Genomic DNA, 56697 nt, shown 5'->3' on the forward strand with positions numbered 1-56697 from the left:
CTACAGTTATACCTGAATGAATTTATCTACAAACTCAACAGAAGATATTTCGGAGAAAAACTCTTCGATAGGCTCGTTATAGCAGGAATTACAGGTTATGACTAATTGCGGATAATCAATAAATAAATAAACCTCACAGGTTTTTAAAACCTGTGAGGTTTTTTGGTTAAGTTTTCTTCTCACCAAAATTCCGTTAAATACTTTTTAAAGCAGTCATGGAAGTCTGTAGTAAATCGTAATTTTGGGGTATAATTTTAATATGCGGTAGATTTTTAAACTCCCCCAAAAGTTTCCGCTCGCAAAACATAAACTTTGTGAAGTATTCTAAAATACCAGTAGCACGCAATGTGGTTTCACTCTGCGTTTCAAAAAATATAAATCACGTAGTCATTTCTCCCGGTTCGCGTAATGCCCCTTTAACTATTGGTTTTACGCATCATCCAGAGATTAAGTCTTACAGTATTGTAGATGAGCGTTGCGCGGCTTTTGTAGCCTTGGGTATGGCTCAGCAATTACAACAACCGGTAGCACTGGTATGTAGTTCGGGTTCCGCTTTGCTGAATTATTATCCGGCAATTTCAGAGGCATTTTATAGTGATATTCCGCTTGTGGTTATTTCCGCAGATCGCCCTATTGAGCGTATCGATATTGGGGATGGGCAAACCATAAGGCAAAAAAATGTGTATGAGAATCACATTCTGTATTCCGCTAATTTATACTCTGAACTGGTTTTAGAATCTGAAGCAATCGATAAAAAATTGCAGCAAAAGCAATGGGAAGCGCAAAAGCATAATGAGCGTGAAATTAATTTAGCGCTAAATAAAGCAATAGAAGAAAAAGGTCCGGTGCATATTAATGTACCGTTTTATGAACCGCTTTATGATACGGTGGAAAATATTGAGGTACATCCCATTGAAATTCTTCCTGAAATTACCAAAAGACATTACGCTAAAGAAGAACTTTTGCCTTATGCGGAAATTTGGAATAAAGCCAGGCGGAAAATGGTGATCGTAGGTGTAGCGCAACCCAATGTGGTAGAGCAAAAATTCCTGGAAAAACTGGCAAAAGACGATTCGGTGATCGTGTTTACCGAAACTACTTCAAACTTACATCACGACGATTTTTTTACCAGGATCGATACGATGATCGGGCCGATTGAAAAAGACGAAAAGATGCAGGCGCTTTTTGAAGCATTAAGGCCTGATATTTTGCTGACGTTTGGAGGAATGATCGTTTCAAAAAAAATAAAAGCTTTTCTACGTAATTATAATCCTAAACATCATTGGCATATCGACGCCAAAAAAGCGTATAATACGTTCTTTTGCCTGAATAAGCACTTTGAAACTTCAGTGAACGATTTCTTTACTGAGTTTTTTCCGCTAACTACGAAAATCGATAGTGATTATAGCGAATTTTGGAAAAATGTACGTCAAAAACGTCAGGTAAGGCATGATGCGTATATGGATGAGATTCCGTATTCAGATTTAAAAGCAATGCAATTACTGGTGCCAAAAGTACCCGATAATTACATTCTACAACTGGCAAATAGCTCGACCATTCGCTATGCGCAATTGTTTAAATGGAACTCGTCTTTACGAATTTTCTGTAACCGTGGTACCAGCGGAATCGACGGAAGTATTTCTACCGCAGCAGGATCGGCGATGGCCAGTAATGATCCTGTATTGATGCTCACGGGAGATCTGAGTTTCTTTTATGATAGTAATGCTCTTTGGAATAAATATTTACCGGCTAATTTCAGAATAATTATAATCAATAATTCTGGTGGCGGAATTTTTAGAATTTTACCGGGGAACAAGAATAGTGAAAATTTCGATACTTTTTTTGAAACCATTCACGATCTTAAAGCAAAACAACTGGCAAAAATGTATGATTTTGGATATGAAGCTGTATCTTCTGAAACTGAAATTAGTGATGCTTTACATACATTTTTTGAAGCTTCAGAACGTCCCAAGATTTTAGAGATTTTCACTCCGCGTAAAATAAATGATCAGGTGCTTTTAGAGTATTTTAGTTATATGAAATAAAAGCGATGTTTCAGGAAGAGGAATTACAGGCCGATTATAATAACAGAATTACCCGGGTTTTTGAATTTATAGATGACAATTTAGAAACCAATTTGTCCTTGCAAAAACTTGCTGAAATTGCCTGTTTTTCTCCTTTTCATTTTCATCGAATATTCAAATTTATAACAGGAGAGCGGCTTAACGAATATGTAAAACGCCGGCGTATCGAAAAATCGGCGCTGGAGCTGTTGCATACCCATGATACCACAACAGCAATAGCCCATAAATTTGGTTTTAGCGATAATTCGTCCTTTTCTAAAGCGTTTAAAAAGTATTATTCGGTAAGTCCCACGGAATTCAAAAAATTAAATCCACATCGACATAGCAAGATCCGACAACTGAAAAGCAAAAACGGACAAGATTATCCTGACGTCGAGAAATATATTTGCAGTATTACGAATCTAAAAAAATGGATAACTATGAATGCAAATGTTCAGATTAAAGAAATTCCTACGATGCAATTGGCTTATGTTTCTTGCTTAGGCCCTCAAAATCTTCAGGAGGCTTATGGGAAATTAGTTCGTTGGGCAACTCCGCAAAGTTTATTGAACGAAGAGGTTAAAATGCTAACTATTTACCATGATAGTTTTAAGGTCACAATACCAGAAAAAGTAAGAATGAGTGCGGCAATGATGATTAATCCACCGGTAGAAATAGCTGGAGAAATCAGGCTGACTTCAATAACACCGGGAAAAAGTATTGTCGCTAACTTTACGATAGGGATAGACGAATTTGAAAAATCCTGGACGGGTTTATTTTTATGGATGAACGAAAACGGATTTAAAAAAGCCGATAAAAATCCTTTTGAAATTTATCATAATAATTTCAATGACCATCCACAAAAAAAGGCGATTGTAGATTTTTGTATTCCTGTGGAATAAAATAGCTACTATCTTGCACTAAATCAGATATTTTAATATAAAAATAAGTTCTTCTTAAGAAGGTGTTAGCGGTTTTTTCGAAGGTGAATTGGTATATTGTAATTAACCAAAAAACAAAATTATGAGTACCAAGACAGATGAACGTGTAGGGAAATACATTCAGGATTTTAAAGAAAAGATAGGGGAAGAGCCTGACGTTGGCCTTATTAGAAAAATAACCGAATATTTAGGTCCGGTGGTTTTTAGAGATGATGCCGAAACTGTTGCTTCGAGCAGTGAAAGCGAGCTGGAAACCGTAAAATCTAACTTTTTGATAAAAAAACTTGGCTTACCAAACGATAGCAAACTGGATGTTGGCCTAAATGCGATGTTGGAAAAATATGGTAAATCGAACCGAAATAAATACAGGGTAATCGTATATTACCTGCTTACCAAATATTTTAATAAAGAGTCTGTATTTGCCTAATCTCGCAGATTAGTCAGGATTGAATCCGTTTTCTATATTTAGGAAGCGGATTCTTTTTTATTCCCCTGAAATTATAAACTATCTTTGTGTTCTAAATTTATATTATGCTGAATATTGGCGAAAATCATCGTTTAATTATTGATCGTGAAACCGAACCTGGTTTATTTCTTAAAAATGCTGAAGGAGATGAGGTGTTATTGCCTAATAAATACATTCCTGAAAATTTTAAATTAGAAGATGAAATCGAGGTTTTTGTGTATCTGGATCACTCAGAGCGTCCGGTGGCGACAACTTTAGAGCCTTATGTAAAACTAGATGAATTCGCCTTTTTAGAATGTGTAGAGACCACTGATTTTGGTGCTTTTTTAGATTGGGGATTAGAGAAGCATTTATTCGTTCCGTTTAAGGAACAGGTTTATCCCATGCAAAAAGGGCATCATTATTTAATTTTTTGCTATTTAGATGAAGACACTAACCGATTGGTCGCTTCAAGTAAAGTACATGCATTTTTAGATAATTCAGACTTAACCATAAAACCATTTGAAGAAGTCGATCTTATTATAAGTAATAAAACAGATCTTGGCTATAATGTGATCATTAATGAAATTCATCTTGGTTTGGTATATAATGATGATGTTTTTCAGCCTATAGAAATTGGCGATCGTATTAAAGGATTTATAAAAAAGACCAGAAAAGACGGGAAAATCGATGTTACTTTACAGCGTCCCGGATATCGAAGTATCGAGCCTAATGCCCAGGCGATTTTGGATGAATTACAAAAACAAAACGGTTTTTTAAATATTACTGACAAGTCTTCACCAGATCAAATAAAAGCCGTACTTAAAATGAGCAAAAAAAGCTTTAAGCGCGCTGCAGGAAATCTTTATAAACAGCGCCAAATTGATATAAAAGAAGACGGTATTTATTTAAAACAGTAAAAGAAGTTTTTAGTAATAATAGCGGTTACTACGGCGATAAGGATAAGGCGTGGTATAGAAATTATTCATCTGACTATTGTACAGGGAATTATGGTATCGATGAAATGGATTACTGCTGAAGTTATTATTATTAAAGTTATTAATACCGTTATTTAATTGATCTTGTTGATTATTACCGGTAAGCTGAATGGCTTTTTCTTCTCTAGGAGCAGTTTGTGGTAAATTGATGCTGGCAAGGCGTTTCGCTTTAGCCAGTTCGCGCTGGCGATTCTCTTCTCGAATTACACCAACCATATCGAATTCTTCACGTTCATTTTGTACTCCTATAAACCTTCCGCTAGGTAAATTAGGATCGTATACCAAAAACTGATTAGGTTTTAAATCGGTTAATACGGGAGCCAAAAATTTATCAGGATCCAGTTGAAGATGAACAGTTTTGGCCGCAGGAATTTCCTGGGCAAATAATCCTGTACTTAAAGTAAAAAGAAAAAGGATGCTAAGAAGATTTTTCATTTAACTGGGACGTTTCCAAAACTGTTTCAAAAATTATGCTAAACTTAAAACACACAGAGGAAAATTCAAAATTATAAATTAAATTTTTGGTTATCCGTGATTAGTAATAATTTGTTGTTTTCATCATTCCGTTTCGATAGCTATCGAAATTGATCCGGAATTTTATACTATACTGAAAAACAAAATCTTGAAGATAACAATAGCTTATTATGATTCATTCCATACATTCAATTTAAATTTTTAAAGAAAACCGATATTGGCGATTTTTAGTATGTTTTTATTAGAAGGTTTTAAAATTAAAGAGTCCTTTGCTTTAGTTGAAATATTCAGGTTGTGATCATACGCAAATCATCCATTCATAACATCTTTAAAAGAAAACTCGCAAATCTAAGAAGAAGAATAATGCTACAAAGTTATAACCGTAAATGAGGTATAATTATTAAAATACCGTCCCAAAACAGCAAATTTTAAAAAATAAGGCTACTTTAGTCGAAAATATAAACACCAAACCTAATCATGAAAAAATTAGTTTTTATCCTATTTGTAATTTTAGGAACCAGTGCTTTTGCACAGGAAACAGAAGGAGATTCTTTTCAGAAAAAAGCAGTAAAATTAATCGAATTAACTTCAGGACAGCAGTTCGAAATTATTAGTGAACCTATTGTAAATCAGATTCCTGAAGAAAATCGAGAAGCATTTAAAAAAGATCTTAAAGAAAGCCTTAAAGGACTTTATGTGAAACTAGCCGAAATTTATCGAGAAGAATTTACAGAAGCCGAGATAGATGAAATCCTTGCTTTTTATGATACACCGGTAGGGAAGAAAATGGTTGCTACCACACCAAAAGTAATGGAAAAAGCAATGACTGTAGGTCAACAATGGGGAATGGAACTCCAATCAATTATGGCCAAATATATGCAGTAAGCTATAATTTAAGAGTAGCGAAAAACCTGGTTGAGAAGCCGGGTTTTTTTGTACATGAGTTTTAAAGTTGGAAAGTGGTGGGTGAATATGAGTGTTTTATGCGGGATTCAAGAGGCAAGACTCAAGAATCAGGAAAAATAGACTAAAAAAATATTTTAAATGCTAAATGTTGCGAATGTCATTTCGATCTTGCCTTGCCGGAAGGCAGGTGAAGCGCAGCGAAATAGAGAAATCTATTGCTTCAATTCAAAAAAGATTTCTGTTTCATTACATTATGCTCAAATTGCTGGTAGAATTTCAGGTTAAAAAATTCCATGTTTAAAGTTTGAAAAAAGCTTTATTTTGAATGCTGAATTGTATATCCGTAATATCTCACAGTGAGGTTTGGTCACCCTGAACCAGCCCGTCCGGCAGGCGGGCTTGATTAAGGGGCTAATTATAGTTGATTTTTCAATACAGTATGAGATTCTGGATCAAGTCCAGAATGACGAAAACAACGAATTATTACCAATTACGGATAACCAAATTGGTTTCAATTTAACAGATTAAATTAAGAATAACGCAATTGTGAGTTCTATTTAGAGGAAGCTAAGCGCTGATAGCTGAAAGCCGATGGCTTATAAAGAATCAAGAATCAAGAATCAAGAGTCAAGAACCAAGAAAATAGAGAAATAGACTAAAAAAATATTTTAAATACTAAATATTGAGAATGTCATTTCGATCTTGCCTTGCCGGCTCTTAGGTTTGTAAAATGATTTTATTTTAAATGCTGAATTGTATATCCGTAATATCTCACAGTGAGGTTTGGTCAACCTGAACCTGCCTGTCCGCCAGGCGGGCTTGATTAAGGGGCTAATTATAGTTGATTTTTCAATACAGTATGAGATTCTGGATCAAGTCCAGAATGACGAAAACAACGAATTATTACCAATTACGGATAACCAAATTGGTTTCAATTTAACAGATTAAATTAAGAATAACGCAATTGTGAGTTCTATTTAGAGGAAGCTAAGCGCTGATAGCTGAAAGCCGATGGCTTATAAAGAATCAAGAAACTAGAACCAAGAAAATAGAGAATGTACTAAAAAAACATTTTAAATACTAAATATTGAGAATGTCATTTCGATCTTGCCTTGCCGGAAGGCAGGTGAAGCGCAGCGAAACAGAGAAGTCTATTGCTTCAATCCACATTTTCCCTTTACAAACTCCTCGCAATACCTTATTTTTACTTCATAAAATTTACGATATGGAAAAAGCCGACTGGAAAACAGTTAAAGAATACGACGATATCACTTATAAAAAAAGTAATGGTGTAGCGAGGATTGCATTTAATAGGCCAGAGGTGCGTAATGCATTTCGACCAAAAACAACCAGCGAATTATTAGATGCTTTTCGTGATGCGCACGAGGATACTTCTATTGGGGTAGTTTTGCTTTCTGCCGAGGGGCCTTCACCAAAAGATGGGGTATATTCTTTTTGTAGTGGTGGCGACCAAAAAGCCAGAGGGCATCAGGGTTATGTAGGTGAAGATGGTTACCACCGACTGAATATTTTAGAAGTTCAGCGGTTAATCCGTTTTATGCCAAAAGCGGTTATCTGCGTGGTGCCGGGCTGGGCTGTAGGTGGCGGTCATAGTTTACACGTGGTTTGTGATATTACTTTAGCCAGTAAAGAACATGCCATTTTTAAACAAACCGATGCCGATGTGACCAGTTTTGATGCTGGTTATGGATCGGCTTATTTAGCAAAAATGGTAGGGCAGAAGAAAGCACGGGAGATTTTCTTTTTAGGCCGAAATTACTCTGCGCAGGAAGCTTACGAAATGGGAATGGTGAATGCTGTTATTCCGCATGCAGAATTAGAAGATACTGCCTACGAATGGGCACAGGAAATTCTCGCAAAATCACCAACGTCTATAAAAATGTTGAAATTTGCCATGAACTTAACCGACGACGGAATGGTAGGACAGCAGGTTTTTGCCGGTGAAGCTACTCGATTAGCCTATATGACCGATGAAGCCAAAGAAGGACGTAATGCCTTCCTGGAAAAAAGAAAGCCAAATTTCGAGAAAAAATGGATTCCGTAGAGACACCATTCAGCAATAATACGATCGATATTGCTACCCTGCCAGATTTTGAGCAGTTAGCATTACAACCGGTTCGTAAAAACTTATTAACCAAACATCTGCTGCAAACAGGTGTTTGGTTTTTACTGGTTATTGCTTTTGGTGTTTTTATGTATTCTCAGGAAGAAATTTTAATCGGAAGCTTAATAAGCGGATCTTTGCTTCTGTTTTTAATGTTTCTTGTTTTCGATTTCATTAAGAAGCAGCCACGTTATGGTTATGCTATAAGAGAGAAAGATCTTATTTATAAACGCGGATTTTTAGTGAGTAAAACGACCGTGGTTTCCTTCAACAGGATTCAGCATGTCTCTATAAACCGCAGTGTTTTTGATAAGTGGCTTAATTTATCGACACTCAAAATTTTTACGGCAGGCGGGAGTGGTAGTGATGTTAAAATTTCCGGTCTGGAACCACAAATTGCCGAAAAGCTTAAAGAAGCCTTAGCAGGTAAAATTGCTAACGAAGATGTCTAAAGCCTTTAGTATACCGCAACGGCAATCTGCCATAGGAATTCTGCTAATTTTCACTTCTACACTTTATAAATTTGTAAGAGGGTTTTGGGCTGCCTTAGCCTATTTTGTGTTTAAACGGCCCGATGGGGAAGCATTGCTTTATATTAGTTTGGGCGTTTTTGTGCTCTTTATTTTAATCGCGATATATAGCTATGTTGATTATCGTAAATTCCTTTTTCATATCGATTATGAGGCCGAAGAATTTATACTGAAAAAAGGAGTCTTTAATTCAGATTTTGTATCTATTCCTTTTGATAAAATTCAGCAGGTAAATTTTAAACGCGGAATCCTACAGCGTATCGCCGGAGTTTACAGTCTGGTTATCGATACCGCCGGAAGCAAGCAAAAAGAAGTAGAAATTAAAGCCGTAAATACGGAAGAAGCCAATCAACTTGCCGATATTTTAAATAGGCTGAAGGATGGTAAACTTACTGATGCCGAAACTTCAGAAGGGGTAATTGATCCAGAACTCACAACTGAAAGTGCTCCCGAAGAAAAATGGACGTACAGGCTAAGTCTGGCAACGTTAATAAAAACCGGTTTAAGCAGTAATTTTTTTAGAGGTTTTGGTCTTATTTTCGTCTTTATTTCCACGATTTTTAATGAACTCAATCAGTTTTTTAAAGAAGAAACCTCCCAGTGGGAAAGCCAGTTTACTGAAAGTGTAGGCGGAATTGCAACGAGCTCGATATTTTTGATTTCCACGTTTGTTATTTTACTACTGGTGCTTAGTATTTTTATTACTACGGCCGAGGTTTTTATTAAATACTTCAATCTTAAGCTTACGCAAACCAAAAGCAGTTTAGACCTGCAAATGGGCTTGCGTACCAATACCCGGGTTTCTCTAAAACCAATTCGTGTTCAGATTTTAAAGATCATCACCAATCCTATTCAACGGCGTTTAAATTTATATAAAGCCGGTTTATGGGTTGCCAGTAGCGAAGAGAGTAACAATAAAAATGTTATTCAGGTTCCGGGGTTAGAAAAAGAAACCGTTCAGCATATCAAATCATTTTTATACCAGTCTGCCGAAACCGAATCGGGTACTACTTTTAAACCACATTGGGTCGAGTTGTCACGACGATTAATTATTGGAGCGATTCCGGTGGTCATTACAGCAGTGCTACAATACTTTACCCATTTTATCGAATTTGGATGGTGGGTTTTAGTCACTTCAATTTATGTACTGCTTTATGCGATTTTTCAATTCAGGATCTATAATTCTATGTATTTAAGAATAGGAGAGGTGTTTATTACAAAATCCTATGCCGGCTGGGACGAGACCATTGAAATTGTTGAAATCTATAAATTACAGGGGATTACGGTAAAACAACCTTTATGGTATAAAAGCAGAAATCTGGTACATATCGTATTTCATAATGCCGCCGGGGATATTACATTTAGAGCGGTGGATAAAGCAATTTTAGAGAAAATAAATTACTGCCTGTATTCGATAGAGCGAACCAATAAAGCCTGGATGTAACATAATATTAAAAATCTAATTTAGTCTGATCACTGCTATTTTTTCCACTGAAATCATTTCTGCTTTTTAGTTGATTTTTTTTCTTTTTTTCTTCAAACTCTTCAATATCTATATCCCTATTGAATATCAATTTATTTCTTCTTAACTTCTCTTTTTGACTGTCTTTCCAAAAATCTAACATTTCTACATCTCTTCTTGCTCTTTCACCTGTGTATTGACTTACGTCTAATAAAAGAGCTCGATAAATTTTACCTGGTGTTTTGCTTACAGTTACTCTTGATTTTATTTGATGTAACAGTCTTAAGTCCACTAACTCCTTTATTAATTCATCTTGATATGAAGTATCTTCTTGATCAACTAAGAAAATATTCATTTTGGAGATGTCTAAGCAGAATTTTTTAATATCACTAAAGGCATTTTCCAATTCTTCTCTATCTTCAGGTGTATCTCTTTGAAATTCTTCCTTCTTGACATCACCATAGTTGCCGGCTGCAATATTAGCATCTTCAGCTCCAATTCTATTTCCTCTATGATGCTCACCTTTCGATCTTTTAATTCTTTCTCTAGCTTCATCTATAGATCTTCTAAATAAACCTAAAAAATCTCTCGTCACACCTCCACTAGAAAGTACTAATCTATCTAAACCACCATCTGTAATTATTTCATTTAGAGAAGGAGAATTTTCATCCTGAATATATCTCTTTAAAATTTCACTAAGGAATTCTTTGGTTGTAGAAAATTTTTCGAGGGTTAAGTCTAAATTAATTTCATCTGCATCATCGCCAATTTTCATTCCAATTGGTTGCGGTGAATGAGTATACCAAGTAGTTCGATTTCTAATTGTAGCTATCTTTATCCAGAGATTATTTCCTTTGGCTATTTTATGGAAGTAGTCTATAAGATCAGCTTGATCTTTTCTATTTATGTGGTATAAGTCATCCAGAAATAGGTAGCTGTCTTTTTTACTTATATTATTAAGCTTCGTAAAAAGTGATTTGTAATCTAAAATTTTTCTTAGGAGATAATCTTTCTTACTCCTTCGGAATTCTTCTTGTATTTCTGTATTTTTTGTTTCTGCTAATGCCTCATTAATGGCAGTTTCTGCATTTAATATTGGATTATTAGCACTTGCTTTTACTGCTAATTCTAGCTTATTAGTAGCCTCTTCTATAAGCGTTTTCTTTAAATTTGCTTGATCAGATAAATGTAATTGTTCAATTAGTTCTTTAATCTCTTTTTTAATTTTAATATTTAATTCCTCTAAATCTTTAGTTTTTTCTAAATAGCGTTTTTTTAACCCTAAAGTATACCAGATTTTTATGCCTTTATCTTTACTAATTTCGTTTTCTAGCCAGTTTGAAAATTTACTCATGGTAGCTAAGAGGACACTTATAATTATATCGGGATAATGATGTCCTTTAAAAGGTTCTAGATCAACAAATGCTACTGGATTACCTTTTTCTTTTAGTTCGTAACTGGCTTTATATATTAGGCTGCTTTTTCCGGATCCTCTTCTTCCGAAAATTATATGATGCCATTTTGATAGAGCCCTGCGAAGCGTTCCTTCGGCAGGCTCGATAAATCTATCTCTATTACCTTTATTAGCTCTTGTTCCCTCTTCAACAATTGTAGCTAGATCATTTACTTTAGGATTAAATAAAGGTATTTCCATCTCACTAATTTCAATTATTTAAATATAGTAACTCTTTTGAATAAAATCATTAAAAAAACAAAAAAACCGCTTATTAGCGGCTTTGTTATCATTAAAAATCGATGATTTTTACATCAATTTTGGAAATTTATCAGGATTGCTTTCATGCATAATCGCATAAACTTTTTCAAAAACATCTTCGTTTGAAGGTTTAGAAAAATAATCTCCGTCACTACCATACGCAGGACGATGTTCTTTAGCGGTTAAGGTTTGCGGTTTACTATCCAGATACCTCCATGCATTTTGATTTTCTAAAACCTCTTGTAGAATGTAAGAAGAAGCTCCACCGGGAACGTCTTCATCGATCACCAACAGTCGGTTTGTTTTCTTCACGCTTTCTACGATATCGTGAGCCGTATCGAAAGGCAGTAAAGACTGAACGTCTATAATCTCTACATCGATGCCTACTTCTGCCAGTTCTTCAGCGGTTTGTTCGATCACTCTAAGGGTAGAACCATAAGAAACCAATGTAATGTCATTTCCTTCTCTTAAGGTTTCTACCTTGCCAATTGGGGTTTTAAACTCTCCCAAATTTTCTGGTAAACGTTCTTTTAATCGATATCCGTTAAGGCATTCTATAATTAATGCAGGATTATCAAGATCCAGCAAATTATTATAAAAACCGGCAGCTTTGGTCATATTTCTTGGAACCAGCACAAAAACACCGCGTATAAGATTTAAAATACCGCCAAGTTGTGAACCACTATGCCAGATACCTTCAAGACGGTGACCACGGGTTCTTACAATAAGCGGATTTTTTTGCTTTCCTTTGGTTCGGTAATGTAATGTAGCCAAATCGTCACTTATGGTTTGTAAGGCATACATCACATAATCTAAATACTGAATTTCGGCAATTGGGCGTAATCCTCTAAGCGATAATCCTATCCCTTGTCCTAAGATTGTTGCCTCTCTAATTCCGGTATCAGCAATTCGGTAAGCGCCATATTTTTTCTGAAGCCCTTCTAATCCCTGGTTTACGTCACCAATTTCTCCGGCATCTTCCCCAAAGATCAAAGCTTCTGGTCGGGTTTCAAAAATCTTATCAAAGTTATCTCTAATCACAATTCTGGCATCTACCATTTTCGGCTCATCGGCATAAACCGGTAAAACCTCCTGATCGATTGCTTTATTGGTGCTGTAAAGATGGCTGCTGTATTCATCAAATGATTGTTTATTAAAATCATTGATCCAGCTAATCAATTCGGTTTTATCTTCCCCGTTATAATTTGTAATGTAGCGTAGTGTTTTTCTGGCTACAGAAAGCACATCCTTTTTAAGCGGTTCTTTAGTGCTTTTTAATTTCTTAATTAACGGATTTAAGTGTTCGCCGGCATCACTGTTTTTAATAATGCTGCTTAAAATCTGAAGCAGTTCTTTTTGCTTTTGCTTATTTGGGATGATATATGCATTCCACGCCTGTTTTTTACCTTCTCTAACCTGGCGCTTAATATCCTTATCGATCTTATCCATTTCTTCAGGCGTGCTGAAGCCATTTTCGATAATCCATCCTCTAAATTTTACATTACAATCGTATTGTTTTTCCCAGGCTAAGCGCTTATCACTTTTATAACGTTCGTGCGATCCCGAAGTAGAATGACCTTGCGGCTGTGTTAATTCAACTACATGAATTAATACCGGGCAATGCTCTTCTCTGGCGATTTTTTGCGCTTTATCGTAGGCCTCAACAAGCTCTACATAATCCCATCCATTAACCACGATAATTTCGTAGCCGTTATTTTTATCTTCGTCTCGCTGAAAACCTTTTAAAACTTCAGAAATACTTTCTTTAGTAGTTTGATGCTTTGCATGTACAGAAATTCCATATTCATCATCCCAAACACTTAAAACCATAGGCACCTGCAATACCCCTGCGGCATTTACGGTTTCCCAAAAATGGCCTTCACTGGTACTGGCGTTCCCAATGGTTCCCCAGGCAATTTCGTTTCCGTTATCCGAAAACTTTTCGTCATCCAGTCCATCTACATGTCTGTAAATTTTAGAAGCCTGGGCTAAACCTAGTAATCTTGGCATTTGGCCTGCGGTTGGGGAGATATCGGCACTGGAATTTTTTTGCTGCATCAAGTTTTTCCAGCTTCCGTCTTCATTAATGTTATGAGAAATAAAGTGGCCTCCCATTTGGCGGCCGGCAGACATAGGTTCGTTTTCTATATCGGTATCGGCATAAAGACCGGCAAAGAAATTTTCTATACTTAAATCGCCAATAGCCATCATAAAGGTTTGATCGCGATAATATCCCGATCTAAAATCGCCATTTTTAAAGCTTTTTGCCATGGCAAGCTGCGGCAATTCTTTTCCGTCTCCAAAAATCCCGAATTTCGCTTTTCCGGTAAGGACTTCTCGTCTTCCCAGTAAGCTACATTCGCGGCTCGTTACGGCAACTTTATAATCTTCTAAAACCTGGGTTTTAAAATCTTCGTAAGAAATCGATTCTTTAGTTTCGGTTTCGCTTTGCATGAACTTCTTTTTTGGATCACACAAATATAGCTAAAATTAGAATTATACACAATTCATAAAAAATCGATTATTTTAAATATAACATATTTTAACACCGTTTAAATTGAATTTATTTAAAAAATATTGGGTAATATTCGTTTTTATTGAATTCTTTGAAATTGGCTTTAAGGGAATATTGTTAGGTTTTCTGAAGAATTAATACCATCTACGGGTAAAAAGCCTAATTAAAGTGTTGAGATCCAGTGACACTATAAATCTTATTTTTTGATCATAATCAGGTTGTGCGATTTCCCAACCTAAATTGGAATAGACCGGGAAGAAAACTTCAAAATAATCTTCGACCAGTGCAACCCTAATTCCCGAATCATATAGAAATTCGCTATTTTCACCATGATTTTTTACAACTCCGGCATCGCCATAAGCAAAAATCCATTTCCAGATGTTGGTGCTGGCGTTTACGGTGGTTATCCACTGGTTAGCATATTCAGGCATTACCTGAGATTTAAATCCACCTTCAGCCATAATTATTTGCTGACTAAATAAACCGTCTCCTTCGCTTCTTCCGTAGTAATTATAATCAAAAAGATAATCTGTTGGCCGGTCTAAAGCAAAGCTGAAGTAATTAGAATTTTCTGGTAAATCACTATAAATAAAAGTACCGCCGTAAAACCGAAGATTGATCTGGCGATTATTCTTAAAAAGTTTGCGGTATTGAAGGGTTAAGGAAATTTTGCTGAAATTTTCTGCCAGTTGATAATCAACTACGGCTGAAGTATGATCTACCAAAAAATAATTTCCGTACCCATAGCGCACATTAAAAACATTATAATTGGGTGTGGTTTGATTTTGGTCGAAAGGATTTGCATCTCTATGCACATTAATATTTCTAATCGATAAACTCTGACGCTCGTTATCTCTTAAATTTTGGGGTCTAAAAACAAAATTAAGATAGGGCGCATACCTGTGGTAAAAAAGATCATAACCATAAGAAAACCGGTTACCAGCTATTCCTAAACGAATGGTGCGTAAATCTTTATTATTGTATCGCCAGGTATAATCGATATTGGCACTTCCAACCACTGTGTTACTGTTAAACCCATATTTTGGAGCTATTTTAAAACTTAGGTCTTTTGCTAAAAATGTTGTGTTATACACTTTTGGACCGATCGCAATCCCATCGTAAAGGTTATAATCAAACTCTGGCGTAAAAAATACCTGGGCATATCTGGGATCTTCAATATCTTCCAGTAATCTAAATTGGATAGGTTTATTAAAAAGCTTACTAACGCCCCTAAAATTGTTACGCTGATTGTATTCAGGGATAATTTGCTCGTAATTTAAAGCAATTCGCTCAGCATCATTTCTGGGAATAGTGATTTGTTTTTCTTTATTAATATGATCTACCCATGTTTTGTAAATGATTTTATTGTCTCTAATACCGTAAAGCGAAACCGGCATTTTATTATTCCGCTTATTTTTAATGGTGACCTTCAGCGAATCTTTACTCTTTTTAAGTTTAGTTATTTTGAAATCAATTTTTTGGTTGGTATTCACATAATCCTTAAAAAACCAGTCGATATTTTTATCAGCATTTTTCTGCAAGATCGTAGCAAATTCTTTTTCAGAACTAAGCTTTAATTTGTTTTCTGAATAAAATTCAGCAATCGATTTTTTAACCGGTTCGCTACCCAGATAATCTTCAAGATATTTAATTCCTATACCGGCTTTGTATGGATTTGCGATATTTAAATTGAATTTTAACAGGGAATCTTTGCTGCTTGTTAAAGGCTGATCGATATTTAATCTGGCCATGTTCATATATAAGAACTGGTACCGATCGTTAAATTCTAAATCGGCGGCGTGAAACCATCTTAGGCCAATAATTTTACTAAGGCTACCCACAAGTTTCATTTTTGGGTAATAGCGATCTACATAATCGATCATTAAAGAAATAGCTATGGCATCATGAACCCATTGTTCTTCCCTGGGGTCGATCAGTAAACTATTATTTAAAAAGTTATTGGTAATTGTTTTTAATTGCTGAATATCATAATTAAATCCATCTGGGAATGGCCTAATAAAATTGGGTAACTGGTTAAGACCATAAACCGGATTTTTTAAATATTCCTCTTTGGTGATCAATAATTTTTGATGTGGATATTCACCTAATCTTTCCTGAAGAAAATCTAAAATTCTGGTGAGGATTAAATCTTTAATTTCGGGTTGCAAACCATCATCATCAAGATTTGTGATAAGCTGATGCTTATCAACGTCTAACGTCTCTGGCTCGTAAGTTTGTGTAAGCAATAATTCAGACTCTACACGGTTTTTTCCTATTAACCGAATATGCCTGCGATTTCCGGCGGCATAATTATGAGAAATCTCCAAAGCTGTAGCTGGGTAAAATTCTGTAGGAACATTAAGCTGAATATCTAAATTTGCGGGTGGGGTGTATTGCTCACCAATATCTTTATGGCTGTATAATTTCCACTGCCCATCAAAAACCGAAGGGGTGAGATACCAAAATTTCAGCTTATAATTTCCTTCATCACTAACCCCAAACCGGGTAAATTTATCGCTGGGGATTTTTACGGTATAATCAAATTTAAGATTGATTTTTTCGCCGGGTTCCAACTTTTCATTTAGCTTAACCCTAATAATATCGGGATGATTTTTTGGGCGTATCCAAGGGAGTTGATCTTCTCCCTGTTTTATTTGATTAATGATAGTGAACCCTTTTTCTTCGGGTTTAGAGAAATGGAACTTACGAATATATTCCTCCCCAAAGCGATGAGCCAGGGGAGTGTTTTTATCTTTAAAAGCATTAGCCCAATCATTTAAATAGAGTTCCTTTAGTGGCACCTTTGCCGTATTTACATAGGTAAGCTGTTGTTGTATGTAAATGGCATTCTCTTCTTTGTTCAACTTAGCGCTGACAAGTATCTGATGCTGGGCTACAACAGCATTTAGAGAAAACAGGCAGCAAAAGAAAAGTATAGAAAAGGTTCTCAAAAGGAATTTTAGCTTTTATATTTTACCATCTTTACGAAAACTATTGCTGGTTGGATTAAAAATTAGGGCTAAGATTGTATTCTTCGTAAAATTTATTCAGGATTTCAATAACTTCTTCAGGTGTATCCACTACCTGAACAAGATCGATATCTGGTGCGCTAATATTTTTAAATGTATCTAATAACGTAGTTTTTATCCAATCTACCAAACCATTCCAAAATTCGCTTCCTACTAAAATTATGGGGAATTTATCGATTTTGTGTGTTTGGATAAGTGTGATCGCTTCAAATAATTCATCTAAAGTTCCAAAACCGCCGGGCATCACTACAAATCCTTGTGAGTATTTTACGAACATAACCTTACGCACAAAAAAGTAATCGAAATCTAAACTTTTATCATTATCGATATAGGGGTTGTCATGCTGCTCAAAAGGTAATTCGATATTAAGTCCTACAGAGGTTCCTCCTGCAAGATGGGCACCTTTATTCCCGGCTTCCATAATTCCGGGGCCGCCACCGGTAATAATTCCGTAGCCATGATCTACTATTTTCTTGGCAATTTCTTCGGTAAGCTTATAATATTTCATATCTGGTTTTGTACGGGCAGAACCAAATATGGACACACAGGGACCAATCTGACTTAGTTTTTCGTAACCGCTTACAAATTCGCCCATGATCTTAAAGATCGCCCAGCTGTCGTTTGTTTTTATTTCGTTCCAGGTTTTTCCTCCTTGTTTTGGTATCATTCTTTTTAATTTTTTACCCGATAATCGGGATATCTCGTTTTGAAAATGTTTTGTTCAAATTGAACGCTTCGCGGGATTGCCCCGAAGATCGTTACTTAAGTTCTTTTTTTAGGAATCTTGCCGTATGGCTTTTTTTGTTTTTGGCAACTTCTTCAGGCGTGCCGGTTACGATGACCTCGCCACCGCCTTTTCCGCCTTCAGGGCCAATATCGATAATATGATCTGCCATTTTTATAACATCCAGATTATGCTCGATAATTAAAACAGTATTCCCTTTATTCGTTAATTTATTAAGGACTTCCATTAAAACCCTAATGTCTTCAAAATGAAGTCCGGTTGTGGGTTCATCTAAAATATAAAATGTGTTACCGGTATCACGTTTGGATAATTCGGTTGCTAATTTTATACGCTGTGCTTCACCACCAGATAAGGTGGTACTTTGTTGCCCAAGGGTAACATAGCCTAAACCAACATTTTTAATCGTATTCAGTTTTCTGTAGATCTTCGGAATTGGTTCAAAGAAATCTGTGGCTTCATCGATGGTCATTTCTAACACATCGGCAATCGATTTTCCTTTATACCGAATTTCTAAAGTTTCGCGGTTAAATCTTTTTCCCTGGCAGGTTTCACATTCTACATAAACATCGGGCAGGAAATTCATTTCGATTACCCGAAGTCCGCCACCTTTACAGGTTTCACAACGACCACCTTTTACATTAAAACTAAATCTTCCCGGTTTGTACCCTCTAATTAAAGCTTCAGGGGTTTTGGCAAAAAGGCTTCTAATTTCAGAAAAAACGCCGGTATACGTCGCCGGGTTACTTCGTGGCGTACGCCCAATGGGAGACTGGTTAATGTCGATTACTTTATCGATATGTTCTAAACCTTTAATCTTTTTATAAGGTTTTGGTTCTTTAACCCCATTAAAATAATGCGCGTTCATAATAGGGTATAGCGTTTCGTTGATTAAAGTAGATTTTCCACTTCCTGAAACCCCGGTTACCGCAATCATTTTACCTAAAGGAAATTCAACCGAAACATTCTTCAGATTATTTCCTGTGGCTCCGGTTAGTTTTATCTTTTTCCCGTTGCCTTTTCTTCTTTCCTTGGGAACAGCAATTTCTCGTTTTCCGCTTAAATAATCGGCGGTAAGCGTTCTGTTCTTTTGCATTTCTGAAGGTGGACCCTGGCTGATAATTTCGCCGCCATGTTTCCCGGCTTTTGGGCCAATATCGATCACATGATCGGCACGCTCTATCATATCCTTATCATGTTCCACAACAATGACAGAATTCCCGATATCACGCAAAGAAACCAGTGAATTAATTAGTTTTTCGTTATCACGTTGATGCAGACCAATACTTGGTTCATCTAAAATATAAAGCACACCCACCAGTTGAGAGCCTATTTGTGTGGCCAGCCTGATACGCTGGGCTTCCCCTCCAGATAAGCTTTTAGAACTTCGGTTAAGGCTTAAATAAGTAAGGCCAACATCTTCCAGGAATTGAAGTCGGGTTCTAATCTCTTTTACCACTTCAGTAGCGATCTTCTTTTGTTTTTCTGAAAGTCGATCTTCCATATTTTCGAAAAGGGCAACTAAATCGCTAATATCAAGATTCGCTAATTCTGCAATGTTTTTACCGTCGATTTTAAAGTACAGTGATTCTTTCTTTAATCTCGTGCCATTACAGGTTGGGCATTCGATCTTATCCATATATTCTTTCGCCCAACGGCGTAAAGAAGTAGAGTCGTTATTTTTATAGGTTTCTTCAATAAATGTGGCGACTCCTTCAAAATCGATTTTATATTCGCGGGTAATCCCTAAGGCTTTTGATTCTTTGCTGAACTTCTCTTTCCCACCATTCATGATCATGTTCATGGCTTCCTGCGGAATTTTTTCGATAGGATCGGTCAGGCTAAAATCAAAACGATCGGCAATAAGCTGAAGTTGGGAGAAAACCCAGTTCTTTTTTTGCGGCCCATGCGGTGCTAATCCGCCATTTTTAATCGATTTTGTTTTATCAGGAATAATTCGGTCTTCATTCACTTTATAAAGTGTCCCGATTCCGCTACAGCTGGGACAGGCACCTTTTGGTGAATTAAAAGAAAAGGTATTAGGTTCTGGATTCGGGTAAGAAATTCCTGTGGTAGGACACATTAAATTTCTACTGAAAAACCGAACTTCACCCGTTTCCTGTTCCATGATCATGAGCACATCATCACCATGATACATGGCGGTTTTTATGCTTTCATCCAGGCGCTTTTGCGAGTCGGTATTATCATCGATTTTTAGCCGATCGATTACAATTTCGATATCATGCGTTTTGTATCGATCCAGCTTCATGCCTTTTACGATATCGCGAATCTCACCATTGGTCCTTACTTTTACAAAACCCTGTTTGGCGATATTTTCGAATAACTCGCGGTAATGCCCTTTTCTGGAACGTACCACCGGAGCCAAAACACTCACGCGATTGTCTTTATACTGTTCGATAATCAAATCTTTAATCTGAGTATCGGTATAACTTACCATTTTCTCACCGGTATTGTAACTATAGGCTTCACCGGCACGGGCAAAAAGCAGTCTTAAAAAATCGTAAATTTCAGTAATCGTACCCACAGTACTACGCGGATTTTTACTGGTAGTTTTCTGCTCGATCGCAATGACCGGGGAAAGCCCTTCAATTTTATCGACATCGGGACGTTCTAAACCACCAAGAAACTGGCGTGCGTAGGCAGAAAATGTTTCGATGTAACGGCGCTGGCCTTCGGCATAAATCGTATCAAAAGCAAGAGATGATTTCCCGGAACCTGAAAGTCCCGTAATCACGACTAATTTCTCGCGGGGAATTTCTACATCAATATTTTTTAAATTATGAACTCTGGCTCCTAAAACCTCTATTTTTTCTTCAGTTTTCGTCATATTTTTCATCAAGATCGCAAAGTTACTCAATGCATTGCTAACTAAAAAGTAAGCATGGTTTCACCATTGTTAATTTCAATCTAAATTTGGGTAATTTTTTTGGAAATTAGATTAATAATTACTGTTCCAGTAGTTCTTTTTTCCGTTGTTGAGAAAAAGCTTCAAGTTCAGCAAAAAATCTATAGAATTCATCTTTAAATTCTTTGTAATACTCACGAAGTTCGTTTACAGATTCGTCCATTTTCGATTTAAAACTGGTGCGCTGGTTCATTTGTGATAAAATAAGCCCAATTCCGTCTATCGTCGAGTAGGTAAGCAGCCAATTGTGTTCAATCATGTGAGGCATAAAGTTTTTTACGCGTTTGGGTAAAACTTCTGGATGGCTTTGGATGAGATTGTAAAAATCCTGACTGTATTTTTCTAATTTCGTTTCGTGAAAATCCTGCCAGTTCGCAGCTAGAAAATGATCGTATAAAATATCGACAATCACCGTGCTGTAATGCGAGTATTTATCGAAAAGCCGGTGAACACTCTGATGTACAATAGGATGGGAATCGGTAAACTCATCAATATTACGATGTAGCGTGATTCCCTGCTGGATAGGCACTGGATAGTCTAAATATTGTTTTCCTTTTACAGAATCGGCGATAAAATTACCGATTTTTAGCATATCGTTTTCGCCAGAAAGGTAAATGTGGGCAAGATAATTCATTGCCACAAGATAGGGAATCTACTTCATTAAGTTTTGTTAAGATTTTGAGCGGGTACTGCTTCCTGTTATATTTGTAGAGAAGCTAAAAACAGCTTTTAGAAACAAACAAACTTAGAACATGAGCTTAATAAAATCTATTTCAGGAATTCGTGGAACCATTGGCGGTAAAATTGGCGATAATCTAACACCCATCGATACCGTAAAATTTGCTGCTGCTTATGGAACCTGGTTAAAATGGACTTCAGATAAGGAAAATTTAAAAGTTGTGATTGGGCGTGATGCCAGGATTTCTGGTAGTATGATCCAGCAACTCACGGTAAATACGCTAATAGGATTAGGGATCGATGTAGTGGATATCGATCTATCGACCACGCCAACCGTAGAAATTGCGGTGCCTTTGGAAGGTGCCGATGGCGGAATCATCCTTACGGCGAGTCATAACCCAAAGCAATGGAACGCCTTAAAATTACTGAATAGAAAAGGGGAATTTCTAAGTGGGGAAGACGGCGCTAAAATCCTGGAAATTGCCGAAAGCGATGATTTTAATTTTGCTGAAGTGGATGATCTGGGAAAAATCACCAAAATCGATGATTATATCGATCGACATATCGAGGAAGTTTTAAAACTGAAATTAATTGATTCTGAAAAAATTAAATCGGCTAAGTTTAAAGTAGTGGTGGATGCGGTGAATTCTACCGGTGGAATTGCGATTCCAAAACTATTGAAAAAGTTAGGGGCTGAGGTGGTGGAGTTATATTGTGAACCCAATGGTCATTTCCCCCATAATCCCGAACCTTTAAAAGAGCATCTGGCTGATATTTGTGAATTGGTTAAAAAGGAAAATGCCGATTTTGGAGTAGTGGTAGATCCAGATGTAGATCGTTTGGCATTTATCGATGAAAATGGCGAAATGTTTGGTGAAGAATATACCTTAGTAGCCTGCGCAGATTACGTATTGGGCAAGACCCCCGGAGATACGGTGAGTAATTTATCCTCTTCCAGAGCTTTACGCGATATTACCCAAAAACATGGCAGAAATTACAAAGCCAGTGCCGTAGGCGAAGTAAATGTGGTAACGCTAATGAAAGAAACCAAGGCGGTAATTGGGGGTGAAGGTAATGGCGGAATTATTTATCCTGAAGCGCATTATGGGCGTGATAGTTTAGTAGGTGTCGCTTTATTTTTAACGCATTTAGCAGAGAAAAGTATAAAAGTTTCTGAATTAAGAGCGGAATATCCTGCTTATTTTATGAGCAAAAACAAGATTGAATTGACTCCGCAAATCGATGTCGATGCTATTTTAAAGGCTATGGAAGAAAAGTACGCCAACGAAGAAATTAGTACGGTTGATGGTGTGAAAATTGACTTTCCTGAAAATTGGGTACACTTAAGAAAATCGAATACCGAACCGATTATTAGAATTTATACTGAAGCTAAGTCACAGCAAAAAGCCGATGAACTTGCACAACAAATGATAGGGGAGATTAAGGAGATTGTGGGTTGATTCTGGCTACGGTTTATAGTTTGAAATAGCTGTCAGTCCGATTTTAATGTAGGATAGCGGAATTGAAATTGTACCGAGAACCAGATTGAAGTTAGCGTTTTAAAATCACTTCTCAATACAACGAATCTTTTCGTTTTAATCTAAGATTTGTTACGGGAATTGAGCATTTTAGAAAGAAAGTAAAGTGTAATGAATCTTGATTGATTTATGGTTGAGGTATGTTATAGATGTATTGCTTCAAAAATTCAAAAGACTAGAGAATCAGAAATAACAGTTGAAAATAAAAAAATATGAATGGTTTTTTAATTCTGGTTTTTCTATTTCTCTTTTTAGTTTGGTTTTTTTTATCAAAATTTATTTTTTATCCACTTTTTTTCAAACCAAAATTTTTAATTGATGATGCGAAGGCTTTTTTGGAAGAAAAAGATTGCTCGTTTTTAGCCATAACTACAGTTAGTAAATCAACAGCTTTAGCGTATTTTTCTAACCTTAAGAAAGGCTTTTCAATAGATGATTTAATAAAAGTACGATCTCATTTTAAGTTAATAGCACTTGCTGCCGATGAATCCAGTCTTGAAGTTTTTTATGTTCAAATCACTAAATATTGGGGTTTACCGTTTTCTAAAAATCAGATGAAATTTAATCGAAAGAAGTCATCTGAAATTTCAGCAGAAGAAAAAGAACAGTATTTGCAAAAGCGGGCATATTTTACAAATCAATGTCCTGCTTGTAAGGCTTCTATATCGAATAAAGATGAGATTTGCCCTAACTGCGGATTATTTTTAAACGTAGAATAGTTTTTAAAACATTATAAAGCCTCACAGGTTTATCCCGTATAGCTATCGGGACTGTGAGGTTTGTTTTTTAATGAAATTTCTCAACTTGTAGATCGTCTGTTTTTAAGGCAGCGGTGAAATGACATTTTTTGATCATTGTTTACTGTTTATTGCTAATTGATCACTGCATACTGCTACTGTTCACTGTAAACTTCGCATTTAGCGAACTACCGCATTCTCTGGGATAGGAGCGTTACGATGTTTAAAGCGTTTATGCGTCCAAAGGTAATATTGGGGGTGTGCATTGATTTGTGCTTCTAATCGATCACGAAACGAAGTGGTGATAAAAAATTCAGGTTCAGATTGTGGATTATCGGTAATCTTTTTTAACCGTGCCTGGTAGAATCCTCGTTTTACTTTTTCGACCTCCAGATAATATACCGGCATATCGAAATCTCTTGCCAGCTTTTCAGATCCTGTAAAAAACGGAACTTTAATTCCCATAAAATCGGTCCAGAACTTATAATTTGCCCTTTTTGGGGTTTGATCGGCGATCATTCCGTAGATTCCGTTTAAGTGATTTTTCTGATGCCGCGCAACAATGCTTACCACACGATGAGATTCGATCATTTCGGTATTAAATTTTCCGCGGATATCTTTAATGAGTTTATCAAAATGTTTATTTCGAATACGTTTATAAATTCCGTGTCCTTTTAGTTTTAGTCCATACAATTCCATAGAGATCATCCATTCATAACTGGCATAATGTCCGCACATCACCAAAACACCTTTTCCCAGATTGTTTACCGTCTCGATATCTTCAGGATGGGTAAAAACAAAGCGCTTTTTTAACTGGGCTTCAGAAATTGTCAGCGTTTTTACCATCTCTAAAAACATATCACACATGTGATGATAAAATTTCTTTTTGATGCTATTGAGTTCACTTTCAGGTTTTTCGGGAAAAGCCAGTTTCAGGTTTTTTTCAACGGTTTTTTTGCGGTAACCAATAATATAATAGACCAAAATATAGATAAGGTCTGAGAAGAAATAAAAAAGGCGAAACGGTAAAATAGAAATTAACCAAAGTAGAGGATAAACCAGCCAGAAAACAAATCCCTGCATAAAAAAACTTTCAGCAAATATATGGTATATTTGAATTTAAACAGCAACAGGTATGGGCAATTTAGAATTGGTGACGATCATCATTATCGCGGCAAACGTGATTATTTCTTTTAAGGGCTTTAATGATCCAGAGTTTTTCCACAAGTATAAATTTAATATCGCTGATATTAGAAGTGGTAAAAAATACCAGATCTTAACTTCAGGTTTTCTGCATATAGATCATGCCCATTTATTTGTGAATATGCTTACCCTTTACTTTTTCGCAGATGCGGTGCTATTTTTTTTAGGAACGGTAAAGTTTCTAGTGGTCTATGTGATTAGCTTAATATTGGGTAATTTACTTTCCCTTTATTTTCATAAAAATGAATGGAATTATACTGCTGTTGGCGCCAGTGGGGCGGTAATGGGCATTTTATATTCGGCCATTTTACTAAATCCAGATATGATGCTTGGATTGTTTTTTATTATCCCAATTCCCGCTTATTTGTTTGGTATTGGTTATTTGTTGTATACGATTTATGGCATGAAGAGTAGGAGGGATAGTATTGGTCACGATGCTCACTTTGGCGGTGCGGTTGGAGGATATTTATCAACAATTATTTTAGCACCTTACGTGTTAGAAGCTCATCTTATGATGGTTATCCTTTTGGCAGTACCTATTGTTATTTTATTTGTACTTCATCGTAGCGGGAAAATATAGTTTGGTATTGTATTTGGAATACATCTTCTAAATAATAAAAACCAATCTTATGAAAAAGTTAGTGCTATTACTGGCAATTGTGACCAGCGCGGGTTTAACTGCCCAAAATTCGACTGAAAGAAATACGGTTACGGTAACCGGAGAAGGAAAAGTTATGGTTGTTCCAGATCAGGTAACTATTAATTCCAGAATTGAAACGGAAGGTTTAGACCCTACAGACGTAAAAAAGGAAAATGATAAAATAGCCAATAGTATCTTTAAATATTTAAAATCTCAGGGTGTGCCTGAAAAGAATATTCAAACGGAATATATGAACCTGAATAAGCGCACCGATTATAATACCAAAGAAGAAACTTATGTAGCGAATCAGTCGATCTCAATAAAACTTGACGATTTAAAGAATTACGAAAAAATCATGCAGGGATTATTGAAGAATGGCCTAAACCGAATTAACGGCGTGGAATTTTCTTCTTCTAAAATTGAAGAATATCAAAAAGAAGCCCGAAAAAAAGCGGTTTTAGATGCAAAACAAAAGGCAGAGGATTTAGTAGAAGCTTTAGATCAAAAAGTTGGTAAAGCGGTAATGATCTCTGAAAATGGTGGGAATATTTATCCTGTAATGCAAATGGCTGAAATGAAATCTTCACGAGCCGATCAACAAACCATAGCTCCCGGAGAGATGGAAATTGGTGTAAATGTAAATATAAGTTTCCAGTTATTTTAATTTGAAGTTGCTTCAGATATTTAATTAGTTAAATGAAAAAATCCCCGGCTTGCCGGGGATTTTTGATGTTTGATATTTTCAGAAACAATTATTTAGCATCTTCTAAAAGTTCTCCTATCCGTTTATCTAAAGCTTCTTCACCACGTACATCGCGATCTACGATTACGCCGTTTTCATCTAAGATAAAAGTAGCGGGGATAGCACGAATTCCGTATTTTTTAGCAATAGGATCATCCCAAAATTTAAGGTTCGATACATGGTTCCAAACAAGACCATCAGCCTCAATAGCTTCCAGCCATTTATCTTTTTCGTTAGGCTTGTCTAAAGAAACACTAATAATGTTTAGCCCTTTATCATGGTATTTATTATACACTTTTACCACGTTTGGATTTTCTTTTCTACAAGGCTTACACCATGCCGCCCAAAAATCGATAATGGTTACTTTTCCCAAAGCATCAGCTAAAGCAAGTTCTTCACCTTCAGGTGTTGGACCACTAAAATCTGGAGCTTTGCTACCAATTTCTGTAGCCGTCATCGATTCTAATTGCTTTCCTAACATAGCGCCAAGTGCCGTATTCTTAACTTCTTCGTTTAAAGAATCATATATTTCTTTAAGTTCTTTAACAGAGATACCGGGCATTCTTAAAAGGTCTACAAGTGCCATAACCGATACAAATGCATCTTTATTTTCTTTAGCAATTTGTTTTTTGAATACCTTATCGTTATCCATAATTTCTGTTTGCGTATTCTGTAAAGTTTCTAGTTTCGTAGAATCCTTACTTTGATACGCAGCTTGCATTTCCATTCTAAGACTACTAACTTCTTTATTTATGGATTGCATATTTTCCATGTATTCGTTTAGAAGCTCATTTTGTTTTCCACCTTTTTTCTTAGAGGCTTGTATACTGTCTTTATATAAAGTGAAGTCGATATTTTCGTTTTCGGTAATGAAAAGAACCATACCGTTAATACCTTCAACTTCAAGATAACCTAAATTAGGACTTTCTACATCGGCAAAGTCGGCTTTAAATTTACCATTTTCGATAGTGGCAGAATCGATTCTTTCTGGGCGTTGATTTAACTCCTTTAATTCAGAAAAATAAACCTTTTTACCATTCTCAATTCCTTCAGCCTTTCCTGAGATTGAAAACCCCTGATCTTTTTCGCATCCGGTTAGTATAACCAATAAACTAGCTATTCCTATTAATTTTCGCATGATTAAATATTAATTTTGTGCAAAAGTAATGAACTGGACGCTGAAAGCGGTGTGATTCTTGCAAAAGTTTTGTAATTTAAACTCGTATACTATTTTAGAATAATTTACGGCCCAATAATTAAGATAAAATGAAAGATCAGAAGCAGGATTTTCCTCTGGATATAACAATTAGCTTTCACAAAGTAGTAGAGCAATACGAAGATCGGCTAAAAGTTGAAGAGAACCCTATTGCCAAAAAATATATAGAAAGCTTATTAGAATATGTAAAGGATTATCCTAAGCTTGTAGAAGGTATACAGGACATTAAAGATATAGAGGCGTATAAAGAGCCCATAAAAATTTTATTGGACGATCTTTTTCCAAACGTGTTGAGCAATAACGAAATTAAGGCAGTATCTATCCCTTATCATAACCTTCTTTTTAATCACTCTAACCGGCTAAAGAATATTATTGAGGCTGCTGGTAAGGATTTTAAGCCTAAAATGCGGGAGATCGATAACAATTCGGCATACATCAATGCCTGCATTAATATTCTTAATAATTATTACGATTTTAATATTGATTTTTCGCGGCCACCTTATTATGATATACCCGATGAAAACGGAATTGAAAAACATTACAGGGCAAATTTAAATGGCGATTTTGTAGAATTATATCCTAAAGAAAACACGAGGGAAGTAACCCAGAAAGATGTAGATGATTTACTAAAGGATGTTGAAAATATCGATTTATGGAAAGAAAAGTTTCCGCCCGGTAGTTGGGTTTTTAAAGGGTTTGTTATTGTAAACCTTACCGATGTCACCATTGAAGACGCTATATCTGAACTTAAAACAGCTTTACTGTTCCAAAAGACGGCAGAAAAGGAAGAATTAGATAAACTACAGCGTATTTTTAGATCTATTTATAAGATTCCAGATCTAAGAGTAGGTTTTACAGCGTACAACGCAGGGGATAAAACTTTTGAAAAAGAAACGAAGATGGAAGCGAATAGCTTTATCCTTAATGAAGAATTGGAAAGCGATTGTAAAACCGGAATTTGCGAGCAGAGTTTTAATAACCTTATAGAGAAGAATAAAAAGTTTAGTATTCCTAATGTAGAAGCGTATGCAAAAGAAAATGATAATCTTTTAGCACGAAATTTACTGGCTAATGGTGTAAAAAGCTGTATCCTGGCACCACTGGCAAAGAATGGAAATTTGGTGGGGATTTTAGAACTTGTTGCCAATCATAAAAATGTTCTTAATCGCATAAATGCGATGAAATTAGACGAAATTTTGCCTTATATCATCACAGTGTCCGAGCGTAATAGAAATGACTTCGAAAATCGTATAAAGGCGGTAATACAAAGTGAATGCACCTCTATACATCCTAGTGTGCTATGGGTTTTTGAGCGCGAAGCACGTAAATTTATAAATGATTACGATAGTGACGGGTTGGCTTCATTTAAAGATATTGTGTTTAAAGATGTCTATCCGTTGTACGGACAAATAGATATTGTGGCCAGTAGCGATGCCAGGAATGAATCTATTCAAAAAGATTTGCTTTATCAATTAGATATTATTCTGGAAATTATCGATAAAGCCTATGAAATTGAAGAGTTACCCATTTATGAGCAGGTGAATTTTAGGGTAAAAGAGTTTAGAACAGATATTGAGGAAAGCCTGAATGCCAGCAGCGAACAAAAGATATTCGGACTTTTACAAAGAGAAGTGAATCCTTTAATGGAACACTTAGAAAAGCAAAGCGAAGAAATAAGGGAAATGGTAGCCAATTATCGTTCAATGCTAAATCCCGAAACCGGTATTATTTATAACCATCGCAAAGATTATGATGATACGGTACAGCAAATAAACCGTACCATGTCTAGATTTTTAGATAAGCGGCAACTGGAAGCGCAAAAAATCTATCCGCATTATTTTGAGCGTTATAAAACCGATGGTGTAGACCATAATATGTACATAGGGCCTTCACTCACAAAAAATAAGCCTTTTAATAAAGTTTATCTTTTTAATTTAAGGTTGTGGCAAATTAAAACGATGGTAGAGATGGAAAATAGATTCTATCATCTACAGCAATCTACACCTATGCATTTAGATGCGGCATCGTTAATTTTAGTATATAATACTACGCTTTCTATTCGATATCGAATGGATGAGAAGAAATTTGATGTAGACGGAACCTATAATGCACGTTACGAAATCATTAAAAAACGAATTGATAAAGCTTTTATTAAAGATACTGAAGAGCGTATTACCCAAAAAGGTAAAATCGTTATTATTTATTCCCAAAAATCTGATGAAAAAGAGTACCTGCGATACGTAAGATATCTACAGGCCAAGAGTTATCTGGGAGAAGAGCTCGAACTTTTAGAATTAGAAGATGTACAGGGCGTTATTGGTCTTAAAGCAATACGGGTAAATATTTTGTATACTTCAGAGCATGAGGAGCATCAAAAGCCAATTACCTATGAAAATCTTATGGAAGAATTGCATTGATATTCGTTAACTATCAATGCAGTTTTTTCTGGTTCGTGATATTTTAAATGATTAAAACGCTACCTGAAATTGGATAAGTGCGCGGTTAGAATCGTACTGTGACGTATCAGGGATATTGGTTTGATAATCATAAAACACGCCTACAAAAGATAATTTAGCGTTATAATCCCCGGCCAGTACCAAACTAAACATGGGAATGTGCGAACGTAAGATATCACCGTGAACCTGACTATTAGTATCTAAATATTCCTGCCTGATGCTAAATTCTAATGCTTTTAAATAAGGATTATTAATAAACTTTTTAACCCTTAAAAGATTATAAATCCCTTCCATATAAAAATCATTTAACTGCAGGTTCTTTAAAGGAGTATCTGTATTTATCGCATGATTATACGCAATAAAGTTAGTCCCTTTTTTATATTCAATATGGGCATCAATCTCCCAAGACGGGCTTATAGGGTAATTAATTTTTAAATCGGCACCATAGGCATTGGCATTTTGGTGATATCGATTAGTAATAGCCCCGTTTATTCCAATTTGAACAATCGGTGACGGCACATACTCAAATCGCAAGCTATAATTCTTATTATTATCGTTATCCTGAGTTTGATTGCGGTTATTTCCATTATAAACCGTAAAATAATATTTAAGAGGAATATTATTTTTAGTTAATTCCCCATAAACAGCAGCACCTATCTGAAAACTTTGCCAGGCATTCTGGCCAAATAAGAAATACTGGTTAGACCATCTATATGAATTATTTAGCTGAAAAGGATGTAAATCTTCCAAACCAAAATAGGGTCTAAACTGCCCAAGCCTAATATTTAAATAAGGATTAGCTTTATATTGAACAAAAGCATTTTCCAGCACTTTTCTGGAAACAGTTTCCTTATTAAAATTGGCAAGATTCAGTAAAATGGATGTCGAAATTCGATCATTTATATGAAAGGAGGTCGCAAACCTTACGTATTCCATTTGAAATGAATTATTTACGATTTCCTGTTCACCTTCTGGATCTTCAGAAAAGTGATGGCCTTCAAAATCGATATTTTTATCAAAAGAAGCCGCATATCGCCCTACAACTAATGCCTTTAGTTCCATCCTTTTTTGAAGATCGGCAAACTTTGAAGAATCCTGTGAAGTTTGGGCATAAAAAGGTAATATAAAAAGTCCCAAAAGTGCTTGAAAATAAACTTTCATGGATGTTTATGTTTTCCCTTGTGCTTAACAAGTAAACTACCTCAGGACAAGTCCATAAGGCATTTATTAGAAAATTATTTTTTATTTCGAGGCATCCCAATCCTGATCGCTATCGGTACCGGTGCATTTAATCTCGATTATCGAGTAAAATTATGGGGATTCATATAGATAATGTATGATTTTTATCATTTTGCCAATCGATTTTTGGTGATTGGTAAAATAAATTTTAATGGGAGATGTTATTAAATAAAGATTATCCTTTTTTTAGTTGTTGAAATAAATGTATTTTAGACACTAAAGATGTTTTTGGTCAAAATTACGATCTTATTTAGCACAAAATTTTTTCGGAAGTATTGCATTTTCGCTAATCGTTTGTCATGTGAATAAAATCTTAAAAAAATCGCTAAAGCTGATATTTGTCAGGTTTCTTTAAGTAGATAGTTTATACCTTTAATACTGTAAAAACGAAGAAGATATTTTGTTATTAAGGAATTTAAATGATTGAATTTTAGAAACCCCTGAATAGTAAAAAAATGATGTTGTAGAGATTGAAAAAATAGACTGGATCAACCACCAGAAATTTTAATAATCACTGAATATTAATTTTAAGCCAAGCGTCATGAAAACCAAAAAAAATCCCAAAGCAGACCTCAATAGAGGAAGTGTGATTTTCTTCCAAATTGGTCTCATCATGATACTGTCCTCTGTGTATTTTGCTTTAGAAATGCGCACCGCCACAAAAGATAGTGTCGATAATTACGCAATAGATATGGATGAAGAAATGATCGTGGATATCCCTATTACGCAAATGAATACCCCGCCACCTCCACCTCCACCACCTCCACCAGTGATTCCAGAGGTTATTGAGATCGTGGATGATGAGCTGGATATCAAAGAAGATGTTATCGTATCTACAGAAAGTAACCAGGATGATAAAATTGAAAAAGTTGCCGAGGTGTCTGATATTACAGAAGGAGATGGTGAAGAAGAAGTAGAACAGGTTCCCTTTGTATTTGTAGAACAAGTACCCATTTTTCCGGGTTGTGAATCACTTAAAGATAATGAAGCCCGTAAAAAATGTATGACAGAGAAAATAGATGAGTTTGTGAGAAACGAATTTAATACCGAGGTGGGAACAGAAGCCGGAGTAAACGGTATAAGCCGAATCATCGTAGTCTTTAAGATTAATGAGTTTGGAAAAGTTACCGATATCCAGTCTAGAGCACCCAACGTTCTTTTAGAAGAAGAAGCAGAGCGGGTTATAAAAATGCTACCTCAAATGAAACCAGGGATGCAACGTAACCGCCCGGTAAGAATATCTTACTCACTACCAATTGTATTCGATTTTAGAGAACGCAGTTAGGTGCTTTAAACAGACAACCCAAAAAATTGAAATAGATCTATGGAATTCACTTTAAACCAAAAATCATGAAAACTGTTCTTATCCCTTTCGACTTTTCAAAAGCTTCTTTAAACGCATTAAAGTACGCTGTAGAATTTGCAAAACAAAAACCAATTGTAACCGTTTATTTACTTCGTATACTTTCAGAAGGTGCAGATGAAGATGAAAATGAAGAAAAGAAAAAGCTTTACGAGGTTATTGCAGAATATGATAAACCTGAATATCCTGAAATAATTCCCATGGTAAAACAGGGTAAATTAGCCCCTGTAATTTTAAAACTAAGGGAAGAGCTAAATATAGATTTAGTGATCGTAGGAACTAGAGGTTCTAAAGTGGAACGGGAAAATATGACCTCTAACACCTCTAAATTTGTGCAACAGGCAGATTTACCAGTGTTGGTAATTCCTGAAAAATCAAAAGAATTTAGTCTAAAAACAATTGTTTTGACTATGGGTAAAGAAAAGATTCCAGATAGAAATGTACTCTATACCCTACTGGATATTGCAAGACGTTTTAAAGCAAAAGTTCACTTATTAACCGTAGACAAAGATTCCAATTTATTAGGCTATTCAGATTACGACGAGATCAATGAAAAAACCATAGAGTATTTTCTAGAAATGTTTTACTCACACCATACCTTCTTGGAAAATGAAGACATAGAAGAGGGGATTAAACAATATATAGAAAATCACAATGCAGATATGTTGGCCATCATGCCAAAAACACACTTAGAGAAACCTAAGGCTTCTCAAGGTAAACTAACTAATATTTTAACGCTGCATAGCGACAAGCCATTACTGGTTTTAGATTAACAAGAATCAACTAGAATTATATCAACAACTTAATACAACCCAGTTTTCTGGACATACTAATGTTTCACTTAAATTTTTAATTATCATGAGTACTTCTCTAGACTACCCAAAAACGCAAGATCTTTTAAAATATGGAATAAAAGACAATAAGGTGATGTGGAACCTGAGCGGTGAAGAACTTCAAAAAATAACCCTTGAAAAAGGCATGGGAAGAGAATCATCTAACGGAACCCTTGCTGTTAACACCGGTAAATTTACAGGTAGATCTCCTCAGGATCGTTTTATAGTACAAGACGACTATACCAAAGATGTTTGGTGGGGAAAAATAAATAAACCAATCTCACCTGAAAATTTTGATAAACTTTATGACAGGGTAACCAATTATCTTACAGGAAAAGATGTTTATGTACATGATGGCTATGTATGCGCCTATCCTGAATATCAAATGAATGTTCGAACAATAACCGAATACCCCTGGTCTAACTTCTTTGTAAAAAATATGTTCTTAAGGCTAAATGAAGAAGAACTTAAAAACTTTGAAGAAGAATGGTTGGTACTTTGTGTTCCTGGTTATGTAGAGCCCAATCCATCAGAATACGGTTTACGCCAAGGCAATTTTAGTATCCTAAACTTTACCAGAAAAATAGCTTTAATCGGAGGATCTGCCTATACCGGTGAAATGAAAAAAGGGATATTTTCAGCCTTAAACTTAATTTTCCCAAAAGATAAGAATGTATTGCCTATGCACTGTTCTGCAAACGTGGGAAAAAATGATGATACCGCTATATTCTTTGGATTATCCGGAACAGGGAAAACAACCCTTTCTGCTGATCCAGAACGAAAATTAATTGGAGATGACGAGCATGGATGGACCGCAGACAATGTAATCTTTAATTTTGAAGGAGGTTGCTATGCTAAAGTAATTGGTTTAACTGAAGAAAAAGAGCCAGATATCTTTAGAGCCATTAAGCCAGGCGCATTGTTAGAAAATGTGATTTTCGATAAAGATGGTGAAATCGACTTTTTAGACAGTAGTATAACCCAAAATACAAGAGTAAGTTATCCAATAGAACATATTGATAATATTCAACCTAATTCTTACGGTGAAAATCCTACCAATATCTTCTTTTTAACTTGTGATGCTTTTGGCGTATTGCCACCGGTTTCTAAACTTACTCCCGGACAGGCGGCCTATCACTTTATCTCAGGATATACTGCAAAAGTAGCAGGAACCGAGGCCGGAATTACAGAACCCGTTCCTTCATTCTCTGCTTGTTTTGGAGAACCATTTATGCCACTGCATCCAACAGCTTATGCCGAAATGCTAAGTAAAAAAATGCAGGAAGCCAATGTAAATGTATGGTTAATTAACACCGGATGGAGTGGAGGCCCTTACGGAGTTGGATCAAGAATTAAACTAAAATATACTCGTAGTATGATTACCGAGATTTTGAATGGAAATCTTGAAAATGTAGATTACGAAATGCATCCAATATTCGGATTAAATATGCCAAAATATTGTGCTGGTGTACCTTCAGAAATGTTGAACCCAATTAATACCTGGCTTCAAAAAGGAGTGTATATTCAAAAATCAATTCAGTTGGCACATTCATTCCACTTAAACTTTGAAAAATTTGCACAAAAAGCATCGCAGGAAATTTTGGAAGGTGGTCCACTAATCGATGAACACCACCATATTTCTTCAGACTTATAAAGATTTTTTTGGGGATTTTTTGGTTTGAGAAGGTCGTAGTCTTTAGGGGGAAGGCTACGATCTTCTTTTTGAGAGAAGTAAAAAGCACCGAGTAATATCGGTGCTTTTGTGTTTCTGGCAGTAAAGAGTAAGGAGATGAATTGAGATTGGAAATTGTGCTGACTACTGATTCGAACATCAGAATATAAAGGCTGCCAGATCTCCTGTGGATTAGTTTATGATCCGGGAACTATTTCCCAAGAAATAATATTACAATATCTGCCAGGTGTTTCTCCCCATTGCGTGCTTACCTGGCCAATTAAAAGGGCCGTAGTTTCCTCCAGCGTAAAATTTATAGAATAGTTTAGCGTAGCTGCTGTTGTTCTTTCGTAAGCTACTACATCTTCAGAATTTTCCACTATTTCAACATCTGGGAATTCTTCAGCTGTTGTGACTACAAAATAAGAGCCCCCTTCATCATCAACAGAATGATTGGTATCTCTTAAAACGATTCTAAGGGTATAATTACCAGCACCTGCTGTTACCTGCTGATAGATTTTTCCGTTCGTAATTGCCGGCGATCCCCAACCAGATTCCATATTGAAAATATTATTATTCCATTCGTCCCAGCCACCGTAACCATCATGGTTTCTAGCAGCTTCATTGGTGGTCCAAACCGATAAAATACCCCATCGGCCACTTATAGAATCTGCCGCAAACGGTACTGCTGCATTTTGCAATACCGGAAACTGAATAGGGGTATCGGTTGTGTAACCGGTATAAAACGTATCTATAGCCGTTGGGGCGGGTACAAATACCGATCTAAAGCTATAGGAAGTTCCTTCCTTAAAGTTGGGGATCGTTACGCGATCGATATCTTTAGTAATAAACAAACTTTTTAATTCACCATCAATAGTCTCATAGTCTAATTGCGTTCCAATAGCTCCCGGTGTTGCGTCAATAGCATTAAAGTTAATGTCTAAGGTCGTGTTTCTTAAAATTTGAGAGCTTATTTCTCTGTTCGTAATAGCAGCTTCGTAGTCGCTTCCAAAAACACTTGTTCCCGCGGTAATGGTATTAGACGTATTACCGCTATTATCCTTAGCCACCACTTCAAAGGTGTAGTTGCCTTCTTCAAGACCGGTAATGGTAGCCGAAATGGTTTCTGAAGAAGTTTCAACAGGAATGATTAATGATTCTGCGCGGTCGTTCCAAAATACTTCAATTTCAGAGATTTTATCAGGATCTACCTTACCTTTTACCTGCACCCGGTTTTTCCCGGGATTCGCTTCAAAAGATTTAACTGTAGCAACAGATGCAGCTCTCTGATTAATATACACAACGTCCTGATCTGTATCACATGAAAAAAAGACAATTAATAGGAAAGAAAGATACATTATTCTGAGAAGAGAAAGCGTAGTATAATGTTTCATACATAGTATGTATTTAGTTGATTTTAATGAATTATTAAAAATCTGTTCGAAATCGTTTTCGTTTATGAGTCGTTTTAATAAGTTTATTACAAATTTAAGTCTTATAATTCTGAAAGTATCCTGTAGTGTCCTGATTAATATGTGTTTGAAAAAATGAAAACCCCTATTTGTACTGTCCCTGACCTGATTGAATGGAAAAAGAAAATTGGCTCTTTGTTTTTTTGATTTTCGACCTTTTACAGGTCTGATTTTTAAAAGGATTTATAAACTTATTGTAATGAAATATCGAAAATGTTAATTTATTATGTCACAAAAGCTTAATTTATGAACGCTATCACTATTTCTGAGACGAACATAAGTTAAGGTTTACTAATCCTTCTTTTAAACGTAAGCTTATGGAGTATTTTTAAGTTATGATAAAAGAGAAAATTTTCAACGATACAGCGACGGCTTTCAGGTTAAAATCTGATATGGAAATTAATAGAGCCGTTCTCCTTTTTAGTGTAATGGGAACACCATCTTTGATAAAACCAGGAATAGCAATTACAAAATTTGCTTTAAAAGCAAAATTGCCGATTACTCCTATCATTAAAAATACCATTTTCGATCAGTTTTGTGGTGGGGTTACAATAGACGATTGTAAACCGGTAATGGATCAGATGGATGAGGTTAATCTATCCAGTATTTTGGATTATTCGGTAGAAGGTAAAAAAAATGAAGCGGAGTTCGATTCAGCCTACAATGTCAAATTGGAGCTTATCGAATTGGCCAGGGAAGAAAGCGAAGTTCCTTTTGCTATTTTTAAGCCTACCGCCTTAGGTCGATTTAAAATATGGCATAAAGTAAGCTCTCATGTTAGTTTAAATGAAAAAGAAAAAGAAGAATGGGAAAGAGTGCAGCAAAGGGTAGAGGGCTTGTGTGAAAAAGCGCATAAGTTAAAGGTACGATTATATGCTGATGCTGAAGAATCCTGGATGCAGGAAGCTGCAGATCTTCTTATGGAAAAAATGATGGCTAAATTTAACAAAGATGAAGCCTTAATTTTTAATACTTTCCAATGTTACCGTTGGGATCGCCTGGAGTATATAAAACAATTGCATTCCAAAGCCAAAGAGCAGGGCTTTAAGATTGGTGCAAAGATCGTAAGAGGCGCCTATATGGAAAAGGAAAATAAGCGCGCTAGGAAACGAGGAAAAAAGTCACCAATTTGTATAAGTAAGGAGGCTACAGATGTTAACTTTAACAGTGTGATGGGGTATTGTCTGGATCATTTAGACGATTTCTCGGTATTTATTGGTACACATAACGAGATTAGTAATTATCTGGCCTTGCAAATATTAGAAGATAAAGGTATTGCTAAAGACGATCCACGTGTTTGGTTTAGTCAGTTATACGGTATGAGTGATCAGATAAGTTATAATCTTGCCGCCAGAGGTTACAATACTGCTAAATTGGTGCCATTTGGTCCCATAAAAGATGTGGTGCCTTATTTGTTAAGGAGAGCCGAAGAGAACTCTTCAGTAAAAGGACAAACCAGTAGAGAGCTTAATCTGCTTAAGAGGGAAAAGGAAAGACGAAAAAAATCAGAAGATCTTGCTCAGGCTAAGGCTTAAAGCTAAAATTTTTTATCTGAATTTTCCTCCAGAATAAATAATTCTGAAAAAATTAGGAATTAAAGTGCCTGTCAATCCCTTAAAAAGTATTCAAAATGATCGAATTTTGGGATATTCCAAAGTTATTTATTGCATTTTTTGTGATCCTGCCAGTGGTTTCGTTGATCCATGAATTGGGGCATGTAGTCGTTGCTAAACCCTTAGGAGCAAAAAATATAAAGATTATTATTGGTTCTGGAAGAATCCTATGGAACACCCGAGTTTTTGAAATTAGAAAGTACTATTTTTATTATGGGTATTGCTACTTCGAAAATATTGATGATAGTAGCCGTTGGAAAAATCTCTTTATCTATTCCGGCGGTGTACTGGTCAATATCCTTGTGGCGGTACTCTTAATTTATGTGATTTCTGGCGAGTTTATAGCTTCCAGTAGTTTTACTTATCAGTTTTTATATTTTTCGATGTATTATGTGTTTTTCGCTTTATTACCTATGAGTTATCCTGATGGTAATTTTAGCGACGGAAAAATAATTTATCATTTACTGAAAAGGGATCACCGATTATTACAACAAAAGCAATTTCAACTTTGGTATGATAAAAAGGATGCCCACTGGAAATTAGCTGTAGAAAGCAGGGACACAATTGAAAAGTTGAAAGATTTTGATAAAGCCTATGAAATAGCCTTGGAAAAGGCAAGAACTTCAAGACCTAGTAAGCTTGAAGTCATCAAAGAAAATACGAGTCATTTTGAGATCTTTCCAAGAAATCCTATTTAGTAAAATGGCAGGAAATTTTAAGTTGATCCCCCAACACCTGAAGGGAATTTTTTTTAATCGCTTTCAGAAACCCTTAGGTTTACGAATTCTTATATAATAGAATGTCATGAGCTAATTGTACTTTTAGTGCAAGGTTCACAGGAGATCCCCCTAACCCCCGACGGGGGAATATTTTTTAAGTCGCTTTCAGAAACCCTTAGGTTCACGAATTCTTATATAGTAGAATGTCATGAGCTATTTGTACTTTTAGTGCAAGGTTCACAGGAGATCCCCCTAACCCCCGACGGGGGAATATTTTTTAAGTCGCTTTCAGAAACCCTTTGGTTCACGAATTCTTATACAATAGCATGCCATGAGCTATTTGTACTTTTAGTGCAGGATTCACAGGTTTGACTATCGTTAAGATTGAACTTGCGTTGTTGTGAATTGCTTTCAGAATTGTACTTTTAGTGCAGGATTCACAGGGGACAGCGTCAAAATGTTAGAAATGATAATGTTGTGAATTGCTTTCAGAATTGTACTTTTAGTGCAGGATTCACAGGATTATACCATTTAACACCTACTCCTTTGATGTTGTGAATTGCTTTCAGAATTGTACTTTTAGTGCAGGATTCACAGGTCGATCTAAAGAATGGATTGTAGCTTATCAGTTGTGAATTGCTTTCAGAATTGTACTTTTAGTGCAGGATTCACAGGTTTTGCACCTTCTAATATTACAGATGATGAGTTGTGAATTGCTTTCAGAATTGTACTTTTAGTGCAGGATTCACAGGTTATTTTTGTAAGTCATGCAGGCGGTTCAGGTTGTGAATTGCTTTCAGAATTGTACTTTTAGTGCAGGATTCACAGGAATAAAGTTTGATGATCCTTAGCAAAGTGGGTTGTGAATTGCTTTCAGAATTGTACTTTTAGTGCAGGATTCACAGGTGGCGTCTTCTACAATATCCTTAAGCGCATGTTGTGAATTGCTTTCAGAATTGTACTTTTAGTGCAGGATTCACAGGTAGGAAAAGCACCTGTAGTAGCCCACTTAGTTGTGAATTGCTTTCAGAATTGTACTTTTAGTGCAGGATTCACAGGGTTTTGGGCAGAAACTAACGCACTGTTTATGTTGTGAATTGCTTTCAGAATTGTACTTTTAGTGCAGGATTCACAGGGTTAACTGCAAAGGTGTTGTTGCTGTTGCTGTTGTGAATTGCTTTCAGAATTGTACTTTTAGTGCAGGATTCACAGGTTGTAATACTTTTTGGTACGGTCAATTGTCGTTGTGAATTGCTTTCAGAATTGTACTTTTAGTGCAGGATTCACAGGCGCACATCTATAACTTTCAGGAACACCTGAGTTGTGAATTGCTTTCAGAATTGTACTTTTAGTGCAGGATTCACAGGTCATCTGTTACACTCCCTGTACCCGTGCTTGTTGTGAATTGCTTTCAGAATTGTACTTTTAGTGCAGGATTCACAGGCAAGGTGAAATATAAATCGCTGACGTTTTGGTTGTGAATTGCTTTCAGAATTGTACTTTTAGTGCAGGATTCACAGGATTTCTCATCGTTACCTGGTGCCGAGAATAGTTGTGAATTGCTTTCAGAATTGTACTTTTAGTGCAGGATTCACAGGATGTTCATCAGTTGTATTTCCCTGGTCTTGTTGTGAATTGCTTTCAGAATTGTACTTTTAGTGCAGGATTCACAGGGTACTTTATTTACCAAGTCAATCCCTGCCTGTTGTGAATTGCTTTCAGAATTGTACTTTTAGTGCAGGATTCACAGGTCTTCTAAGCCAGATGAAAGAACTGAGATAGTTGTGAATTGCTTTCAGAATTGTACTTTTAGTGCAGGATTCACAGGAAAGGTTGCGATTAAGGTTCCGTTCCAGTTGTTGTGAATTGCTTTCAGAATTGTACTTTTAGTGCAGGATTCACAGGAAGGAATGTCGTCGTATTCATCTGCAGACGGTTGTGAATTGCTTTCAGAATTGTACTTTTAGTGCAGGATTCACAGGCTTCTATGTAAGCAAGATTAAACGATGCTAGTTGTGAATTGCTTTCAGAATTGTACTTTTAGTGCAGGATTCACAGGAAGTGTTGTCTATGTCATTTCCACTAACAAGTTGTGAATTGCTTTCAGAATTGTACTTTTAGTGCAGGATTCACAGGAGCTTCTTTTGGAAATTCTTTATTCAGATAGTTGTGAATTGCTTTCAGAATTGTACTTTTAGTGCAGGATTCACAGGAATGCGAAGGCTGTAATCTGGTTTGAGGATGTTGTGAATTGCTTTCAGAATTGTACTTTTAGTGCAGGATTCACAGGCGTAAACAGATGAATTACCTCCTGACCTTCGTTGTGAATTGCTTTCAGAATTGTACTTTTAGTGCAGGATTCACAGGCTCTTACATCGCAATTCAAATATCTTCCGTGTTGTGAATTGCTTTCAGAATTGTACTTTTAGTGCAGGATTCACAGGGATAAAAGTAAATACGCTTTAGTTCAATTAGTTGTGAATTGCTTTCAGAATTGTACTTTTAGTGCAGGATTCACAGGTAGTTTTAGGATTGATTCTTTGTCAATTTGTTGTGAATTGCTTTCAGAATTGTACTTTTAGTGCAGGATTCACAGGACATTAACGCTAACATTTTCGTAATAAATAGTTGTGAATTGCTTTCAGAATTGTACTTTTAGTGCAGGATTCACAGGGTAAACGTAAAAATTACCTGTTAACGGAAGGTTGTGAATTGCTTTCAGAATTGTACTTTTAGTGCAGGATTCACAGGAGTACAGCTCCGTAATGTCTCCATAAATCAGTTGTGAATTGCTTTCAGAATTGTACTTTTAGTGCAGGATTCACAGGATAGGAGGTTTGTTTAATTAAAAATAAATAGTTGTGAATTGCTTTCAGAATTGTACTTTTAGTGCAGGATTCACAGGTTTCTGTAAAAGTTCAGCACACACCTATAGTTGTGAATTGCTTTCAGAATTGTACTTTTAGTGCAGGATTCACAGGAAAGATAACGACCCCGCATTTGATTTATTTGTTGTGAATTGCTTTCAGAATTGTACTTTTAGTGCAGGATTCACAGGACTAGGAGGCTTAACCCTGTATTAACTCATGTTGTGAATTGCTTTCAGAATTGTACTTTTAGTGCAGGATTCACAGGCCTTCCTTGACATTTCAATAGAGTACACATGTTGTGAATTGCTTTCAGAATTGTACTTTTAGTGCAGGATTCACAGGGAGGAGAAAGCATTTATGTTGACGGTACCAGTTGTGAATTGCTTTCAGAATTGTACTTTTAGTGCAGGATTCACAGGGATGAAAGTGAGAGAGTCCTACAAGAGTTAGTTGTGAATTGCTTTCAGAATTGTACTTTTAGTGCAGGATTCACAGGTGTTGTCTTGTAGCATCTTCAGTGATGCCTGTTGTGAATTGCTTTCAGAATTGTACTTTTAGTGCAGGATTCACAGGTATCCAATCTATCATAAAACATTGCTTGGTGTTGTGAATTGCTTTCAGAATTGTACTTTTAGTGCAGGATTCACAGGATTGCTTCTCCTCTGACCTCAAATAATATTGTTGTGAATTGCTTTCAGAATTGTACTTTTAGTGCAGGATTCACAGGGTTTACCACAGTAGTATGAAACTCTTAGATGTTGTGAATTGCTTTCAGAATTGTACTTTTAGTGCAGGATTCACAGGAGCCTGTTGTGTAGGTATTACCATCCCACTGTTGTGAATTGCTTTCAGAATTGTACTTTTAGTGCAGGATTCACAGGAATAACAATAAAGATAATGCTTAATTAGAGTTGTGAATTGCTTTCAGAATTGTACTTTTAGTGCAGGATTCACAGGATACCTGGTTTAAATACCTGGTATTCTGTGTTTTAAATGCTTTTTTAGGATTAAAAAATGAGATCGATAATTGAGGTATCGACTCCGCTCGACCAGACTTTTATGATTCTAAGAAAAATGAATTTGTGCTTTAAAAAAGTTCCAGTTGTTGCGTGGGAACTTCAGGAGCTATTTCTTTTTTACCGTGAAAAAGCTCAATCATCCCAAATTGTTTATCGGTAATTTGCATCACCGCGACTTTTCCCTTTTTTGGTAAATTATTTTTGGTGCGTTTAATATGTGCCGCCGCATTTTCCCGACTCGCGCAGAATCTGGAATAAATAGAAAATTGGAACATCCCAAAACCGTCATCCAGTAATTGTTTTCTAAATCGGCTGGCAGCTTTGCGTTCCGTTCGTGTTTCGGTTGGTAAATCAAAAAAGACAAGTACCCACATACTTCGATATTGGTTTAATCTGGAAAAACGGCTTTCCTGCATCGCTTTTGGTTTATTTCTCTATTTATTTCAAGCTTCTATACATTTAGGTCACGGAGTGATTTTTGAAAAAATCGTATCAAAGTAACCGACTTCGCTTAACTATTTTTCTTTACATAAATCTTTTTTGCTAATCCCGGTAACAATTCGGTTGCCCCGCTCATTAAAGCTTCCTTTTTCTTTCTGCTCCAACCTTGTAGTTGTTTTTCTCTATAAAAAGCATCATCAATCCGATGGTATTCTTCATAATAAAGTAAGCTAACGGGTAATCGTTTAGCCGTATAATTAACTCCTGTTCCATTATTATGTTCGCTTAATCTTTTTTCAAGATTTTTAGTACTACCTGTATAGTAACTTCCATCATTGCACAGTAAAATATAGGTATATCCTTTTATCATTAACTTCATTTTTTAATCTGCTTTGGCTTCGATATATAGGTCACTGAGTGATTTTGAAAAAATCGTATCGAAGTGTCCGGTTTCGCTTTGGCTTCGATACGCTCCTCCTTTCAGTCAGACCACTCAGCCACCGCTCTGTTTAGGTCACAGAGTGTTTGCGTTGAGCAAACGTATCGAAGTGCCGGTTTCGCTATGGCTTCGATATAATTGCTCCTTTCAGTCGCAATCACTAGCCGCCATTGAGTTCAAAGTTGAAAAGTTTAAGGTTTAAAGTTGTGTTTTTTTTACTTTCATATCTACACATCTTCAAATTATCTTAATTCTTGTCTCCTGTTTCTTGTTTACAGAATCAAGACTCTCTTAGCTTTTTTCTATATTCTAACTTCCGCTATGGGGTCGATACATTTCGACAAGCTCAATGCGACTTAAAATTATATCGAATTTCACTCAGCCGCCGTTGAATTCAAAGTTGAAAAGTTTAAGGTTTAAAATTGTGTCTTCCTATATTCATTTTCACATCAACACATCTTCAAATTATCTTGCTCTGCTATCTAAACTCGGGATATAGTATTTTTCGGCTACTTCCATAAAAACAATCATATAAACTATTAGTGGTTCGGCTCATCGCATTCATTAACGGACTTTGTTTGCCGTCAATTTCAACATCTAAGGCAGGAATCCTCAATAATTCTGTTTTAAGATTGGTGGTGAGTTCTTCAAGATTACAGCCACTTTCTACGATATCATACACTAAGGCATCAACATAGGGGCGGTAAGGTTCCATAACATCATCAGCTAAAGCAAATGGGTTGTATTTGTTATGATGAAAAATGCCCACCGATGGAAGCATACCACTACTCACGATGGCTCTTGCCGCAATAGCTCTTAAAATCGCATATCCATAATTTAATAGATTATTAGGAGGAATACCTTTTTGGTTACGACTAAAGCCTTCGATATCAAACAGGTTCTGAAAATAATAGGCGGCAGCAATGGCTTCGTGGTTTTGGGTATCGCCACTCTTTACTTCATTACTCCAGCGTTCCAATTTTAAACTGTATTTGCCTAAGAGTTTTAAATGTGCCGCCTGATTGCTGATTTTTGCAGTTACCGTCTGTTGCCAAAGATTCTTCTTTAACGGGATACTGGCATCAAGTTGATGCCGGTAACGCACCGTTTGCTCGGTATGGCCTACTAAGGGTTGTAGCAAAGAACAGGGGAGGTGTTGTTTATCGCAGGTGATGACCGCCGTTTTATTTTGCACCAATTTCATTAGCAGTCCATTTGTAAGGGTAATTTGTGGGTTTTCCAACACGACAAAGCCTAAATCTTCAATGGGGATGGTTTTTTCTTCCTTTTCCTCTTCCGGAAAATTAACCACCAATTGCTCATTTTTAGTACTTAAATAGGTTGGACTGCCGAAGAAAAGGGTTCGCTTAATCATTACTTTTTAATATTCTCCTATTTGTACAATTCTGCCAATATGATCTATTCTAACTTTACACAAATTTCTTAGCCATTCGGTTGCTTGGAAATGTCTATACGTAAAATCCAAATTATTGGTGACCTCTGTTTCTAGGTGATGCCTAAACATATAGTTTTTTGTTGCAATTTTTTGAACCCTAAATAAGTTAGGGCTTATAATAGCAGCATTTTTTTCATCCAATAGGTCAATCTCATGCGGATTAAAATTTTCTGAAGGAAAAACAAACATTTCATTTTGCTTCATCATAAACAAAAATTTCCACCCTTTTGGATGCTGTTTTTTTATAATTGGCTGGTCTTGATTTTTACGTATAACAGCCTCATAAAAGGAAACTACTTCTTCTTGAAGATTACCAATCTCATCTTGATAAATGGCTACATGATGATTATTACCCGTACTTACATAATCAGTAGGAATTTCTTTTCCGTTATCGTCCAAAATTATATTTCCTAAATGATCTTTGGCTTGATGTAAAGGTTCTGCATTGCTAACTCCTGAAATTGTAGCTCTTTTGATGGTTATGCCTTTAGATTGATTTAACCAAATAGGATTTTTATCTAAATCTGAAAAAGCTGTTTTAAAGTCACCATTGTATTCTTCTAAACGCTTTTTCATTACCTCTTTAATGCCTTTATCAATAATTTTATCTAGATGTTTTTGAGTTTTAAAATTATCTGGATTAATATCTTTACGAATCGTGAAGATCTCTTCAAAAATCTTCACTTCTCTAAGAGGACTTCCATTAACTTGGATAGGATCACTTTTAAGGGTTTTATTACTAAAGGCTATTTTTTCGTTATTATCGTATTTTTTAAGGTGGTGCAATACAGCTTCTTGCTCTTTAAAATTAATTATTAAACCTGCTTGCTTCTTAGAAAACCTACTATTTATTTTTACAGGTTTTTCTAGTGGTTGTTTTGACTTTCCATATATGGTCTCTTTGTGCAATTGACCTCTGGGAGTTTTGGCTTTTTGGTAATTAAATCCTCCTTCTTTTTTAGTTTGGTTTATATTTTTAGTTACAACCTTATTTTTATTTTTAAAACTTACTAGTATAGCTTCAATTTGTTCTTTTGCGTTTTCACGAAAACTACTCATAGGTGCTTTGAAAACACGTTTTCCTTTTGAATTTACCTCTGTAATAAGATTTTCAATATTTTTTATAATAGGATGATTGTCCTGAGTAATATCCTTTCTGGCATTGAGGTTATTTATATATTGAATATGATTATGTGTGGTGAAAGCAACTGCTAATGCATCCATAGCGTGATGCCTGTGGTCATTACGCTTTGTCCAATCTTTTATTACTTCGTGCTTAAATATCTCTTCCGTTCCCTTATCAAGCCGTTCTTCATATTTCGTTAACCCCAGTGCTTTATATTTGGGCAGGTTCAACTCTTTCATTACATTGATTAAATCCCAGTCACTTCTTAACTTATCGGTAATACTTCCAGAAGTAGCTAAAACTTCATTTGGGAATACTTCATAAAGCATCCTTTTCGCTTTGCGGGCTATATATTGGCTATTTCTTAGATCACGCTCTATAAATCCATCAGGAATATCTTTGAGAGACATTAGTAATTTATTTCTCTTGCCTTTTGAAATATGGTTATCCTTATTCAAAGTTTCCACACGTTCTTTGTATGCTTCTACATTTGACTGATAATCTTGTGTGATAAAGTCTAAAGCAGTACGGTTTGCTTTTTTTAGGTTAACATTCCTAAAGGATAATGTTTTATTTGAAAATGAATCATCAAAAAGCAATGCTTTTGGAATGATGTGCTCTATATCTATTTCGCTTGAAAATATTTTATCTGGGCTTATATATTTGTCGGTAAATATGTCTTTATACCCTCTAGATTCTAGTTCCTGCCATAGTCGATAACGTACTACATCTGACTTCGTAGGATTTGGAATTCCAAATTTTTGAGTTATGATCTTTTTAATTTCCTCATTTCTTCTTGTACCATCTGCAATACCTTTAGTCATTTCAGCTCTTTCTTTTGCTGATTTTTTCAATTCTCTAGCTAATTCTATCCTAACGCCATCTGGTTTTCCATAGTTGTCAATAACTTGATTTACGACGTTCACCATTTGGTTTAAAATCTTCTCGACAACAGGATTGCGAAGACTATTCTTTTTAAGTAAATCGAGTTTAGCTTTTGGCTCAAATTTTTCTAAATCTTCTGCTGTCAAACTTTTAGAATGATTATAACCGGCTAACCTACAAGCTTCAGAATATAGATGACCATCCTCTAAATAAGGGAGAATTTTTTTAATGGCCTTAGCAGATAAGTTTCCGTAGTCCGACATCAGAGATAAATTAGCCAGCATTTTTGCATATTCTGGATTGAAACCAAACTTTAGGTGAAGCTTTTTCTTTAATGAAACACTAGAATTTCCGTATATTAACTTATCCTGTTCGGAAATTTTAAAATCTTCTTCAGCTGAATATAATAAATGCCACAATTCATAGCTGGATTGGTTGGTAAGTTGTTTTTTGTAAGCATCAAATTCTAAAATAGAAGCATTTATTCCTATTTCGGGAAAAGTAGCTTTTAATTCCTTTCTAATTTTTTTTGCGTTTGATTTATTCCAATCAATTCCATAGCCTTCAAAATCTGATATTTTTTGATAGATATTAAAAAGTGCCGCATTCGTTCTATTTCCTTCAATCTTTTCAAAATTGCATTTCCAATTACTTAGCTTACCAATTTTGAATTGAGATCTTAAGATTTTAAGGAGATCATTTGGGTTTAAGTCTCCCCGTAGGTTCAGTTCCTCAAAAAGTTCTTTTCGTATTTCTTGTTCTACTTCTTTAATTTCAATCTTTTCATCGGTTTCACTATTTGTAAATACTAAATGATTTAGATTCTGCCATATCTTGAATTCTTGAAATAGGGGTGAAGATTTAGGGATAACACGTCTCCCTACGGTTCTTGTTTTAGTTTTTCCCGTTTCTTTATCAAAATATTCTTGTTCCCAACTTTCAAACTGGCAGAAGCTTATCAGTGATTTTTGAGATTTTATTTTGCGTTGATAGAAAATAACAATATCTCTTATTTCTTGTTTTAATTCATCTGTTAAATTGGCATAGAAATTTGATTGGGTTTTCCAAATTTGTTCAAATTCATCTAAATAGTCCTGACGATAGAAAACCTGATTTTTGAGTGAGGTGTGCGGATTTTTTGCTATTTGTTTATAAAGGAATTCACCTACAGTTTCTTTATTAAGGTATAGCTTTTTACTTCTATCTGAAATACCCCCTAAATAACCACTAGATTGATTTATATCATTATTGATTTCTTGTAAAACAATGGCTAGTTGTTCTAAATCTAACTTCTCCGACAATCCTTTTACCCTCCAATGATAGTTTTCTATAGTTTTTTCTCTTCCTTTTATTATACGCTTGATTCCCTTTATATTAAAAGGTTTTTGGCAAATCGCCCAAGTTTGAGATTTATTTTTACCATCTAATTCTTTAAATAATTCATCCGTTAAAATTTCAAGGTAAAATGTTTTTTGATTGTTCCAAATCTTATTGAATTCTTGTTTTAAATCTGAGCGATAAAAATCCGGGATATATTTCCTATCATTTTCAAGCAATTCAAGAGCATATTGTCCTGGTGTAATATCTTGCTCGTAGAGTTCTTTTGCGATTGCCATTCCATCAATTGCTTGCCCTTCTTCATCATTACTAGCCTTTCTACTACTTTTATACCCCCTTTTTTTATTGATGGCTAAAAGAACTTTTGCAAAATCTTCTAAATCAATTCGCTCTCTTGCAGCCTTAGCTCTTAAAGAGAGTGTTTGGTGTGTTGTGCCTTTTCCTATTTCGGTAAGTGGCGCCTCTTTAGTAATAATGTGATTCTCTATTAGAATTTCAATAAGATTTTCTCTTCTTAATTTATAGCGTTGCAAATTACGGCGAGCTCCTCGTTTTAATGTCCGGTCTGCATTGGTTGATAATGGGCGACCTTTTTCAAAATTGGTTTTTTCATCAATTGTTAAGGGATTAACGCGCACCCCAAGTTTTATGATTTGTGAGGTTTCTGTTTCATTCTCTGCTTCGTTTACCAAAGCCCAGCCAATCGAGTTGGTGCCTAAATCTAGTCCTAATATTTTTTTCATACTTAGATATAATGAAAATACTTTATTGTTGTAAATATACATATTATAATTCTACATAAATAGAAAATGTTTATTATCTTTGTCAAAGAAATTTTCATATTTGAATTGACGAATTCATTTTGTTAAGGTCCAAACTTGACTTGTTAGTCTCCCAAGGATTAATAATGAAAATTTTTTTTGCATCTAATACTATTTTATATGTAGAATTAGTTGTGAATTGTTTTCAGTTTAAACCACCTCATTAACAGTGAGGTGGTTTTCCATTCTCTTAATTTTTTAACATTTTAAAGTTAACAATAAAATTTTTAGTTGGATTACGGTTTCCCATAAATGCCTTTAGAAAAGTTTTGTATATTTGTATTATAATTCTGAAAGCAATTCACAATAAGGATTATTCCGTTGTGAAAACATTCAAGGTGGCAGATTCATTTTTGTCACCTTTTTTTAATTCATCGAGGACTTTCTATACATATGTATAGGTGAATGTTATACTTAAACTATGGCTAGCAGCCAACCGGAAACAGTGCCTATATAATCTCCCCAATTTTCCCTATTTTCGTTACCACGCTAACGATGAGCAAACCTGAGAAAAATGGAAATGGAGCAAAAAATTAGTCAGTATTTAGAAAGGGTTGAGCAAGAGCATCAAGTGAACATCCTGTTGGCCTGTGAAACAGGATCCCGCGCTTGGGGATTTCCTTCGCCCGATAGTGATTTTGATATCCGAATCATTTACATCCACTCTAAAGACTGGTATTTATCGCTGAGCGAGAAAAAGGACAGCCTGGAATTGATGTTCGAGAATAACGAAATTGATATCACCGGCTGGGATTTGCGCAAGTCGTTGCGGCTGCTGCAAAAATCCAATCCGCCGTTATTGGAGCGCATCCAATCGCCCATTATTTATAAAGCCGATACGCATTTTGTAAAAGAAATTCAGCAATTGGCCGGTAGTCAGTATTCCAGAATTGCCACCATTCACCATTACCTGAGTATGGCGAAAAAGTTCCTGGATGAGCTGGAAAGTGCCGAGACCTACAAACTCAAAAAATTCTTTTACGCCTTACGTTCGGCGGTTGCCTGTAAATGGATTGTTGAAAAAGAAGAGATGCCGCCCATTGAATTCAAAAAAATGCGGGAAGGGTTGGCTATAGAAGAAAAGCTCTTAAAACGGATCGAAGAACTCATCGATTTAAAAGCCACCCAAAGTGAAACCTATTTGCACCAGGGAGAAGCGCCACTCTTCGCGTTGATGCATTCCTGTGTAGCGCTGGCCGAAGAGCAGCGAACGTCCTTACCCGCTTCCAACGGCAGTTTGAAAGATTTGGATGCCTTTTTTCTAAAAATGGTACATCGGTATGACGATTGAAGACTTAAAACAACAAAAGCTCATTATTTTAGAATGCATTAGCGAAAGTAAGGCTTATGGGTTAGATACACCAGAATCCGATACCGATATTAAAGGCGTGTTTATCTTGCCCAAAAAAGATTTCTATGGATTAAATTATATTCCGCAAGTCAGCAATGCTACGAATGATATCGTCTATTATGAATTGGGGCGTTACCTGGAATTACTTTCGGTGAATAATCCTAATATTTTAGAATTGCTCAATACGCCGCCATCGGCGGTACTTTACAAGCATCCGCTGTTAGATCGTATCGATTCCCGACGAATCTTATCAAAACTCTGTAAAAACACCTTTGGGAAGTTTGCCATTTCCCAAATAAAGAAAGCCAAAGGTTTAAAGAAAAAGATCGTGAATCCGGTAGAAAAAGAATGCAAAAGCGTACTATCTTTCTGTTATGTAAATCACGAACAGGGAGCGATTCCGTTGCCAGACTATCTCGCCTTAAAAAACTGGAAACAGGAAGATTGCGGACTCATCAACATTCCGCATATGAAAAATATGTACGGCTTATTTTATGGTGCGCAGTTAGGCTATAAAGGCATTATGCAGCACGAGCAATCCAACGACGTGAGTTTAAGTTCCATTCCCAAAGAAGAAAAGCAGCAGGCCTTGTTGTATTTTAATAAAGACGGTTATTCCAGTTACTGCAAGGAATATAAAGAGTATTGGAATTGGGTAAAACACCGAAACGAAGCCCGCTACCAAAATACCCAAAACCACGGAAAGAACTACGACGCGAAAAATATGATGCATACCTTCCGACTCTTAGAAATGGCGCTGGAAATTGCCAGAGAAAAACAAATCAACGTACAACGTCCTAACCGCGAGTTTTTACTGGAAATTAAAAGCGGAAAATTCGCTTACGATACGCTTTTGGCCCAGGCAAATAAATTGCAGGCTCAACTGGAAGAAGCTTTTCAACAGACCGACTTACCCGAGCATCCCGATCTTCACTACATCAATCAATTAGCCTATGAGTTGCGGGAAGGCTTGTATCGGGAAGGGTTTTATTAAATAGACGTTTTCAATTTCATAACTACCCTTTAGGTAAGATAGCTAGGGGAAGTTTAGGGGTTTAGGAGAAAATAGAGTTGAATAGCTGATGGCAGTTTGGTTTGATTTTAGGAGAACCAAAGGGTACTAACCTGAGTTCGATATAAATGTTTATGCAGGCATTTTGGATCATTGAGTGAATTTTCAAGGAAAATTTGTATCGAAATGCTGCCAAAATGGAAACTTCGATACAAAATCTTTTGCCAAGATTTCACTCAGTTTCCGAAATTTTCTTAGATCGAACTCAGGTTACTAATAATTTTAAAAAGCTAAACTTGTAGGAGGGAAGCGGAACAACGCAAAAGATAGTTCAACTACGCTCCATACAGGCTTCGGATTTTGCCTAAGCAACAAACTGGGTTTTGGGCTGTGTTGGAATTTGATGGATTTAGTTTTTAGAACTTCTAATGTTTTGCACTTCTTCCTCTATATCTAATTTGATAATTTCCCAAACTTTGTCTTTATAACAATTGGGTGTGAAATCATCTTCAGCTAAAGAAAAATCTATACATTGTTCTAAAAGCTCTTCTCTTCCTGCGCCATAAGGATTTCGTTGTTCATAGAAGTCTAACATTTGCGCTAAGGTAAATACATCTAAAAGCTCGTGGATGTCCCAAAAATCTTTTTTACGACCACCATTAGCAATCACTTCAAACTTCATTGCTGCTATTTCTTCAAGAGAGGCTAAACGTATATCACCTTCTTGTAATAATGGAAAAACAAAAGGATCTGTATAATAGATGTCCAATTTAATTGCTTGATGTTCATCTACACCAACAAAATAAGACCTTCCAAATACAACTTCACCAACAGCTGGTGTTGTTACATAAGCAAATACATCATTTAAAATTTCTTCTAAACGCTCAAAATCAATACTGCCATATGCTGCATCTGTAAATAAATCTATATCTATAGATGCTCTGTGCCCTAGTAGTAAACTTAATGAGGTACCACCAACTAACCTAAAACTATTAAATTCTTTAATAGTCATTAAGGTATTTAAAGATTTCCAAAGTAAATCGGAAACGGTATGGAGGTGTAAAGGCATTTTAAAACTTAAATCAGTTGAAAGTCGTCTACATTTTTTTGAAATGAAGAGAAACGGGATTGTTTAATAGACTTGGCTATTCTTGAAACTGTGCTTTTACCGTAGAATTTTATGATTTCATTGATTTCTTTATCATTACCACGTTCTAAAACTCTTTTAATAATGGCACGTTTATTTTTGTTCCAATCTATTTTATCAAATGAGGTATCCCAAAATAGTACTTTTCTAAAATTGTTTAAATCTGGTGTTCTTTTACTATTTTCAGTCAATTTACTTTTTACTTCATACCCGGCTTGCAGCATCATAAAATAATCTTCTTCTATATGAAAGTAATTTGCCAATTTAATGGATAACGCTGGATTGATACCTCTCTTTTGATTTATAATAGCACTAATGGTTTGCTTATGCTCACCTATAGACATAGCTAATTGAGCGCTTTTAATATTATTTCGCTTTATTTCACGGGATAATATTAGCCCTGGATGTATGCCTTTTATTTTAGCTATTTTAGGTAACATAGTTTCTTTTGTCATACAAAGGTAGGTATAAATAGATTAGTAAACAAAATCGTTTACTTTTTATGAGTAGTAATCTACTATTATAAATCCTTCCTTTAATTGTTCAGCATCTGGACTTGGTATTCACATCGCAAATAGCTTTGAAAACAACGTAATTTTTTTAAAAAGCGGTCTTTTATTTTTTGGTTTTACAGTATAAGCCTGAAAATAAAGACTTAGTCTATAATAGTAACACCAGATACAACAACATAGCTAAAGCATTAAAAGTTGACTTTTACCCGCTTTTAAAAATTCTGAATTACCCGAACATCCCGATCTTCACTACATCAATCAATTAGCCTACGAGTTGCGGGAAACGTTTTATCAGGAAGGGGTTTACTAGCCTATTTTTTTGAAGATCTTTCATAAATCATAATAAGAAACCTTCACCGTTTTGTCACACTGAGCGGAGTCGAAGTGCGCTTTTCCGTGACACCTATCGAAACGCAATAACAAAACCAACGATTGATTACAAATTATGGGTAATCAATTCAATTAAAATCCTTTTTCAGTTTATGGGTTTCCGTAGGGAAAAATAGGTGAAGAAACGTAGTATTGCGCCTATCATTAAAATCTTGTAGTACCGATAAATGTTCCTTTTACTCCATTAAAGTTAAAATCACTGATGAGTAAATAGACTTAAAATTTCTATATTTAACAATTCAAAAGCAACAACTCACGAATGTTCGAACAAACTTTTAAAAATATAGACGACGTTTTATACAAAGACGCCGGTGCTGATAGTGAACTAGATTACATAGGGCAAACCTCTTGGGTGCTCTTTTTAAAATACCTGGACGATTTAGAAAAAGATAAAGCCGATGCCGCCGCTTTAGAAGGCAAAACGTACACCTTTATTTTAGACGAAAAATACCAATGGTCTCATTGGGCGATGCCCAAAAAAGCAGATGGCGAACTGGACCATAACCTGGCAATGACGGGCCCCGATTTTGTGCAGTTTGTGAACACGCAGTTATTCCCGTATTTGGCCGAATTTAAGCAGAAAGCCAAAGACAATCCCAAAACCATCGCTTATAAAATAGGCGAAATCTTTAGCGAGCTGGGCAATAAAATACAAAGCGGCTATAACTTGCGGGAGATTGTTAACCTGGTCGATGAGCTGCCTTTTCAATCCAGTAAAGATAAACACGAGCTAAGCCACCTGTACGAAACCAAAATTAAAAATATGGGGAATGCCGGCCGAAATGGCGGACAGTATTACACCCCCAGACCTTTAATTAAAGCGATGATCCAGGTGGTAGATCCTAAAATTGGCGAAACCGTTTACGATGGCGCCGTAGGTTCAGCGGGATTTTTATGTGAAGCTTACGAATATATGTACCATAAAATGAAGCGTACCACCAGTAACCTGCAAACGCTTCAGGAACAAACCTTTTACGGGAAAGAGAAGAAAAATCTGGCCTACGTTATTGGCGTAATGAATATGATTTTACACGGCATAGAAGCCCCTAATATTATTCATATCAACACTCTTACGCTGCCCATACGCGATATCCAGGAAGACGACCGTTACGATGTGATTTTAGCCAATCCTCCCTTTGGCGGAAAAGAACGGAAAGAAGTACAGCAAAACTTCGACATTAAAACCGGCGAAACCGCCTTTTTATTCTTACAGCATTTTATAAAAAGCCTAAAAGCGGGAGGACGGGCCGCCATTGTTATTAAAAACACCTTTTTAAGCAATACCGATAATGCTTCTATTAGTTTACGGAAGTATTTACTGGAAACCTGCCAACTGCATACTATTCTCGATATGCCCAGCGGAACCTTTTTAGGTGCCGGCGTAAAAACCGTGGTTTTGTTTTTTGAAAAAGGGGAACCCACCAAAAATATCTGGTATTACCAGTTAGATCCCGGCCGAAATATGGGCAAAACCAATCCGCTAAATGAAAAAGACCTGGCGGAATTTGTCAGCCTGCAAAAAAGTAAACCCGAAACTGAACAATCCTGGAACCTAAAACTAAAAGACTTACCAGAGGTTGAAACCTATGACCTTTCTGTAAAAAACCCGAACACGCCGGAAGAAGCCCCTTTACGCGCTCCCGAAGAAATTTTAGCTGAAATAAAAAAATTAGATGCTGAAACCAACCAATTATTAACCCAAATTGAGGAGTTGATATGAAAGACTCAAATTATTTTCAACTCAAAGAAGTAGCAAATATCATTAATGGAGGAACGCCAAAGACTAAAATAAAAGATTATTGGGATGGCAATATATTTTGGATAACCCCTAAAGATTTAGGGAAACTAAATGAAGTATTCGTTTCAGATACACCTAGAAAAATAACATCTTTAGGCTTAGCTAAATCTTCAGCAAAATTGATTAAGCCAAACTCAGTAATTTTATCTACAAGAGCACCAATAGGCCATTTAGCAATAAATAAGGTTGAAATGACAACCAATCAAGGTTGTAGAGGCATTGAGCCAAATGAAGAATTAGATGTTAAGTATTTGTTTTATTTTTTGAAATCTTCGGTCTCTTTACTTAATGAATTAGGAAAAGGAACAACTTTTAAAGAGTTGTCTACTAAATCATTAGGTTCAGTAGAAATAAGAGTACCTTTTTTAGAAGAACAGCAACAAATCGTTCAGATTTTAGATAAAGCTTTTGCGAAAATAGACCAGGCCATAGCCAATCTAACGCAAAATATTCAAAATGCCGAAGACTTGTTTCAATCCAAACTCAACCAAATTTTTAACCAACAAGGCAAAGGATGGGAAGAGAAGAAATTGGGCGAGGTTTGTGAAAATTTGGACAGAAAAAGAGTCCCAATTTCTAAGAACAAAAGGGAAGCAGGAGAAATACCATATTATGGGGCTTCAGGTGTTGTGGATTATGTAAAAGACTATTTATTTGATGAAGAATTACTTTTAGTTTCCGAAGATGGGGCGAATTTATTGGCTAGAACTTATCCAATAGCATTTTCAATATCTGGTAAAACTTGGGTTAATAACCACGCCCACGTTTTAAGATTCCAAGATCAAATAGATCAAAAATTCATTGAACTTTATCTAAACTCTATTAGTTTAGAACCATATGTAAGTGGTATGGCCCAACCGAAATTGAATCAGAAAAAACTTAATTCTATTATCGTCCCAGATATTTCAAAAAAAGAAAAGAAAATAGTAGTTGAAAATATTTTACTTTTAAAAGAAAATCAAACTTTATTAATAAAAAAATATTGATTATCCGCAATTAGTCATAACCTGTAATTCCTGCTATAACGAGCCTATCGAAGAGTTTTTCTCCGAAATATCTTCTGTTGAGTTTGTAGATAAATTCATTCAGGTATAACTGTAG

The 56697-nt window shown here is 35.7% G+C and carries 39 protein-coding genes, 2 pseudogenes and 1 CRISPR repeat array; of the genes and pseudogenes, 23 read left to right on the top strand and 18 right to left on the bottom strand.

What is annotated here, in order from left to right; translation table 11 throughout:
* The 5 genes and pseudogenes from L1967_RS17375 to L1967_RS17395 all read left to right on the top strand — a co-directional run.
* Positions 1 to 105 (top strand): annotated as a pseudogene (locus L1967_RS17375) (IS1595 family transposase); the annotation flags it as partial.
* 209 nt (positions 106 to 314) lie between these two features.
* Positions 315 to 2045, top strand: coding sequence for a 2-succinyl-5-enolpyruvyl-6-hydroxy-3-cyclohexene-1-carboxylic-acid synthase (menD, locus tag L1967_RS17380; RefSeq protein ID WP_249602775.1), 1731 nt, complete (start codon positions 315 to 317; stop codon positions 2043 to 2045).
* 5 nt (positions 2046 to 2050) lie between these two features.
* A complete protein-coding gene (locus tag L1967_RS17385) occupies positions 2051 to 2965 on the top strand; it encodes an AraC family transcriptional regulator (protein ID WP_249602776.1) in 915 nt (304 codons plus the stop codon).
* Positions 2966 to 3086: 121 nt separating this feature from the next.
* A complete protein-coding gene (locus L1967_RS17390) occupies positions 3087 to 3431 on the top strand; it encodes a DUF2853 family protein (protein ID WP_249602777.1) in 345 nt (114 codons plus the stop codon).
* Between the two features lie 104 nt (positions 3432 to 3535).
* Positions 3536 to 4369: a CvfB family protein gene (locus tag L1967_RS17395; protein WP_249602778.1), complete on the top strand. Its 834-nt coding sequence runs from the start codon at positions 3536 to 3538 to the stop codon at positions 4367 to 4369.
* A 9-nt stretch (positions 4370 to 4378) separates the two neighbouring features.
* Here L1967_RS17395 and L1967_RS17400 read toward each other — a convergent pair whose 3' ends face one another.
* On the bottom strand, positions 4379 to 4882 hold the full coding sequence (locus tag L1967_RS17400) for a hypothetical protein (RefSeq protein WP_249602779.1): 504 nt from the start codon (positions 4880 to 4882) through the stop codon (positions 4379 to 4381).
* Between the two features lie 516 nt (positions 4883 to 5398).
* Here L1967_RS17400 and L1967_RS17405 point away from each other — a divergent pair.
* From L1967_RS17405 to L1967_RS17420, 4 genes are all read left to right on the top strand, one after another.
* Positions 5399 to 5806: a DUF2059 domain-containing protein gene (locus tag L1967_RS17405; protein WP_249602780.1), complete on the top strand. Its 408-nt coding sequence runs from the start codon at positions 5399 to 5401 to the stop codon at positions 5804 to 5806.
* Between the two features lie 1246 nt (positions 5807 to 7052).
* Positions 7053 to 7892 (top strand): 1,4-dihydroxy-2-naphthoyl-CoA synthase, encoded by an 840-nt coding sequence (locus L1967_RS17410; RefSeq protein ID WP_249602812.1) that lies wholly within the window; start codon positions 7053 to 7055, stop codon positions 7890 to 7892.
* The gene (locus L1967_RS17415) at positions 7880 to 8404 is read left to right on the top strand and encodes a PH domain-containing protein (protein WP_249602781.1); all 525 of its coding nucleotides are present in this window, start codon (positions 7880 to 7882) and stop codon (positions 8402 to 8404) included. The genes L1967_RS17410 and L1967_RS17415 overlap by 13 nt, the downstream gene beginning before the upstream one ends.
* Positions 8397 to 9926: a PH domain-containing protein gene (locus L1967_RS17420; RefSeq protein ID WP_249602782.1), complete on the top strand. Its 1530-nt coding sequence runs from the start codon at positions 8397 to 8399 to the stop codon at positions 9924 to 9926. The genes L1967_RS17415 and L1967_RS17420 overlap by 8 nt, the downstream gene beginning before the upstream one ends.
* A 7-nt stretch (positions 9927 to 9933) precedes the next feature.
* On the opposite strand, the gene L1967_RS17425 is transcribed toward L1967_RS17420, so the two are convergent.
* The 6 genes from L1967_RS17425 to L1967_RS17450 all read right to left on the bottom strand — a co-directional run bounded on the left by L1967_RS17425 (position 9934) and on the right by L1967_RS17450 (position 21504).
* Positions 9934 to 11598 carry a KAP family NTPase gene (locus L1967_RS17425; protein WP_249602783.1) on the bottom strand — a complete coding sequence of 555 codons (1665 nt, stop codon included), beginning with the start codon at positions 11596 to 11598 and terminating at the stop codon, positions 9934 to 9936.
* Positions 11599 to 11706: 108 nt separating this feature from the next.
* Positions 11707 to 14112 carry an alpha-ketoacid dehydrogenase subunit alpha/beta gene (locus L1967_RS17430; RefSeq protein WP_249602784.1) on the bottom strand — a complete coding sequence of 802 codons (2406 nt, stop codon included), beginning with the start codon at positions 14110 to 14112 and terminating at the stop codon, positions 11707 to 11709.
* Positions 14113 to 14307: 195 nt separating this feature from the next.
* Positions 14308 to 17124 carry a gluzincin family metallopeptidase gene (locus tag L1967_RS17435; RefSeq protein WP_249602785.1) on the bottom strand — a complete coding sequence of 939 codons (2817 nt, stop codon included), beginning with the start codon at positions 17122 to 17124 and terminating at the stop codon, positions 14308 to 14310.
* Positions 17125 to 17179: 55 nt separating this feature from the next.
* The gene (locus L1967_RS17440; protein ID WP_249602786.1) at positions 17180 to 17869 is read right to left on the bottom strand and encodes an LOG family protein; all 690 of its coding nucleotides are present in this window, start codon (positions 17867 to 17869) and stop codon (positions 17180 to 17182) included.
* A gap of 91 nt (positions 17870 to 17960) precedes the next feature.
* A complete protein-coding gene (gene uvrA / locus L1967_RS17445) occupies positions 17961 to 20792 on the bottom strand; it encodes an excinuclease ABC subunit UvrA (protein ID WP_249602787.1) in 2832 nt (943 codons plus the stop codon).
* Between the two features lie 118 nt (positions 20793 to 20910).
* Positions 20911 to 21504, bottom strand: coding sequence for an acyl carrier protein phosphodiesterase (locus tag L1967_RS17450; protein ID WP_249602788.1), 594 nt, complete (start codon positions 21502 to 21504; stop codon positions 20911 to 20913).
* A gap of 118 nt (positions 21505 to 21622) precedes the next feature.
* Here L1967_RS17450 and glmM point away from each other — a divergent pair, with 118 nt between their 5' ends.
* On the top strand, positions 21623 to 23008 hold the full coding sequence (glmM, locus tag L1967_RS17455; protein ID WP_249602789.1) for a phosphoglucosamine mutase: 1386 nt from the start codon (positions 21623 to 21625) through the stop codon (positions 23006 to 23008).
* A gap of 290 nt (positions 23009 to 23298) precedes the next feature.
* Positions 23299 to 23805 (top strand): zinc ribbon domain-containing protein, encoded by a 507-nt coding sequence (locus L1967_RS17460; protein WP_249602790.1) that lies wholly within the window; start codon positions 23299 to 23301, stop codon positions 23803 to 23805.
* A 198-nt stretch (positions 23806 to 24003) separates the two neighbouring features.
* Here the strand turns inward: L1967_RS17460 and L1967_RS17465 are convergent, their stop codons facing one another.
* Positions 24004 to 24906 (bottom strand): lysophospholipid acyltransferase family protein, encoded by a 903-nt coding sequence (locus L1967_RS17465; protein WP_249602791.1) that lies wholly within the window; start codon positions 24904 to 24906, stop codon positions 24004 to 24006.
* 52 nt (positions 24907 to 24958) lie between these two features.
* On the opposite strand from L1967_RS17465, the gene L1967_RS17470 reads away from it, so the two are divergent.
* Together L1967_RS17470 and L1967_RS17475 are read left to right on the top strand one after the other, a co-directional pair.
* A complete protein-coding gene (locus L1967_RS17470) occupies positions 24959 to 25606 on the top strand; it encodes a rhomboid family intramembrane serine protease (RefSeq protein ID WP_249602792.1) in 648 nt (215 codons plus the stop codon).
* Between the two features lie 49 nt (positions 25607 to 25655).
* Positions 25656 to 26330, top strand: a complete 675-nt coding sequence (locus tag L1967_RS17475; protein ID WP_249602793.1) for an SIMPL domain-containing protein — start codon at positions 25656 to 25658, stop codon at positions 26328 to 26330.
* Between the two features lie 88 nt (positions 26331 to 26418).
* On the opposite strand, the gene L1967_RS17480 is transcribed toward L1967_RS17475, so the two are convergent.
* Complete coding sequence (locus L1967_RS17480; protein WP_249602794.1) at positions 26419 to 27546, bottom strand: TlpA disulfide reductase family protein; 1128 nt, start codon at positions 27544 to 27546, stop codon at positions 26419 to 26421.
* Between the two features lie 128 nt (positions 27547 to 27674).
* Here L1967_RS17480 and L1967_RS17485 point away from each other — a divergent pair, with 128 nt between their 5' ends.
* The gene (locus tag L1967_RS17485) at positions 27675 to 30041 is read left to right on the top strand and encodes a GAF domain-containing protein (protein ID WP_249602795.1); all 2367 of its coding nucleotides are present in this window, start codon (positions 27675 to 27677) and stop codon (positions 30039 to 30041) included.
* Positions 30042 to 30092: 51 nt separating this feature from the next.
* Here L1967_RS17485 and L1967_RS17490 read toward each other — a convergent pair whose 3' ends face one another.
* Positions 30093 to 31241, bottom strand: a complete 1149-nt coding sequence (locus L1967_RS17490) for a porin (protein ID WP_249602796.1) — start codon at positions 31239 to 31241, stop codon at positions 30093 to 30095.
* A gap of 619 nt (positions 31242 to 31860) precedes the next feature.
* On the opposite strand from L1967_RS17490, the gene L1967_RS17495 reads away from it, so the two are divergent.
* From L1967_RS17495 to pckA, 3 genes are all read left to right on the top strand, one after another.
* Positions 31861 to 32604, top strand: coding sequence for an energy transducer TonB (locus L1967_RS17495; protein ID WP_249602797.1), 744 nt, complete (start codon positions 31861 to 31863; stop codon positions 32602 to 32604).
* A 65-nt stretch (positions 32605 to 32669) separates the two neighbouring features.
* Positions 32670 to 33455: a universal stress protein gene (locus L1967_RS17500; RefSeq protein ID WP_249602798.1), complete on the top strand. Its 786-nt coding sequence runs from the start codon at positions 32670 to 32672 to the stop codon at positions 33453 to 33455.
* Between the two features lie 85 nt (positions 33456 to 33540).
* Complete coding sequence (pckA, locus tag L1967_RS17505; RefSeq protein WP_249602799.1) at positions 33541 to 35169, top strand: phosphoenolpyruvate carboxykinase (ATP); 1629 nt, start codon at positions 33541 to 33543, stop codon at positions 35167 to 35169.
* Positions 35170 to 35384: 215 nt separating this feature from the next.
* Here the strand turns inward: pckA and L1967_RS17510 are convergent, their stop codons facing one another.
* Entirely contained in the window at positions 35385 to 36581 is a 1197-nt protein-coding gene (locus L1967_RS17510; RefSeq protein ID WP_249602800.1) for a DUF4998 domain-containing protein, read from the bottom strand.
* Positions 36582 to 36994: 413 nt separating this feature from the next.
* On the opposite strand from L1967_RS17510, the gene L1967_RS17515 reads away from it, so the two are divergent.
* Positions 36995 to 38194, top strand: coding sequence for a proline dehydrogenase family protein (locus L1967_RS17515; RefSeq protein ID WP_249602801.1), 1200 nt, complete (start codon positions 36995 to 36997; stop codon positions 38192 to 38194).
* A 95-nt stretch (positions 38195 to 38289) separates the two neighbouring features.
* The gene (locus L1967_RS17520; RefSeq protein ID WP_249602802.1) at positions 38290 to 38970 is read left to right on the top strand and encodes a M50 family metallopeptidase; all 681 of its coding nucleotides are present in this window, start codon (positions 38290 to 38292) and stop codon (positions 38968 to 38970) included.
* 418 nt (positions 38971 to 39388) lie between these two features.
* A CRISPR array of direct repeats spans positions 39389 to 42818; the repeat unit is 47 nt; unit sequence GTTGTGAATTGCTTTCAGAATTGTACTTTTAGTGCAGGATTCACAGG.
* A 130-nt stretch (positions 42819 to 42948) separates the two neighbouring features.
* Here L1967_RS17520 and cas2 read toward each other — a convergent pair.
* From cas2 to cas9, 4 genes are all read right to left on the bottom strand, one after another.
* A complete protein-coding gene (cas2, locus tag L1967_RS17525; protein ID WP_249602803.1) occupies positions 42949 to 43296 on the bottom strand; it encodes a CRISPR-associated endonuclease Cas2 in 348 nt (115 codons plus the stop codon).
* A gap of 95 nt (positions 43297 to 43391) precedes the next feature.
* Positions 43392 to 43700: a GIY-YIG nuclease family protein gene (locus L1967_RS17530; RefSeq protein WP_338063555.1), complete on the bottom strand. Its 309-nt coding sequence runs from the start codon at positions 43698 to 43700 to the stop codon at positions 43392 to 43394.
* Positions 43701 to 44238: 538 nt separating this feature from the next.
* The gene (gene cas1 / locus L1967_RS17535; protein ID WP_249602804.1) at positions 44239 to 45135 is read right to left on the bottom strand and encodes a type II CRISPR-associated endonuclease Cas1; all 897 of its coding nucleotides are present in this window, start codon (positions 45133 to 45135) and stop codon (positions 44239 to 44241) included.
* Positions 45136 to 45141: 6 nt separating this feature from the next.
* Complete coding sequence (gene cas9, locus L1967_RS17540; RefSeq protein ID WP_249602805.1) at positions 45142 to 49308, bottom strand: type II CRISPR RNA-guided endonuclease Cas9; 4167 nt, start codon at positions 49306 to 49308, stop codon at positions 45142 to 45144.
* Between the two features lie 598 nt (positions 49309 to 49906).
* On the opposite strand from cas9, the gene L1967_RS17545 reads away from it, so the two are divergent.
* Both L1967_RS17545 and L1967_RS17550 read left to right on the top strand, forming a co-directional pair.
* Positions 49907 to 50677, top strand: a complete 771-nt coding sequence (locus L1967_RS17545; RefSeq protein WP_262917462.1) for a nucleotidyltransferase domain-containing protein — start codon at positions 49907 to 49909, stop codon at positions 50675 to 50677.
* Complete coding sequence (locus L1967_RS17550; protein WP_249602807.1) at positions 50667 to 51731, top strand: DNA polymerase beta superfamily protein; 1065 nt, start codon at positions 50667 to 50669, stop codon at positions 51729 to 51731. The genes L1967_RS17545 and L1967_RS17550 overlap by 11 nt, the downstream gene beginning before the upstream one ends.
* A gap of 427 nt (positions 51732 to 52158) precedes the next feature.
* On the opposite strand, the gene L1967_RS17555 is transcribed toward L1967_RS17550, so the two are convergent.
* Both L1967_RS17555 and L1967_RS17560 read right to left on the bottom strand, forming a co-directional pair.
* Entirely contained in the window at positions 52159 to 52761 is a 603-nt protein-coding gene (locus L1967_RS17555) for a nucleotidyl transferase AbiEii/AbiGii toxin family protein (RefSeq protein ID WP_249602808.1), read from the bottom strand.
* Between the two features lie 65 nt (positions 52762 to 52826).
* Positions 52827 to 53351 (bottom strand): helix-turn-helix transcriptional regulator, encoded by a 525-nt coding sequence (locus L1967_RS17560; RefSeq protein ID WP_249602809.1) that lies wholly within the window; start codon positions 53349 to 53351, stop codon positions 52827 to 52829.
* Positions 53352 to 54057: 706 nt separating this feature from the next.
* On the opposite strand from L1967_RS17560, the gene L1967_RS17565 reads away from it, so the two are divergent.
* Both L1967_RS17565 and L1967_RS17570 read left to right on the top strand, forming a co-directional pair.
* On the top strand, positions 54058 to 55518 hold the full coding sequence (locus L1967_RS17565; protein ID WP_249602810.1) for a class I SAM-dependent DNA methyltransferase: 1461 nt from the start codon (positions 54058 to 54060) through the stop codon (positions 55516 to 55518).
* Positions 55515 to 56582 (top strand): restriction endonuclease subunit S, encoded by a 1068-nt coding sequence (locus tag L1967_RS17570; RefSeq protein WP_249602811.1) that lies wholly within the window; start codon positions 55515 to 55517, stop codon positions 56580 to 56582. Before L1967_RS17565 ends, L1967_RS17570 begins: the two co-directional genes overlap by 4 nt.
* A gap of 10 nt (positions 56583 to 56592) precedes the next feature.
* On the opposite strand, the pseudogene L1967_RS17575 reads toward L1967_RS17570, so the two are convergent.
* Positions 56593 to 56697, bottom strand: a pseudogene (locus L1967_RS17575) (IS1595 family transposase); the annotation flags it as partial.

Source organism: Zunongwangia pacifica (genome assembly GCF_023499215.1).
Taxonomy (GTDB): Bacteria; Bacteroidota; Bacteroidia; order Flavobacteriales; family Flavobacteriaceae; genus Zunongwangia; species Zunongwangia pacifica.

Bases quoted from the DNA above. Each gene is read 5' to 3' on its own strand.
- L1967_RS17470 (WP_249602792.1), top strand. From the start codon at position 24,959: ATGGGCAATTTAGAATTGGTGACGATCATCATTATCGCGGCAAACGTG.
- L1967_RS17395 (WP_249602778.1), top strand. From the start codon at position 3,536: ATGCTGAATATTGGCGAAAATCATCGTTTAATTATTGATCGTGAAACC.
- L1967_RS17515 (WP_249602801.1), top strand. From the start codon at position 36,995: ATGATAAAAGAGAAAATTTTCAACGATACAGCGACGGCTTTCAGGTTA.
- L1967_RS17420 (WP_249602782.1), top strand. From the start codon at position 8,397: ATGTCTAAAGCCTTTAGTATACCGCAACGGCAATCTGCCATAGGAATT.
- L1967_RS17530 (WP_338063555.1), bottom strand. From the start codon at position 43,700: ATGAAGTTAATGATAAAAGGATATACCTATATTTTACTGTGCAATGAT.
- L1967_RS17560 (WP_249602809.1), bottom strand. From the start codon at position 53,351: ATGACAAAAGAAACTATGTTACCTAAAATAGCTAAAATAAAAGGCATA.
- L1967_RS17415 (WP_249602781.1), top strand. From the start codon at position 7,880: ATGGATTCCGTAGAGACACCATTCAGCAATAATACGATCGATATTGCT.
- cas2 (WP_249602803.1), bottom strand. From the start codon at position 43,296: ATGCAGGAAAGCCGTTTTTCCAGATTAAACCAATATCGAAGTATGTGG.
- cas1 (WP_249602804.1), bottom strand. From the start codon at position 45,135: ATGATTAAGCGAACCCTTTTCTTCGGCAGTCCAACCTATTTAAGTACT.
- L1967_RS17510 (WP_249602800.1), bottom strand. From the start codon at position 36,581: ATGAAACATTATACTACGCTTTCTCTTCTCAGAATAATGTATCTTTCT.
- L1967_RS17460 (WP_249602790.1), top strand. From the start codon at position 23,299: ATGAATGGTTTTTTAATTCTGGTTTTTCTATTTCTCTTTTTAGTTTGG.
- L1967_RS17550 (WP_249602807.1), top strand. From the start codon at position 50,667: ATGACGATTGAAGACTTAAAACAACAAAAGCTCATTATTTTAGAATGC.
- L1967_RS17495 (WP_249602797.1), top strand. From the start codon at position 31,861: ATGAAAACCAAAAAAAATCCCAAAGCAGACCTCAATAGAGGAAGTGTG.
- L1967_RS17490 (WP_249602796.1), bottom strand. From the start codon at position 31,241: ATGAAAGTTTATTTTCAAGCACTTTTGGGACTTTTTATATTACCTTTT.
- L1967_RS17425 (WP_249602783.1), bottom strand. From the start codon at position 11,598: ATGGAAATACCTTTATTTAATCCTAAAGTAAATGATCTAGCTACAATT.
- uvrA (WP_249602787.1), bottom strand. From the start codon at position 20,792: ATGACGAAAACTGAAGAAAAAATAGAGGTTTTAGGAGCCAGAGTTCAT.
- L1967_RS17390 (WP_249602777.1), top strand. From the start codon at position 3,087: ATGAGTACCAAGACAGATGAACGTGTAGGGAAATACATTCAGGATTTT.
- L1967_RS17485 (WP_249602795.1), top strand. From the start codon at position 27,675: ATGAAAGATCAGAAGCAGGATTTTCCTCTGGATATAACAATTAGCTTT.
- L1967_RS17465 (WP_249602791.1), bottom strand. From the start codon at position 24,906: ATGCAGGGATTTGTTTTCTGGCTGGTTTATCCTCTACTTTGGTTAATT.
- L1967_RS17565 (WP_249602810.1), top strand. From the start codon at position 54,058: ATGTTCGAACAAACTTTTAAAAATATAGACGACGTTTTATACAAAGAC.
- L1967_RS17440 (WP_249602786.1), bottom strand. From the start codon at position 17,869: ATGATACCAAAACAAGGAGGAAAAACCTGGAACGAAATAAAAACAAAC.
- L1967_RS17400 (WP_249602779.1), bottom strand. From the start codon at position 4,882: ATGAAAAATCTTCTTAGCATCCTTTTTCTTTTTACTTTAAGTACAGGA.
- L1967_RS17405 (WP_249602780.1), top strand. From the start codon at position 5,399: ATGAAAAAATTAGTTTTTATCCTATTTGTAATTTTAGGAACCAGTGCT.
- L1967_RS17450 (WP_249602788.1), bottom strand. From the start codon at position 21,504: ATGAATTATCTTGCCCACATTTACCTTTCTGGCGAAAACGATATGCTA.
- L1967_RS17385 (WP_249602776.1), top strand. From the start codon at position 2,051: ATGTTTCAGGAAGAGGAATTACAGGCCGATTATAATAACAGAATTACC.
- pckA (WP_249602799.1), top strand. From the start codon at position 33,541: ATGAGTACTTCTCTAGACTACCCAAAAACGCAAGATCTTTTAAAATAT.
- L1967_RS17570 (WP_249602811.1), top strand. From the start codon at position 55,515: ATGAAAGACTCAAATTATTTTCAACTCAAAGAAGTAGCAAATATCATT.
- L1967_RS17475 (WP_249602793.1), top strand. From the start codon at position 25,656: ATGAAAAAGTTAGTGCTATTACTGGCAATTGTGACCAGCGCGGGTTTA.
- L1967_RS17480 (WP_249602794.1), bottom strand. From the start codon at position 27,546: ATGCGAAAATTAATAGGAATAGCTAGTTTATTGGTTATACTAACCGGA.
- L1967_RS17520 (WP_249602802.1), top strand. From the start codon at position 38,290: ATGATCGAATTTTGGGATATTCCAAAGTTATTTATTGCATTTTTTGTG.
- glmM (WP_249602789.1), top strand. From the start codon at position 21,623: ATGAGCTTAATAAAATCTATTTCAGGAATTCGTGGAACCATTGGCGGT.
- cas9 (WP_249602805.1), bottom strand. From the start codon at position 49,308: ATGAAAAAAATATTAGGACTAGATTTAGGCACCAACTCGATTGGCTGG.
- L1967_RS17430 (WP_249602784.1), bottom strand. From the start codon at position 14,112: ATGCAAAGCGAAACCGAAACTAAAGAATCGATTTCTTACGAAGATTTT.
- L1967_RS17545 (WP_262917462.1), top strand. From the start codon at position 49,907: ATGGAGCAAAAAATTAGTCAGTATTTAGAAAGGGTTGAGCAAGAGCAT.
- L1967_RS17410 (WP_249602812.1), top strand. From the start codon at position 7,053: ATGGAAAAAGCCGACTGGAAAACAGTTAAAGAATACGACGATATCACT.
- L1967_RS17500 (WP_249602798.1), top strand. From the start codon at position 32,670: ATGAAAACTGTTCTTATCCCTTTCGACTTTTCAAAAGCTTCTTTAAAC.
- L1967_RS17555 (WP_249602808.1), bottom strand. From the start codon at position 52,761: ATGACTATTAAAGAATTTAATAGTTTTAGGTTAGTTGGTGGTACCTCA.